This is a genomic window from Streptomyces bungoensis (genome assembly GCF_001514215.1).
Lineage (GTDB): Bacteria > Actinomycetota > Actinomycetes > Streptomycetales > Streptomycetaceae > Streptomyces > Streptomyces bungoensis.
Genome location: NZ_KQ948872.1, coordinates 55,056 through 106,944, shown reverse-complemented (window position 1 = coordinate 106,944; position 51,889 = coordinate 55,056). Strand labels below are relative to the sequence as shown.

53 protein-coding genes and 2 pseudogenes (1 of these 55 running past the window's edge) are annotated in these 51,889 nt (G+C 72.4%); 26 read left to right on the top strand and 29 right to left on the bottom strand.

The window, feature by feature from the left end; translation table 11 throughout:
- Both AQJ66_RS31765 and AQJ66_RS31760 read right to left on the bottom strand, forming a co-directional pair.
- The coding region (locus tag AQJ66_RS31765) for a serine/threonine-protein kinase (RefSeq protein ID WP_159052674.1) at positions 1-1,037 on the bottom strand (1,037 nt) is incomplete at its 3' end.
- 133 nt (positions 1,038-1,170) lie between these two features.
- Complete coding sequence (locus tag AQJ66_RS31760) at positions 1,171-2,019, bottom strand: menaquinone biosynthetic enzyme MqnA/MqnD family protein (RefSeq protein ID WP_061928835.1); 849 nt, start codon at positions 2,017-2,019, stop codon at positions 1,171-1,173.
- 286 nt (positions 2,020-2,305) lie between these two features.
- Between AQJ66_RS31760 and AQJ66_RS31755 the strand changes: the two genes are divergently transcribed.
- From AQJ66_RS31755 to AQJ66_RS38595, 3 genes are all read left to right on the top strand, one after another.
- The gene (locus AQJ66_RS31755) at positions 2,306-2,509 is read left to right on the top strand and encodes a cold-shock protein (protein WP_003992177.1); all 204 of its coding nucleotides are present in this window, start codon (positions 2,306-2,308) and stop codon (positions 2,507-2,509) included.
- Positions 2,510-2,719: 210 nt separating this feature from the next.
- Entirely contained in the window at positions 2,720-3,379 is a 660-nt protein-coding gene (locus AQJ66_RS31750) for a class I SAM-dependent DNA methyltransferase (RefSeq protein ID WP_061928833.1), read from the top strand.
- A 164-nt stretch (positions 3,380-3,543) separates the two neighbouring features.
- Entirely contained in the window at positions 3,544-3,744 is a 201-nt protein-coding gene (locus AQJ66_RS38595) for a hypothetical protein (protein WP_061928831.1), read from the top strand.
- Positions 3,745-4,205: 461 nt separating this feature from the next.
- Here the strand turns inward: AQJ66_RS38595 and AQJ66_RS31740 are convergent, their stop codons facing one another.
- The 5 genes from AQJ66_RS31740 to AQJ66_RS31720 all read right to left on the bottom strand — a co-directional run bounded on the left by AQJ66_RS31740 (position 4,206) and on the right by AQJ66_RS31720 (position 10,308).
- Positions 4,206-7,199 carry an AfsR/SARP family transcriptional regulator gene (locus AQJ66_RS31740; protein WP_244162993.1) on the bottom strand — a complete coding sequence of 998 codons (2,994 nt, stop codon included), beginning with the start codon at positions 7,197-7,199 and terminating at the stop codon, positions 4,206-4,208.
- Positions 7,200-7,396: 197 nt separating this feature from the next.
- On the bottom strand, positions 7,397-8,191 hold the full coding sequence (locus tag AQJ66_RS31735) for an AfsR/SARP family transcriptional regulator (protein WP_061928827.1): 795 nt from the start codon (positions 8,189-8,191) through the stop codon (positions 7,397-7,399).
- Positions 8,192-8,306: 115 nt separating this feature from the next.
- The gene (locus AQJ66_RS31730) at positions 8,307-9,125 is read right to left on the bottom strand and encodes an ATP-grasp domain-containing protein (RefSeq protein ID WP_061928825.1); all 819 of its coding nucleotides are present in this window, start codon (positions 9,123-9,125) and stop codon (positions 8,307-8,309) included.
- Positions 9,126-9,181: 56 nt separating this feature from the next.
- Positions 9,182-9,448 (bottom strand): DUF397 domain-containing protein, encoded by a 267-nt coding sequence (locus AQJ66_RS31725; RefSeq protein ID WP_061928823.1) that lies wholly within the window; start codon positions 9,446-9,448, stop codon positions 9,182-9,184.
- On the bottom strand, positions 9,445-10,308 hold the full coding sequence (locus AQJ66_RS31720; protein WP_244162992.1) for a helix-turn-helix domain-containing protein: 864 nt from the start codon (positions 10,306-10,308) through the stop codon (positions 9,445-9,447). Before AQJ66_RS31720 ends, AQJ66_RS31725 begins: the two co-directional genes overlap by 4 nt.
- A 118-nt stretch (positions 10,309-10,426) precedes the next feature.
- Here AQJ66_RS31720 and AQJ66_RS31715 point away from each other — a divergent pair, with 118 nt between their 5' ends.
- The 6 genes from AQJ66_RS31715 (at position 10,427) to AQJ66_RS31690 (ending at position 15,614) form a co-directional block, all read left to right on the top strand.
- Positions 10,427-10,876: an ATP-binding protein gene (locus AQJ66_RS31715; protein ID WP_061928820.1), complete on the top strand. Its 450-nt coding sequence runs from the start codon at positions 10,427-10,429 to the stop codon at positions 10,874-10,876.
- A gap of 196 nt (positions 10,877-11,072) precedes the next feature.
- Positions 11,073-12,347: a glycosyltransferase 87 family protein gene (locus AQJ66_RS31710; protein ID WP_244162991.1), complete on the top strand. Its 1,275-nt coding sequence runs from the start codon at positions 11,073-11,075 to the stop codon at positions 12,345-12,347.
- 195 nt (positions 12,348-12,542) lie between these two features.
- Positions 12,543-12,890 (top strand): hypothetical protein, encoded by a 348-nt coding sequence (locus tag AQJ66_RS31705; protein WP_061928819.1) that lies wholly within the window; start codon positions 12,543-12,545, stop codon positions 12,888-12,890.
- 78 nt (positions 12,891-12,968) lie between these two features.
- Positions 12,969-13,721, top strand: coding sequence for an ATP-binding cassette domain-containing protein (locus tag AQJ66_RS31700; RefSeq protein WP_244162990.1), 753 nt, complete (start codon positions 12,969-12,971; stop codon positions 13,719-13,721).
- Complete coding sequence (locus AQJ66_RS31695; RefSeq protein WP_159052673.1) at positions 13,721-14,983, top strand: ABC transporter permease; 1,263 nt, start codon at positions 13,721-13,723, stop codon at positions 14,981-14,983. The genes AQJ66_RS31700 and AQJ66_RS31695 overlap by 1 nt, the downstream gene beginning before the upstream one ends.
- Positions 14,984-14,996: 13 nt before the next feature.
- Entirely contained in the window at positions 14,997-15,614 is a 618-nt protein-coding gene (locus tag AQJ66_RS31690) for a hypothetical protein (RefSeq protein WP_159052672.1), read from the top strand.
- 85 nt (positions 15,615-15,699) lie between these two features.
- On the opposite strand, the gene AQJ66_RS31685 is transcribed toward AQJ66_RS31690, so the two are convergent.
- Both AQJ66_RS31685 and AQJ66_RS31680 read right to left on the bottom strand, forming a co-directional pair.
- Positions 15,700-16,053 carry a hypothetical protein gene (locus AQJ66_RS31685; RefSeq protein WP_159052671.1) on the bottom strand — a complete coding sequence of 118 codons (354 nt, stop codon included), beginning with the start codon at positions 16,051-16,053 and terminating at the stop codon, positions 15,700-15,702.
- A gap of 237 nt (positions 16,054-16,290) precedes the next feature.
- Positions 16,291-18,237: an AMP-dependent synthetase/ligase gene (locus AQJ66_RS31680; RefSeq protein WP_244162989.1), complete on the bottom strand. Its 1,947-nt coding sequence runs from the start codon at positions 18,235-18,237 to the stop codon at positions 16,291-16,293.
- Between the two features lie 324 nt (positions 18,238-18,561).
- Here AQJ66_RS31680 and AQJ66_RS31675 point away from each other — a divergent pair, with 324 nt between their 5' ends.
- Positions 18,562-19,464, top strand: a complete 903-nt coding sequence (locus AQJ66_RS31675; RefSeq protein WP_425264321.1) for a MaoC family dehydratase — start codon at positions 18,562-18,564, stop codon at positions 19,462-19,464.
- Between the two features lie 24 nt (positions 19,465-19,488).
- Here the strand turns inward: AQJ66_RS31675 and AQJ66_RS31670 are convergent, their stop codons facing one another.
- From AQJ66_RS31670 to AQJ66_RS31630, 9 genes are all read right to left on the bottom strand, one after another.
- Positions 19,489-20,136 carry a TetR/AcrR family transcriptional regulator gene (locus tag AQJ66_RS31670; protein ID WP_061928814.1) on the bottom strand — a complete coding sequence of 216 codons (648 nt, stop codon included), beginning with the start codon at positions 20,134-20,136 and terminating at the stop codon, positions 19,489-19,491.
- Positions 20,137-20,176: 40 nt separating this feature from the next.
- Positions 20,177-20,476 carry a DUF4229 domain-containing protein gene (locus AQJ66_RS31665; RefSeq protein WP_061928813.1) on the bottom strand — a complete coding sequence of 100 codons (300 nt, stop codon included), beginning with the start codon at positions 20,474-20,476 and terminating at the stop codon, positions 20,177-20,179.
- A gap of 84 nt (positions 20,477-20,560) precedes the next feature.
- Positions 20,561-21,085: a GNAT family N-acetyltransferase gene (locus AQJ66_RS31660; RefSeq protein WP_061928812.1), complete on the bottom strand. Its 525-nt coding sequence runs from the start codon at positions 21,083-21,085 to the stop codon at positions 20,561-20,563.
- 28 nt (positions 21,086-21,113) lie between these two features.
- Positions 21,114-21,764 (bottom strand): UdgX family uracil-DNA binding protein, encoded by a 651-nt coding sequence (locus AQJ66_RS31655; protein ID WP_061928811.1) that lies wholly within the window; start codon positions 21,762-21,764, stop codon positions 21,114-21,116.
- A gap of 51 nt (positions 21,765-21,815) precedes the next feature.
- A complete protein-coding gene (gene mqnE / locus AQJ66_RS31650) occupies positions 21,816-22,979 on the bottom strand; it encodes an aminofutalosine synthase MqnE (RefSeq protein WP_061928810.1) in 1,164 nt (387 codons plus the stop codon).
- 38 nt (positions 22,980-23,017) lie between these two features.
- Positions 23,018-23,473: an Lrp/AsnC family transcriptional regulator gene (locus tag AQJ66_RS31645; RefSeq protein ID WP_061928809.1), complete on the bottom strand. Its 456-nt coding sequence runs from the start codon at positions 23,471-23,473 to the stop codon at positions 23,018-23,020.
- 67 nt (positions 23,474-23,540) lie between these two features.
- Complete coding sequence (locus AQJ66_RS31640; RefSeq protein WP_061928808.1) at positions 23,541-24,188, bottom strand: UbiX family flavin prenyltransferase; 648 nt, start codon at positions 24,186-24,188, stop codon at positions 23,541-23,543.
- Between the two features lie 79 nt (positions 24,189-24,267).
- Entirely contained in the window at positions 24,268-25,170 is a 903-nt protein-coding gene (gene mqnP / locus AQJ66_RS31635) for a menaquinone biosynthesis prenyltransferase MqnP (protein ID WP_061928807.1), read from the bottom strand.
- The gene (locus AQJ66_RS31630; RefSeq protein ID WP_061928919.1) at positions 25,167-26,624 is read right to left on the bottom strand and encodes a menaquinone biosynthesis decarboxylase; all 1,458 of its coding nucleotides are present in this window, start codon (positions 26,622-26,624) and stop codon (positions 25,167-25,169) included. Before AQJ66_RS31630 ends, mqnP begins: the two co-directional genes overlap by 4 nt.
- Positions 26,625-26,865: 241 nt before the next feature.
- On the opposite strand from AQJ66_RS31630, the pseudogene AQJ66_RS31625 reads away from it, so the two are divergent.
- Together AQJ66_RS31625 and AQJ66_RS31620 are read left to right on the top strand one after the other, a co-directional pair.
- A pseudogene (locus tag AQJ66_RS31625) lies at positions 26,866-27,171 on the top strand (PLD nuclease N-terminal domain-containing protein); the annotation flags it as partial.
- Between the two features lie 9 nt (positions 27,172-27,180).
- Complete coding sequence (locus tag AQJ66_RS31620; RefSeq protein WP_061928806.1) at positions 27,181-28,062, top strand: LysR family transcriptional regulator; 882 nt, start codon at positions 27,181-27,183, stop codon at positions 28,060-28,062.
- Here AQJ66_RS31620 and AQJ66_RS31615 read toward each other — a convergent pair.
- Entirely contained in the window at positions 27,959-28,942 is a 984-nt protein-coding gene (locus AQJ66_RS31615; protein ID WP_425264320.1) for a DMT family transporter, read from the bottom strand. The genes AQJ66_RS31620 and AQJ66_RS31615 overlap by 104 nt on opposite strands.
- Before the next feature lie 183 nt (positions 28,943-29,125).
- Here AQJ66_RS31615 and AQJ66_RS31610 point away from each other — a divergent pair, with 183 nt between their 5' ends.
- The 4 genes from AQJ66_RS31610 to AQJ66_RS31595 all read left to right on the top strand — a co-directional run bounded on the left by AQJ66_RS31610 (position 29,126) and on the right by AQJ66_RS31595 (position 34,359).
- On the top strand, positions 29,126-30,094 hold the full coding sequence (locus AQJ66_RS31610; protein ID WP_061928805.1) for a quinone oxidoreductase family protein: 969 nt from the start codon (positions 29,126-29,128) through the stop codon (positions 30,092-30,094).
- Between the two features lie 49 nt (positions 30,095-30,143).
- Positions 30,144-30,593 carry a nucleoside deaminase gene (locus AQJ66_RS31605; protein WP_061928803.1) on the top strand — a complete coding sequence of 150 codons (450 nt, stop codon included), beginning with the start codon at positions 30,144-30,146 and terminating at the stop codon, positions 30,591-30,593.
- Positions 30,594-30,709: 116 nt separating this feature from the next.
- The gene (locus tag AQJ66_RS31600; RefSeq protein ID WP_061928800.1) at positions 30,710-32,809 is read left to right on the top strand and encodes a hypothetical protein; all 2,100 of its coding nucleotides are present in this window, start codon (positions 30,710-30,712) and stop codon (positions 32,807-32,809) included.
- Positions 32,809-34,359 carry a type 1 periplasmic-binding domain-containing protein gene (locus AQJ66_RS31595; RefSeq protein ID WP_061928798.1) on the top strand — a complete coding sequence of 517 codons (1,551 nt, stop codon included), beginning with the start codon at positions 32,809-32,811 and terminating at the stop codon, positions 34,357-34,359. The genes AQJ66_RS31600 and AQJ66_RS31595 overlap by 1 nt, the downstream gene beginning before the upstream one ends.
- 28 nt (positions 34,360-34,387) lie before the next feature.
- Here AQJ66_RS31595 and AQJ66_RS31590 read toward each other — a convergent pair whose 3' ends face one another.
- The 8 genes from AQJ66_RS31590 to hemL all read right to left on the bottom strand — a co-directional run bounded on the left by AQJ66_RS31590 (position 34,388) and on the right by hemL (position 42,850).
- Positions 34,388-34,870, bottom strand: coding sequence for an SRPBCC family protein (locus AQJ66_RS31590; protein ID WP_244162988.1), 483 nt, complete (start codon positions 34,868-34,870; stop codon positions 34,388-34,390).
- A 25-nt stretch (positions 34,871-34,895) separates the two neighbouring features.
- Entirely contained in the window at positions 34,896-35,990 is a 1,095-nt protein-coding gene (gene ccsB, locus AQJ66_RS31585) for a c-type cytochrome biogenesis protein CcsB (RefSeq protein ID WP_061928796.1), read from the bottom strand.
- 159 nt (positions 35,991-36,149) lie between these two features.
- Positions 36,150-37,865, bottom strand: a complete 1,716-nt coding sequence (gene resB / locus AQJ66_RS31580; RefSeq protein WP_061928794.1) for a cytochrome c biogenesis protein ResB — start codon at positions 37,863-37,865, stop codon at positions 36,150-36,152.
- Between the two features lie 3 nt (positions 37,866-37,868).
- On the bottom strand, positions 37,869-38,591 hold the full coding sequence (locus tag AQJ66_RS31575) for a cytochrome c biogenesis CcdA family protein (RefSeq protein WP_107119105.1): 723 nt from the start codon (positions 38,589-38,591) through the stop codon (positions 37,869-37,871).
- 55 nt (positions 38,592-38,646) lie between these two features.
- On the bottom strand, positions 38,647-39,237 hold the full coding sequence (locus AQJ66_RS31570) for a TlpA family protein disulfide reductase (protein WP_061928792.1): 591 nt from the start codon (positions 39,235-39,237) through the stop codon (positions 38,647-38,649).
- Positions 39,238-39,340: 103 nt separating this feature from the next.
- On the bottom strand, positions 39,341-40,657 hold the full coding sequence (locus tag AQJ66_RS31565; RefSeq protein WP_061928790.1) for a polysaccharide deacetylase family protein: 1,317 nt from the start codon (positions 40,655-40,657) through the stop codon (positions 39,341-39,343).
- 172 nt (positions 40,658-40,829) lie between these two features.
- Positions 40,830-41,489, bottom strand: a complete 660-nt coding sequence (locus AQJ66_RS31560; RefSeq protein WP_244162994.1) for a histidine phosphatase family protein — start codon at positions 41,487-41,489, stop codon at positions 40,830-40,832.
- Between the two features lie 35 nt (positions 41,490-41,524).
- On the bottom strand, positions 41,525-42,850 hold the full coding sequence (gene hemL / locus AQJ66_RS31555; RefSeq protein ID WP_061928786.1) for a glutamate-1-semialdehyde 2,1-aminomutase: 1,326 nt from the start codon (positions 42,848-42,850) through the stop codon (positions 41,525-41,527).
- 548 nt (positions 42,851-43,398) lie between these two features.
- On the opposite strand from hemL, the gene AQJ66_RS31550 reads away from it, so the two are divergent.
- The 9 genes and pseudogenes from AQJ66_RS31550 to AQJ66_RS31515 all read left to right on the top strand — a co-directional run bounded on the left by AQJ66_RS31550 (position 43,399) and on the right by AQJ66_RS31515 (position 49,749).
- On the top strand, positions 43,399-43,836 hold the full coding sequence (locus tag AQJ66_RS31550) for a hypothetical protein (protein ID WP_003974483.1): 438 nt from the start codon (positions 43,399-43,401) through the stop codon (positions 43,834-43,836).
- Positions 43,837-43,885: 49 nt separating this feature from the next.
- Positions 43,886-44,683 carry a hypothetical protein gene (locus tag AQJ66_RS31545; protein ID WP_061928784.1) on the top strand — a complete coding sequence of 266 codons (798 nt, stop codon included), beginning with the start codon at positions 43,886-43,888 and terminating at the stop codon, positions 44,681-44,683.
- A 173-nt stretch (positions 44,684-44,856) separates the two neighbouring features.
- Positions 44,857-45,462 carry a phosphatase PAP2 family protein gene (locus AQJ66_RS31540; protein WP_061928911.1) on the top strand — a complete coding sequence of 202 codons (606 nt, stop codon included), beginning with the start codon at positions 44,857-44,859 and terminating at the stop codon, positions 45,460-45,462.
- Between the two features lie 43 nt (positions 45,463-45,505).
- Positions 45,506-45,604 (top strand): annotated as a pseudogene (locus AQJ66_RS40420) (DNA-binding response regulator); the annotation flags it as partial.
- 31 nt (positions 45,605-45,635) lie between these two features.
- Positions 45,636-45,842 (top strand): hypothetical protein, encoded by a 207-nt coding sequence (locus AQJ66_RS41075; RefSeq protein ID WP_167359201.1) that lies wholly within the window; start codon positions 45,636-45,638, stop codon positions 45,840-45,842.
- Between the two features lie 127 nt (positions 45,843-45,969).
- Positions 45,970-46,908, top strand: a complete 939-nt coding sequence (locus AQJ66_RS31530) for an ABC transporter ATP-binding protein (RefSeq protein ID WP_061928780.1) — start codon at positions 45,970-45,972, stop codon at positions 46,906-46,908.
- Entirely contained in the window at positions 46,905-47,756 is an 852-nt protein-coding gene (locus AQJ66_RS31525) for an ABC transporter permease (RefSeq protein WP_061928778.1), read from the top strand. Before AQJ66_RS31530 ends, AQJ66_RS31525 begins: the two co-directional genes overlap by 4 nt.
- A 26-nt stretch (positions 47,757-47,782) precedes the next feature.
- Positions 47,783-49,087, top strand: coding sequence for a sensor histidine kinase (locus AQJ66_RS31520; RefSeq protein WP_107119104.1), 1,305 nt, complete (start codon positions 47,783-47,785; stop codon positions 49,085-49,087).
- Positions 49,084-49,749 carry a response regulator gene (locus AQJ66_RS31515; protein ID WP_061928777.1) on the top strand — a complete coding sequence of 222 codons (666 nt, stop codon included), beginning with the start codon at positions 49,084-49,086 and terminating at the stop codon, positions 49,747-49,749. The genes AQJ66_RS31520 and AQJ66_RS31515 overlap by 4 nt, the downstream gene beginning before the upstream one ends.
- A 25-nt stretch (positions 49,750-49,774) precedes the next feature.
- Here the strand turns inward: AQJ66_RS31515 and AQJ66_RS31510 are convergent, their stop codons facing one another.
- Positions 49,775-51,154: an FAD-dependent oxidoreductase gene (locus tag AQJ66_RS31510; protein ID WP_425264319.1), complete on the bottom strand. Its 1,380-nt coding sequence runs from the start codon at positions 51,152-51,154 to the stop codon at positions 49,775-49,777.
- A 127-nt stretch (positions 51,155-51,281) separates the two neighbouring features.
- Between AQJ66_RS31510 and AQJ66_RS31505 the strand changes: the two genes are divergently transcribed.
- On the top strand, positions 51,282-51,665 hold the full coding sequence (locus tag AQJ66_RS31505) for an ArsR/SmtB family transcription factor (protein ID WP_061928775.1): 384 nt from the start codon (positions 51,282-51,284) through the stop codon (positions 51,663-51,665).
- Between the two features lie 7 nt (positions 51,666-51,672).
- Here the strand turns inward: AQJ66_RS31505 and AQJ66_RS31500 are convergent, their stop codons facing one another.
- Positions 51,673-51,889 carry the final stretch of an aquaporin gene (locus AQJ66_RS31500; RefSeq protein WP_061928773.1) on the bottom strand. The gene runs 572 nt beyond the window's last position, so only the last 217 of its 789 coding nucleotides appear in the window; its start codon lies beyond the right edge, outside the window — the gene reads right to left on this strand; its stop codon occupies positions 51,673-51,675.

Sequence of the window (51,889 nt, the reverse complement as noted above, 5' to 3'; positions counted from 1 at the left end):
CCCCCGGGCCCTCCCCCCGAGCCGGGCACCGGTCCGGAACCAGGCCCCAGGTCCGGGCCGGCTGCGCCGGAATCGGCCGCCGCCTCCGGCCCCGCGACCGCCGTCCTGCTGAACTCCACCACTCCCGAGGGCGCGACCTCCCCCGTGTCCAGGTTCAGCAGCCGTACGGCGGCGCGGCTGACCTGTTCCACCAGGGGGCCCGGGAGCCAGCCGCCGGCGACGAGGCGGGCGGCGCCCTCGGGGGCCAGGCGGCGCGCGAGGTCGGCGGGGGCCGGGCGGGCCGACGGGTCCTTGGCCAGGCAGACGGTGGCCACCTCGCGCAACTCGCCGGTCAGGGAGCCCAGTTCCGGCTCCTCGTGGACGACCTTGTAGAGCAGCGCGGCGGAGGAGTCGCCGGGGAACGGCGGTGCGCCGGTCGCCGCGTGGACCAGGACGGCGCCGAGGGAGAAGACGTCGGCCGCGCCGGTGACCCCCTGGCCGAGGATCTGCTCGGGGGACATGTAGCCGGGTGAGCCGACGGAGACGCCGGTCGAGGTGAGGGAGGCGGTGCCGTCCGTGGCCCGGGCGATGCCGAAGTCGATGAGGAGCGGGCCGTCCAGGGTGAGCAGGACGTTGGACGGCTTGACGTCCCGGTGGACGAGGCCCAGTTCGTGCACCGCCGCCAGCGCCTCGGCGAGGCCCGCGCCCAGGGCCCGCACGGTGTGCGCGGGCAGCGGGCCGGCGTCCGCGACGGCCGCGGCGAGCGAGGGGCCGGCCGCGTAGCCGGTGGCGACCCAGGGCACGGCGGCCTCCGGGTCGGCGTCCAGGACGGGCGCGGTCCAGGCGGCGCCGACCCTGCGGGCGGCCTCGACCTCGCGCCGGAAGCGGGCCCGGAACTCCTCGTCCAGCGCGAAGTGCGGGTGGACGATCTTCACGGCGACCGTACGGCCGCCCGCGCTGCGGCCCAGGTAGACCCGGCCCATGCCGCCGGAGCCGAGCCGGCCGAGCAGCCGGTAGGGCCCGACGGTGGCCGGTTCGCCGGCTCCGAGCGGCTGCATGGCGTCCACTTCTCCCCCCAACGCCTCTCCCCCGTAACGCCTCTCCCCGGCGGGCGCCGCTCCGTAACGCGAGGGCGCCCCACCGCCCGCAGCGTATTGGGTGGGACGGGTGCCCCGCGGGATCCCGGCGCGACTACGGCCGCAGCAGATCCACCGCCACGTCCGCCGGGAAGCCGGTCGTCGGGCCGACGCGGCGGGCGAACTCGGCGACCGCCTCCAGCTGGGGCGTGCCGAAGCTGAAGTCGAGGGTCGTGAAGTACCGCTCCAGGGTGGCCTCGTCGAAGGCCTCCCAGCGGGCGGCCTGCTCGGCGACCTTGCCGACCTCCTCCAGGGAGAGGTTGCGGGAGGCCAGGAAGGCCTCGTGGACCTTGCGGGTGATCTCCGGCTCGCGCTCCAGGTAGTCGCGGCGGGCCGCCCAGACCGCGAAGACGAACGGCAGGCCGGTCCACTCCTTCCAGAGCGAGCCGAGGTCGTGCACGTCCAGGCCGTAGCGCGGGCCGTCGACCAGGTTGGCGCGCAGCGCGGCGTCGCCGATGAGGACGGCGGCGTCGGCCTCCTGCATCATCAGGCTGAGGTCGGGCGGGCAGGTGTAGTACTCGGGCGCGACGCCGAACCGTTCCGCCAGCAGCAGCTGGGCCAGGCGGACCGAGGTGCGGGAGGTCGAGCCGAGGGCGACGCGGGCACCGTCCAGCCGGTCGAGCGGGACCTGCGAGACGATCACGCAGGACATCACCGGGCCGTCGCACCCGACGGCGATGTCCGGGAAGGCGACCAGGTCGTCGGCGTTGCGCAGGAACTCGACGAGGGTGACGGGGCCGATGTCGAGGTCGCCGCGCACGAGCTGCTCGCTGAGCTTCTCGGGGGTGTCCTTGGTGAGCTCGAAGTCGAGGAGCGTGCCGGTTCTCGCGAGCCCCCAGTAGAGGGGCAGGCAGTTCAGGAACTGGATGTGGCCGACGCGCGGCCGGGTGCGAGAATTGTCCACATCGCGAGACTAGACCCCGTGCGGTACGGTGCTGGGACCGGCCCCACCGTCAACGCGTCCATCCGGGGTTCAAACATTCGGGTGACGTGATCTTGACCTCTATTGCTTTCGGCTGCCCGCGTGCTAGGCTCGCCGCAAGTTGCAGTTTGGTTTCCCTTGCAGTACAGAGCCTGCGGAGCATGTGACCGCGGGCTCTCGTCGTTTTCAGAGGAATGCAGTTGTGCAGCAGTGGTTCGCACGTGCAGGTTCTGGAGCAGGGCAACCCTTTTGGGCCCAAGGAGGGCTTATGGCTACCGGAACCGTGAAGTGGTTCAACGCCGAAAAGGGCTTTGGCTTCATCGCCCAGGAGGGCGGCGGCCCCGACGTCTTCGTTCACTACTCCGCGATCAACGCCTCCGGCTTCCGCTCCCTCGAGGAGAACCAGCAGGTGAGCTTCGACGTGACCCAGGGCCCGAAGGGTCCGCAGGCGGAGAACGTCACTCCCGTCTGATCACTGCCTGATCGCAGAACCTGAGTGCAGTACCCAAGGAGCCCCGCGCCACCGGCGACGGGGCTCCTGCCTTTTCCGTGAGTTCATTCGCCGTTCATAAACACCGCCGCAACGGCATGATTTCAGCCGGACGGATCAAATGTCCGGCCGAAAAGCGGCCCCATGGCCACGGCCCGGAGCTGTCAGTCGTCCCCACTACGGTCACTCACCATGACCAATGCCCCTGACGCGACCGACTTCCTCGCCGCCACTCGCACCTTCTACGACACCGTGGCCGACGACTACGCGGACCACTTCCCCGACGACCTCTCCGGCAGGCCTCTGGAGCGGGCCCTGTTCGCGGCCTTCGCGGAGCTGGTGGGCGCCGGCGCGGCGGTGGCCGACCTCGGGTGCGGGCCCGGGCGGGTCACCGCGCACCTGGCCGGGCTGGGGCTGGACGCGTTCGGCGTGGACCTGTCCGAGTCGATGCTGGCGGTGGCCCGGCGGGAGCATCCGGAGCTGCGCTACGAGCAGGGCTCCATGCTGGACCTCGCCCTGCCGGACGGCGCGCTGGCCGGTGTCGTCTCCTGGTACTCGATCATCCACACCCCGGTGGAGCGGCTGCCCGGCCTGCTGGGCGAGTTCCACCGGGTCCTGGCGCCCGGCGGGCACCTGCTCCTCGCCTTCCAGGTGGGGGACGAGCCGCTGCGCCTGGAGCGGCCGTTCGGGCACCCGGTGACGCTGGACTTCCACCGGCGCCGCCCCGAGCACGTCGCCGGGCTGCTCGCGGACGCCGGGTTCCGCCTCGGTTCCCGCACCGTCCGCGAGACCGACGAGCGGCTCGGCGAATCGACCCCGCAGGCCCTCCTCATGGCCCGTAAGCAGGCCTGATACCGGTTGAAAGCGGGAGTACCGGGGGCGCGACCTGTCCCGGGAACCAGCGGGGACGGCACGGGGACCGCTCCCCCGGAGCATCTGTTGCGGCACCGGGGAGGGAGAGCCCCGGGGCCGGAACAGAAGCCGACTCGCCGACTCCGCCTGGGGGGAACTCAGCTATGCGCACCTTCGCACTGCGTACGAAGACGGTTCTGGTCGCGCTCACCGGCGCAGGTGTCCTGACGCTCGGGATCGCCGCGACCGCTCCGTCCACCGGTGTGGAGCAGTACCTGGCGCACATCGCCTCCGGTCTGTCGCCCCAGGCGCAGCCCGGCCCGGTCCTGGCCGACGACCACGGCCCCCGCCTCGTCCAGCCCTGACCGGACGCCCCACCGCACCACCCGAACGGCACCGACGGGCCCCCACCCCGCCGGTGCCGTTCCCTCTTGGGCGGTGACCGCGGGCGCCGCCGGAGGGCCGTCGGGGAGCCGCAAGCCCGGAGAACAGGCAGGCCGGGCCTGCGCCACACCGCCGGCGCGGGTGCGCGGGGCCACCCGGCCGCGAGGCCGAAAGCCGCACAGCGCACAGCGCACAGCGCACAGCGCACAGCGCTCAGCGCCAGGCGTCAGGAGCCAGGCGCCAGGAGCGGGAAGCCGACCACCGGGGGGGACGGGGCCGCGAGTTCCGCTCGGCCGCACGCCCGCGGCAGTCGCCACACCGCCCCAGACCGCCAGACCTCCGGGCCACCGCGCCACCGAGCCACCGAGCCACCGGGCCACCGGGCCACCGGGCCACCGAGCAGACAGGACGGCACGGCAGCAAGCCCCGCCCCCAGCCGCCCCTACAACCGCCGCCCCGCCTCCGTGACCCCCATCGCGTCGTACAGCTCCTCCGCCGCGCGGTGGTGTGCGTCGGCCGTGGGGGTGTCGCCCAGAGCGCGGGACGCCTCGGCCATGCCGTGGAGGGCGCGGGCCGTCTCGAAGCGGTAGCCGAGGCGGGAGGCCAGCTGGTGGGCCTGGCGGTGCAGGTCCAGGGCGCGCCCGGGGGCGCCGCCGTGCAGGTGGACCAGGCCGACCGCGTTGACCACGGCCGCCTGGCGCAGGGCCGTGCCCTCCGCAAGGACCAGGTCCAGGGCGCGTTCGGCGTGGGCGGCGGCCGAGCGGACCTCGCCGAGGCGCTGGCAGACCCGCGCCCAGTGGGCGAGGACGAAGGCCACGTTCCCGGGCTTGCGGGACTCGTCGCACAGTTCCAGGGCCTGGGCGAGGCAGGCCCGCGCCCGTTCGTCCTCGCCGGTGCCCAGGTGGGCCAGCGCCAGCCAGGACAGCGAGGAGATCTGGTTGCTGCGCTCACCGAGGCGCCGGTTCAGCTCGGTGGCCCGGGCCGCGTGCCGGGCGGCCTCGGCGTAGTGGCCCGCCCAGGTCTGCACGGTGCTGAGGTTGGCCAGCGCCACCGCCTCCGCCCGGTGGTTGCCCAGCTCCCGGTGCAGCGCGATGCCCTGGTCCAGGTAGGCGCGGGCCTCGTCGAACTCGCCGAGGGCCCCGTGCAGCAGGCCGAGCACGTCGATGCACAGCGCCTCGCCCCGGCGGTCTCGGGAGGCGGCCAGCTCCAGCGCCTCCTGGGCGGTGGTGATGCCGTCCTGGAAGTCGCCGAGCCACCAGTGGCCGACGGCCAGGTTGCCCAGGCTGACGCCGAGCAGCGTCGGGTCGTCGAGCTGCCGGCAGGCGTCGACGCCGATCCGCCCGACCGCCCGGAACTCCTCGTAATGGCCGCGCAGGTCCAGGTGGAACAGCATGTCGCGGGCGAGCAGCGCGGCGCGCCGGTGCATGCCCCGGGCGCCCGCCTTGGCGACGACCGCGAGCAGCGCCTCGTGCTCCCGGTCGAACCAGCGCAGCGCCTGCTCGTCGCCCTCCATCCGGGGCAGTTCGGGTACGCCGTCCTCGCCGGAGTCGTCGAAGCGTTCGCGGCCGGGGAAGAGCACCTCGCAGGCCTGGTTCGCGGCCTGCGCGTAGTAGCCGACCAGCCGTTCGACGGCGCCCGTCTCGTCGTCCTCGGCCTCCCGCACGCTCATCGCGTAGGTGCGCACCAGGTCGTGGAAGCCGTACAGCCCCGCCTCGTGCTGTTCCAGCAGGTGCGCGTCGAGCAGGTCCTCCAGGACGTCCTCGGCGTCGTGGACGTCCGTGTCGAGCAGCGCGGCGGCGGAGTGGACGTCGATGGCGCTGCCGGGGTGCAGCCCGAGCAGCCGGAAGGCGCCGCGCTGGTCCGCCTCCATCGCCTGGTACGACAGTCTCAGCGTGGCCTCGACGCTGCGTTCCCCGGCGCTCAGCTCACGCAGCCGCCGGGTCTCGTCGGCGAGCCGGTCGACCAGGTACTGCACGGTCCACCGGGGCCGGTTGCGCAGCCGGGCGGTGGTGATGCGCAGGGCGAGCGGCAGCCCGCAGCACAGCCGGGCCAGCTCGGTGACGGCCCCGGGCTCGGCGGCGGTGCGGCCGTCGCCGAGCATGCGGGTGAGCAGCGTGGCGCTGTCGCCGGCGGACAGCAGGCCGAGGGAGAGCCACTCGGCGCCGTCGAGGTCCAGCATGCGGACCCGGCCGGTGAGGATGACCAGGCAGTTCTCGGACGTGGGCAGCAGCGGGCGCACCTGGGCGGCGTCGGCGGCGTTGTCGAGGAGCAGCAGCAGCTTGCGCTGGGCGGAAACGGTTCGCCACAGTGTGTGGCGCCGTTCCACGTCCTCGGGGATGCGCTCGTCCGGGACGCCCACGAGGCGCAGCAGGGAGTGCAGCACGGCGCCCGGTTCCTGCGCCTTCTCGCCGGGGCTGAAGCCGCGCAGGTCCACGAAGAGCTGCCCGTCGGGGTAGTCGGCGGCCAGCAGGTGCGCCGCGTGCACGGCGAGGGCGGTCTTGCCGCTGCCGCCCATGCCGTCCACGCCGACGATCCGGGTGGACTGCCCGCCCGGGGCGCGGCCCGCCTCCAGGAGCCGGGCCAGCTCCCCGTCCCGGCCGGTGAAGTCCGGCAGGTCGTACGGCAGGGTGCAGGGCGCCGGCTCGGAGGCGTCGGGCTGGGCGAGCGGGGCCGGTACGAGCAGGGCGGCGCGCTCGGCGACCGACTGCGGCACCCGGGGTGCCACCTCGGGGCTGTCGCGCAGTATCGCCTCGTACAGCCGGGTCAGCTCGGCGCCGGGGTCGATGCCCAGCTCCTCCACGAGCAGCTCGCGCATCCGGCCGAACTCCTCCAGCGCCTCCGCCTGCCGGCCCGCCCGGTACAGGGCGAGCATCAGCCGGCCGCGCAGGGTCTCCCGCAGCGGGTGGGCGGTGACCAGCTCGCGCAGCGGGCCGACCAGGTCGCCGGACTGGCCGAGTTCCAGCTGGAGTTCGAAGTACTGCTCGGCGACCGCCATGTGCCGTTCCTCGAGGGCCGCCGAGGCCGCGGAGATCACGTCGCCGCCCGCGCCGGCCATCACCGGGCCGCGCCACAGGTCCAGGCAGGTCCGCAGGTGGTGGACGGCCTCCTGGGGCCGTCCGGCGGCCACCGCCTGCCGGGCCTCCCGCGCGTGGCGGTGGAACTCGTGCAGGTCCAGCTGGTCCTCGCCGAGCACCGCCCGGTACCCGGCGCCGTCGGTGACGATCACCTGGGCGCCGCCCGGGATGCGGGTGCGCAGCGCCGCGACGGCCTTGCGGACCTGGTGCCCGGCGGTCTGCGGCGGTTCCTCGTCCCAGGCGGCGGCCACGAGCCGGGGCATCGGCACCATGCGCCCGGGCTCCAGTAACAGCGTGACGAGGACGCGCTCCTGGGTGGGACTGCCGAGTCTCAGCCGGTGCTCGCCGTGCCAGCCTTCCAACGAGCCGAGGATGTTGAACCGCACACCAGGCAGACCGGATGCCGCCGACTCCACGAACCCGTACCCCCCGCCCCGTCGCGATCCCCAGCCCGAGATGCTCGGGACAATCCTAGGTTGTATCCCGAACCATTCCCGCGAAAGAGCGCGTTCGCATCAGCGTGCGGTGCCTGTCGGCCCACCCGCACAGCTAACCATCTTCAGGCGAGCTGGAGGAGGGAAGAACGCGCATCACCGGCCAGCGCCGGGTCGTGGCAGAGGATCGCGCTCTCCACCTGGCGCAGTGCGGGCGAGGGCTGGATGCCGAGTTCGTCGTCCAGGTGGCGGCGCATCCGCTGGAAGACGTCCAGCGCGTCGGCCTGTCTGCCCGAGCAGTACAGGGCGATCATCAGCTGCTCGCAGAACCGCTCACGCAGCGGGTAGTAGGTGTGCGCCTCGGTCAGTTCGGCGAGGATCGCCGCGTGCCGGCCGAGCCGCAGCTCGGCGTCGAACCGCAGTTCCATCGCCCGCATCCGGTACTCCTCGTAGCGGGCGCCGGCCAGCTGGCACACGGTCCCGGCGGCGAACCCGCCGAAGACGGGCCCGCGCCACAGCGCCAGCGCCTCCCCGAGCAGCCGGGCGGTGTGCGCCGCGTCGTGCGGCCCGGCGGACTCCGCCTGCCGTACGGCCCGCACGAACTCGGCGGCGTCCAGTTCGCCCTCGCCGACCACGAGCCGGTAGCCGGAGGGGTGGATGGTCACCCGGGACGCGGGCCGGCCCGGCTCCAGCACGCGCAGCCTGCGGCGCAGCCGGCTGACGTGCGCCTGCAGGGCGTTGGCCTGGTTGTCGGGCCCGGCGTCGCCCCACATCTCCTCGACGAGGGTCTCCCCGGACACCGGCCGGCTCTCGCTGACCAGCAGGGTCTGCACCAGCGTGCGCTGCAGGTCACCGGAGATCTCCGCAGGACCGGACACGGTGCGGATCTGCAGTGCACCGAGGATCGAGAACTTCAGCATCCTGACTCCGCCTCCCGTTGACGTGGCGTCGTCGTCCTTCTCCCGGCGACGTATCAACAGTGCGGGCGGCCCCTACCGGATCGTTCCCGATCCGTTCCCGATCAAGGATCCCCGGTCAGCCGTCCTCGCCGAGGACCAGGGCCCGCAGGTCGGCCACCTGCCGCTCCGCCGTCTCCGGCGAGTCGACCTCGATCACGACGTGGCCCGGCCGCGGCGGCTCGGGCGCCACCACGTGCAGGACCCCCGGCAGCCCGCCCACCTCGGCGCTCCCCGGCTTCCACGGCGCCTCCAGCACGACGGCGGCCGCGAAGCGGTGCGGGCGCGCCGGCTCCACCAGCCGCCCGGCCAGCACGGCGACGGCCCCGGCGGCCAGGTCGCACCCGCCGGCCGCCCGCACCAGCTCCGGCACCGGGTCGTCGCCGAGCCCCGCCCGGCAGCCGGTGATGACCGGGCCGCGCGCGGTCAGGGCGACGCTCGTGTGCGCCGGGCCGTACTGGTACCCGGTCAGGTCCAGCAGCGCCGTCACCACCGCCCGCACCTCGGCGGCGGCGTCGTCCGTGAGCGGCGCCGGGTGCAGCAGGCCGTACGGCGTCCGGGCGGTGATCCCGACGGCCTGGTGCATCCCGTGCACGCTCAGCGTCTCCACGGTCAGCCGTGGATCACCGGGCGCGGCCTCGATGCCGCAGGGCGCCAGCCGGTTGTCCCGCACCAGGCGCTGTACGGCGGCCGGGTCCGCGAGCGTCCAGAGGGCGCGGGCCGGGTTGACGTACAGCCCGGCCGCGGCGGCCTCCGCGAGGGGTATGCGCAGCGCCGACTCGTCCATCGCGTCGACCTGGGCCGAGCGCACTTGGACACCCGAGTGAGCGGCCTCCTCCAGGAGGCGCTGGTCCGGGTTCAGCAGGAAGATCCGGCGGACGTCGATGTCTTCTTTCATGCCTCTGCTCGGGGGACGGAGTCGGCGAGGGTGTTAAGGCAGGCTACGAAGGGACGTTACCGATTGGTTCCCGGCCGGTTCCCGGCGGCCACCGGGAGGAACGCGGCCCAGGCGGCGGGGGTGAGGGTGAGGTGGGGGGCGGCGGGGGGTTGCTTGGAGTCTCGGACGTGGATGGCGGTGGGGTGGGCGGCGACTTCGAGGCACTGGCCGCCTTCACCGTCGCTGTATGTCGACTTGCGCCAGTGGTAGGCGAGTTCGAGGCATTCGCCCCCTTCCCCGCTGCTATGGCTTGACTTGAACCAGACGAGGTTCTCGATGCTCATAGCTCCTCCAGCTTCTGGGCGATCAGAGAGCGGGACTCCAAGGGACTGAGTGCCATTGCGCGCATGATTCCATAGCGATCGGCGATCTTGCGGACCTCCTCCCCGTCATGAATGAGCTGCGGGAAGCCCTGCGCCTCCAGGTACGCGACTTGCGCGTACCCCTTAGGCACAAGGAGATTGAACGCACTGTCCAAGTTGGGGTGTTCGGTGCACCGGATGGGCATCACCTGAATCTCGACGTTCCGCAGACCGCCCACCCGGAGCAGGTTGCGCAGCTGGTCCCTGAAGACTGCCGGGCCACCGATGGGCCGGTCCAGTAGGACCTCTTCGAGGACGTAGCTCACGACCGGTGGCGGCCACCGGTCGAAGACCTGCTGTCGGGAGAGCCGGTCGACCACCCGCTTTTCGATGGTCTCCTCGCTCAGGAACGGTCGCCGTTGCCCGAAGACGGACCTGGCATAGTCCTCGGTCTGCAGGAGGCCGGGAATGGCCTGGTTGGCGTAGACGTGCAGCTCGACCGCCTCCGCCTCCATCCCCGCATAGCTCCGGTACCACTCGGGATGACGCGTCCGCGCCTTGGTCATCGCCTCCTCGACCTGGGGAATCACCTCGCGGAACAGGCCGTCCGCCTTGAGGAGTTCATCCGCCCGGTCCAGAAACTCCGGCCGCGGCGTCCGCACCCCCCGCTCCATCGCCGAGATCTGGTCGGGCCCGTACCCCACCAGCCGCCCGAACTCCTTCTGGCTCAGCCCCGCCCTCTCCCGCAACAACTTCAACTGCTTGCCGAGGACGACGAACACCGCCGTGGCACCGTTGGCCTCGGCCGGGGTCTCCGGCCTGCGCTCCTGCTCCTCCGTCACGCCACCCTCCAGGTCACTGCCGACACCTCGTACAGCGGCCGTACGACTGCCGTACGACTCCGCGTAGTCGCGGGATCACCCCTGGTCAGCGTAGTGAGAAGCGACCACGCTCGGTGACGTGAACGTAGAAATCTCCACCCCCGCCACGGAACTCGTCCAGCGTCTGAGCGCCACACCCCGGGGTGCCCGGCTGGCCCGCAGGCTGACCGCCGACCAGCTCGCCACCTGGGGTTACCCGCACGGCGGCGACCCGAACGACACCGCACAGCACCTCGTGGCGGAACTGGCCGCGAACGCGGTCACCCACGGTCGCGTTCCCGGGCGGGACTTCGAGCTGCGGCTGCTGCTGACGCCGGCGGCGAACACCTTGCGTATCGAGGTGAGCGACCCGAGGGGCGACCGCCCCCTGCGGTTCGCGGCGGAGGACCCGGAGGCGGAGACCGGGCGGGGCCTGGTGCAGGTGCTGGCGTCGGTGTGGGGGGTGAGCCGACGGGAGGTCGGCAAGACGGTGTGGGCGGAACTGAAGCTCGGTGGGGGATGGAACGAAGACCCACTGGATCGCATCTAGCTGCTCGGCATGGGCATGCCCGCAGCAGCACGGTCGGGCCGACAGTCGAAAGTGGTTACAACATGTGTACGCCAGTTATGAGTTGCGCCATCACCGGCGGTTTACTCCCACGCGGCTTCCACGGATCCGACGCGCCTAGACGGCAGTACCGCGCGGCAGGCCTCGGCCTCCGCAAACGCCGAAGGTCCGGCGCCTGATGTCAACCACCGTTTCCGTACAGGAGTCGGGCACCACCCCGGCAGCCGCGGCCGTCACCGCCGAGTCGCCGCGCCTCGAGCGACGGTGGGACTGGCCGCTGCTGGTGGTCTGCGCCGTGTCCGCACTCGTGGTGGGCCTGCTGTCGCCCGCCGACACCTCGCAGGAGGCATGGGGTCTGGCCGCCGCGGTGGGGTACGGCTGTGCCGCACTGGTCGCGGCGAGATCGTCCGCGCCGTGGGCGCCGGCCCCGGCCGTGGTCGCGGTCGTCGGTGCGCTCGTCGTGCCCCTGCTGTACCTCACGGTGATCAGCAAGGAGCAGATGGAGGTCGGTGTCGTGGAACGCGCGGCCGACCTGCTGTTCGCCTCCGGGAATCCGTACCGCCCCACACCGCACGTGGTGCGGGACTTCAACCCCTACCTCCCCGGCATGGCGCTCTTCGGGATACCGCACATGCTGTTCGGCGACTCGCCGTTCAGCAGCGCCCGGTTGTGGTTCCTCGTCGGTTTCCTGGCAGCCATGGCGTGCGCGATACGGGTGCTGACCAGTGGCCGGGACGGGGAGGCCCGCCGGGCCGGCACCCCGCGCGGGGTCACCGGCAGGACGGGCGTGCTGTGGCTTTCCGCCTGTCCCGTCGTCGCGCTGCCGCTCACCATCGGTGGCGTGGACCCGCCGGTCATCGGGTTGATGTGCCTGGCCCTGGCCTTCACACAGCGGGGCGACGCCGGCCGGGCCGGGCTGGCCCTCGGCGCGGCGGCCGCGCTGAAGTGGACCGCCTGGCCGGCCATCCCGGTACTGGTCGCCGTGCTGGCGATACGCGGCGGGCGGCGTGCCGCGCTCAAGTGCGCAGCGGCATCCGTGGGAATCGCCCTGGTCACCGTCCTGCCCGTGGCCGTGGCACACAGCGGTGCCTTCTACCGCAACGTCGTCCTCTACCCGTCGGGGCTCGGTCCCACGGCATCGTCCGCGCAGAGCCCGCTACTGGGCCGCCTGATCACCGCACTGGTGCCGCACGGTGAGGCGGTCACGATGGCACTCATCGCGCTGAGCGCCGCGGGTGTGGGCCTCTCGCTCCTGATCCGTCCGCCGCGGAGCCCCGTGGCCGGTGCCGACCGGCTGGCGCTCGGTCTGACGCTGGCGATCGTGCTGTCCCCGGCGACCCGCATCGGCTACGCCATCTACCCGGTCGTCCTGCTGACGTGGCCCCGCTTCGCCGCCGCCCTGTCGGCGGGCATCGAGGCGTCCGCTTCGCGCCGGGCCGGCCGATCCGAGTAGCCGGGGCGGAGCGCGGCTACTCCACCAAGCCGTCGCAAGATCCACTAATTTGGTATGATCATGACAAATGCGAAGGGTGCTTTTCAGGCCTTCGCAATCGATCGATCGATGGTGGGACAGCATGGTTGGGGCCGCAGCGGGGCAACGCTGCGGCCCCACCCCCGCCATCGCTCTGCACATCAGGAGGAGACAGTGATGACGGAGCACACCCAGCCAGTAAGACAGGCGCGGAACACGATAGCGCGCGTCACCGCGCTCGCCGGCGTGGTGATCGCGGCCGTCGCCCTCGCCACCCCGTCCGCGCTGGCGAGCGGCACGAGCCCGAAGCTCAACGGTTGCTACTCCACCTGGGGGAGCACCGGATCGGTGGGTCACTGCGTCAAGGTGACGAAGAACGGCCAGTACAAGAACCGCGGCGAGTGCACGTTCGGTAAGGAGGACTCCCTCTGGACGGACTTCTGGATCGGGGACTCGAACCCGAAGTGGGGCGGAGTCGAGTGCACGTACAACATCAGCAAGTCCTACATCATGTACACGTCTTGAGATAGCTCGGCATGCAGAGGTGATGTGACCGGGTGCCGCCCTTGGGCGGCACCCGGTCACGCACGTGAAAGGAACAACGTGGAACCGATCGCATCGCTGTCGGGAATAGCTCAGGGCTACGGTCGGCACCAGGTGATCACCGGTCTCGACTGGGATCTCCCCGTGGGGGTCTATGGGCTTCTGGGCCCCAACGGTGCGGGAAAGTCGACACTTCTCCGCACTCTCGCCACGGTCACGCCTCCCCAGGAGGGGACCCTGGAGATCTGCGGCAGAAAAGTGCACTCCGAGCGGTCGGCCAGGGCGGCCCGCACCACGATCGGGTACCTGCCCCAGGAATTCGGATATTACCCGTCCTTTTCGGTCTACGACTTCGTCCGATACAGCGCGTGGCTGCGCGGGGTCCCCCATGGTCAGGCCCACGACGCGACTCGGAAAGCGATCGCATCCGTCCTTCTCGACGAACGAGCACAGGCCACGATGAAGTCCCTCTCCGGTGGCATGTTGCGGCGCGCAGGCATAGCCGCGGCCATCGTCGGCTCGCCGCGACTGCTGCTCCTGGACGAACCGACCGTCGGACTGGACCCGAAACAGCGCCTGGAGTTCCGCGAGCTGATCAGGTCGCTGACGGATTCCGCGATCGTCCTGAGCACCCACCTCGTCGAGGACGTGGCGGCGGTCTGCGACCAGGTCGTCGTCATGCAGTCCGGGAGGTTCCTCTTCCGCGGCACCCCCGAGGCCCTCGCGGACAACGCCCGATCGGGAGTCGCCGGCGACAGCCCGCTGGAACGCGGATACATGGCGGCGCTGTCCGGGCAGGGGGCGCTTTCCTGATGCGCATCCTCTTGATGGAGCTGCGGCGCTCTCCCCTGCGCTGGTGGTTCCCCGTCCTCGTCGCCCTGGACGTGGCGGTGCTCTTCGGCCGCTCCCAGTGGTGGATCGGCGTCTGGCCGCAGGCGAGTGCGGCGGCCCAGATACCCGCCTTCTATCTCGGCCCGTTCCTGGCGGCCTACGCCGCCTGGGCCTCCGGCCGGATCCACCGGCTCGGCTTCGAGGACCAGCACACCGCGGGCACCAGGCCCAGATGGCAGGTCGAGGCAGCTCACCTCGCGGCAGTCGCCGTGTACGGCGGTGTCGCCTACGCCGTGGGTGCCGGGGTCGCCGCGGCGGTCAGTTACGACGACGCGGGACCCGGATTCCTGTGGCCCGGTTACCTGCTGCTGGGGGCGGCGCTCATCGTTCTGTGCATCGCCATCGGCCACATGGCCGGGCGGTGGTTCCCCTCCGCGTTCGCCGCCCCGGTCATCTGCGGACTGGCCTGCTTCGTGGTGGTGACGATGAACGGCGGCCCGATGGAGGCCGGCCTGTTCGTGCTCTCCGGCGGGCCCGCCGTGGAAGTGAGTCCGGAGCACCTGGCCGTTCGCTGGGGTCTGGCGCTCACCGCGGTGGCCGTCGCCGTTCTCACGCCGCGCACGCTGCCCGGATACAGCGGCGCACGAGGGAAGGTGATCGCCAGGCTGCCGGCCATCGGCAGCGCGGCACTGGCCGTCGCGTGCCTGGCCGGCGTGCTCACGGCAGGACCGGTGCAGACGGCGCGAGCGAGTCGGAGTGCCCCGATGTGCACGCGTGCCGAGCCGAAGATCTGTGTATGGCCCGAGGAGCGCAAGTACATGCCGCGGCTGGAAGCGATGGCGAAGCGCGTGTCCGAACTGCCTCCCGCCATCACCTCCCCCTCGGCGTTCTACGAGGAAGGGCTGAGGGGGGGCAAGGGGCAGGACACCGACTTCAAGATCTTCGAAGGGTCCATGTGGGAGGTGGCCGACAGCATGTCCATCGCGGTCTCCCGGGCGTCCACCCCGCGCTACTGCCCGGCGCAGAACAGCGACGCCGAAGACCGGCGCACCATGGCGTACTTCGAGCTCGACTCGTGGCTCGCGGCCCGGATCTCGGGCGCCGGGCAGCCGTCCGACATCCACGGGGGGCCGCCTGGTGTCGACCAGAAGGCGATCGCGAGGCTGATCCACCAGCCCGAGCCGGCACAGCAGTCCTGGGCGAAGAAGCGGCTCAAGGTGATCGAGGGTACGCGCTGTGCCTGATCTCCGGGAGTCCTTGATCGACTACCTCCGGGCTCATCGCTTCCGCGGCATCGCGGTGGGCTGGGCCGTGCTGATCGCGTGCGATGTGGCGTTCGGGTCCGCCCGGCTCGACTTCCCCTTCAGCGGCAGCGGGTCCTCGGCGACCCCTCTGCGGCATGAGATCCCCCTCGCCCTGGCCGTGCTCGCCGTAGGCGGTCTCGGCAGCGCCATGGACTCCCTGGAGGAGACGGCGGCGAGCGGGTTCAGGCGAGTCGAGATCTCCTGCATCGTCGGGGCCGTCTCGGCGGCGGCCGCGCTGCTCGTCGCGGCGGAGGCGTTCGTCAGCCCCATGGACACCGTTCTGCTGCTCCTGAGAGGCCTGCTGATCTGGGTCGGGCTCGCTCTGCTTTCCGGGCGGGCATGGGGATGGAGGTTTTCCTGGATCCTTCCCCTGGTCACCCTGTTCCCCCTGACGTACTGGCAGATCGACGGCCTGGGGCGGTTCCGGTGGTGGGACTGGACGGATCAGCCCGGATCCTCGATGCCGTGCTGGGGGATCGCCGTCGGCAGCCTGCTGGCGGGCGGCGGCGCGATGGCGCTGACTCCGTGGCGCCTCAACCGTTTCCTGCGCGCATTCCGGCGGAGCAGGTAGCGGGCAGGGGAATCGTCTGCCACGGACGCACCGCAGGGGTGCCCCGAGCCGGGGCACCCCTGCGGTACTGAACCAGCGTCGCTTCTTACGAGTCGACCTTGAAGTTGATCCAGGACTTGTTGGCGGAGAAGGTGCACTCCACGTAGCCCCAACTGGCGTGGGCGGAGCCGGAGTGGAACAGGTACCAGATCGACGAGTCTCCGGAGAGGCTGCAATCGATCTCGTTCTGGAAGTCACCGGTACGCGTCACCGACTGGCAGTGTCCGTTGGAGCCGGTGTTGCCCCAGGTGGAATAACAGCCGTACGTCTTGCTGCTCGTGCCGCTGGCCATCGCGGTCGGGGCGGTCACGGTGACGGCTGCCGCGGCCAGGCCCGCGATCGCGACCGCTCGCACCATCTTCTTTCTCGTCTGCGCCGCGGATCGAGTGAGTTCCGCCATATTCATTTCTCCTGATGTGCAGACCGGCGGCGGGGTGGGATAACGGCGTTGCCCCGCCGTAACCCCAACCTTTGTTCCACCACCGGTGGTTGACTGAAAGGCATGAGCAGTGAAACGCTCGCGCCGACTGTCATGATCGCATCAGGATTTCCGTTGCGCAACGCGACATGATGCGAAAAGGGCCTGGTATTCACACAGTTCGCCTTATGGCACGACAATGAGCCTACGTCAGTCGACTCATCCCCCGTACAGCCCCTCCACCTCCCCCTCGAAGTCCCGCAGCACCTGATCGCGGCGGAGTTTCATCGACGGGGTCAGGTGGCCCGCCTCCTCGGTGAAGTCCGTGGGGAGGACGGTGAAGCGGCGGATGGACTCGGGGCGGGAGACGAGCCTGTTGGCCTCGTCCACGGCCCGCTGGAGGACGGCGATCAGCTCCGGGTCGTCCGTCAGGAGTTCCGGCGGGACGGGGTGCTTGCCGTTCATCTGGCGCCAGTGGGTGATGCCGTCGGGGTCGAGGGTGAAGAGGGCGGCGACGTACGGGCGGCCGTCGCCGACGAGCATGCACTGGGAGACCAGGGGGTGCTGGCGCAGCCAGTTCTCCAGCGGGGCCGGGGCCACCGACTTGCCGCCCGCCGTGATCAGCAGCTCCTTCTTGCGGCCGGTGATGGTCAGGTAGCCCTCGTCGTCCAGTTCGCCGAGGTCGCCGGTGGCCAGCCAGCCGTCCCGGGTGGCGGGGACGACGCCGCCCGCGGCCGGGTCCCAGTAGCCGCGCAGCACGTGGTCGCCGGCGAGGAGGATCTCGCCGTCGGCGGCGATCCGGACCCGGGTGCCGGGCAGGGGCCAGCCGACGGTGCCGAGGCGGGGTTTGAGCGGCGGGGTGACGGTGGAGGCGGCGGTGGTCTCCGTGAGGCCGTAGCCCTCGAAGATCTCGATGCCGGCGCCGGCGTAGAAGGCGGCGAGGCGGCGGCCGAGGGGTGAGCCGCCGCAGATGGCGTAGCGGACGCGGCCGCCCATGGCGGCCCGGATGCGCCGGTAGACCAGCGGGTCGTAGAAGGAGCGCTGGGTCTTCAGCGCGCGGCCGGGTCCGCTGCCCGAGCCGGTCTGCCGGGCCTCCAGCGCCTCGCCGTACCGGACGGCCACCGCCGCCGCCCGGTCGAAGACGGCCGCCCGGCCGCCGGCCTCGGACTTGGCGCGGGCGGAGTTGTAGACCTTCTCCAGCATGTAGGGGATGGTCAGCAGGCAGGTGGGCTGGAAGGCGGCCAGGTCCGGGAGCAGGTCCTCCGCCTTCAGGCTGGGCGCGTGGCCGAGGCGGACCCGGGCGCGCACACAGGCGATGGCCACCATGCGGCCGAAGACGTGCGACATGGGCAGGAAGAGCAGCACCGACGCCTCGTAGCCCTGCGCCCTGAAGATCGGGTGGAGCAGCTCGACGGCGTTGTCGACCTCGGCGAAGAAGTTGCCGTGGGAGAGGGCGCAGCCCTTGGGGCGGCCGGTGGTGCCGGAGGTGTAGATGAGGGTGGCGAGCGTGTCGGGGACGAGCATGCCCCGGCGGACGCCCACCTCGCCGTCCGGTACCTCGGCGCCCAGCTCGGCCAGCCGCTCCACGTGCCCCTTCTCCGTGACCCACAGGTGCCGGAGGTCGGGGATGCGCTGGAGTTCGGGGCCGATGGCGGCGGCCTGGCCCTGGGTCTCGGTGACCAGGGCCACCGCGCCGGAGTCGTGCAGGATCCAGCGGGTCTGGAAGACGGAGGAGGTGGGGTAGATCGGGACGGTGACCAGGCCGGCCGCCCAGGCGGCGAAGTCGAGCAGCGTCCACTCGTAGGTGGTGCGGGACATGATGGCGATGCGGTCGCCCGGCACCAGGCCCTCCGCGATGAGCCCCTTCGCCACCGCGAGGACCTGCGCGGCGAACTCGGCCGCCGTGACGTCCGTCCAGCCGCCGTCGGGGAGCCTGCGGCTGAGCACGGTGGCGCCGGGGTCGGCCTCGGCGTTGTCGAACGGCAGGTCCGCGAGCGAGCCGTGCGTCACCGGCGGGGCGAACGGCGGGACGTACGCCTCGCGTACGGCACCGTCCAGCCGCCGGGTCTCGGGCTCGACGAGGACCGGCCGGCCGTCGTAGTCGGTGGCCGCGACGTGCGTGCCGGAGGAGACGGGGGCGTCCGGGTACGGGGTGGGGGTGGTCACGGGCGGCTCCTCGGGCGTGCAGCGGTCGACTGCTTGCTGCATGACGTACGTGCCCCGCGTGGCGAGGCGTTCACCGACGGTGCCGACGCCAGGGGTTACCGACGGTTAGTCAGCCGATGGTACGGGGCCCCTGTGGGGGCCTTGTGCGGGTTCGGGGATGATCCGGGGCCGGGGATGTGCAGCCTCGGGGATGCGCCGAGGGACGCTCGGCTTCGCCCCCGGCCTGCGGGCCCGGCCTGTTCCCGACCGATGACGCACGCGGACTTACCGCTGGTAACCTTACTCCAGGGTAAGGACTTCGGACGAGTCGCGCGGGAGTTGGACATGGTGGACCGTCTGCGGCCGGAGGCCGCCGGGGGCATGATGACCGCCGTCACCCTGGCCTCCGCCCCCGCCCTGGCCCCGCTGCTGGCCCGGGGCGCCCTGCGCTCCCCCTTCAAGCGCCCCTCCGCGGACGCCGGCCTCCCCCGCACCCGCCTGGTGCTGCCCGGCCTGCGCGTCGACCCGGCCCGGCTCGCCGCCTACGAGCGGGTCTGCGGCTTCGCGCCCGGCCCCGCCGGCGGTGGTGACACGCTGCCGGTCACCTACCCGCACGTCCTCGGCTTCCCGCTGGCCATGCGGCTGATGAGCGGCCGGGACTTCCCGCTGCCGCTGCTGGGGCTGGTGCACACGTCGGTCGGCATCTCGCACCGGGCCGCGCTGCCCGCCGACGGCACGTACGACCTCGCGGTGCACGTGGCCGGGCTGGCACCGCACCGGCGCGGCACCGAGGCGACCGTCGTGACCGAACTGCGGGCGGCGGGCGCGGTGGTGTGGGAGTCGCGCAGCACCTACCTGGCACGGCACCGCACCGGGCGGCCCGGTGCGGAGCCCCGGGAGGAACCGCCGGCCGCGCTGCCGGTGGTGGCCGAGTGGCGGCTCGCCGAGGACGTCGGCCGCCGGTACGGGGCCGCCTCCGGCGACCGCAACCCCATCCACCTCCACCCGCTCACCGCCCGCCTCTTCGGCTTCCCCCGCGCCATCGCCCACGGCATGTGGACCGTCGCCCGCTGCCTGGCCGCCCACGGCACCCCCGCCACGGCCGCCGTCCGGGCCCGCTTCCGGGCGCCGGTGCTGCTGCCGGGCACGGTGGCCTACGGCGCGGACGGCAGCGGCCGCTTCGAACTGCGCGGCGCCGGGGGGCGGCTGCACGTGAGCGGGGAGGTGCGGGCGGTGGACCGGGACTAGCGGCCCAGGGAGGCCCGCTGTCCGCTAGGGGCCGCCCGGCGGGGTCCAGGGACGGCCGTCCATCAGGTCGCCCAGGCCTGCCCAGGCGAAGTTCATCAGGGTCGCGGCCGCCTGCCGGGCGGTGGTGCCCGGGGAGGCGTTCGCCCAGGTGGCGAGGGACTCGGCGGCGCCGACCAGCGCCTCGGCGAGCCCGGCGACCTCGCGCCGCGGCAGGTCGGGATCGCGGTGGGCCTCGCGGGCGGCGACCACGATCAGCTCGGTCACGAACGCGACGATCTCCTCGCGCATCGTGGCCACCTCCGCGGCGAAGCCCTCGCCGTGCGTGCGGGCCTGGAGGTGCAGCACGGACCAGCCGTCGGGGTGCTCGGCGGTGTACGCGAAGAACGCCCGGAGCCCGTCCCACAGCTGCCGGTCGGCGGGCAGCCCGGGGCGGACCCCGGCGCGGACGGCCGCCGTCAGCGCGGCGGCCTCACGGCGGATGCAGGCGGTGAAGAGGTCTTCCTTGGAATTGAGGTACAGGTAGACCAACGGCTTGGACACGCCCGCGTGTTCGGCTATCTCGTCCATCGAGGCGGCCATGTAGCCGCGCTGACCGAAGATCTGTACGGCGGCGTCGAGCATCTGCTGCTCACGGACCGCCCGCGGCATCCGCTTGGTCTTCACGGCACCCATGGCACAAGCCTAGTTGGGCGCCGTGCTCCCGGTGGCTCGGTCAGGAGGGCTGGCCCTGGGTGCGGGCGGAGTCGTCGGCCACGTCCTCCTGGCTGCGGTTGGCGTCCAGGTTGGCCTTCATCCGGTCGACCTTGGTGACGATCTGCACCGACGCCCGGTCCCGCTCCTTGCGCAGCACCACCCAGCTGATCGGCGCCGACAGGACCAGCGCGAGCAGCAGCACCCACAGACCGTTGGAGGCGCCGAAGCCGCGCGGGAAGATGCCGGAGTAGACGGCCCCCCAGACGACCACGAGGCAGCCGGCGAAGATGCCGAGGCGCATCAGCGTGTAGCGGAGCATCTCAATCCACTCGTCCGATTCCAAAAGGGGTCATCGTCCAGTGAAGCACGTTCGGGGGGCGATCTTTCACCGGGGTCGGCGCGGTCAGCGCAGCGGCAGCAGCATGAAGACGTCGTCGCGGTGGTCGCCGGGGGCGACCCGGATGGCGCCGGGCACCCGGCCGACCTCCTGGTAACCGCAGGAGCCGTAGAACCGCTCCAGCCCCAGACCGCCCCGGCAGGTCAGCCGGACGGCCTCGATGCCGTCGAAGGTGCGGGCCGCGTCGGCGGCGGCCGCCATCAGCGCGCGGCCGTACCCCTGGCCCTGGTGCTTGGGGTGGACCATCACCGTGTAGAGCCACACCCAGTGCGTCATCAGCCGGTGGGTGTTGAAGGCGAAGAACGCGGTGGCGGCGACCCGCCCCTCCTCGTCGTGCCCGACCAGCAGCCGGTGGCGCCCCTCGGCCATCGCGACGAAGTGCCTGACCAGCTCGGGCCGCACGTCCTCCCGGGTCACCGGCGGCACGAAGCCGACGGCTCCGCCGGCGTTCGTGACGTCCGCCCAGAGGTCGAGTACGCCGTCGCGCAGGGCGGGGCCGATCGCGGGATCGAGCGTGAAGGTAAGGGGCATGGGCCGATGCTATCCATTACCCGCACCCCTACCCAAGGGCGTGTGCGGCCACCTTCAGGTCCGCCAGCAGCCCGCGGTACGCCCCCTCGCGGTCGTCCGCCCGCAGCACGGCCGACGGGTGCACCGTGGGCACCACCCGCTCCGGCCGCCCGTGGATCTCCCGCTCCAGCACGGTCCCGCGCACCTCCGTCACCCGGAACGAGGAGCCGAACAGCGCCTTGCCCGCGGTGGCCCCCAGCACCACGATCAGCTCGGGCTCCACGAGCGCCAGCTCGGCCGCGAGCCAGGGCGCGCACGCGGCCGTCTCGCGCAGGGTCGGCGACTTGTGGATGCGCCGCTTGCTAGGCTCGGCCTGCGTGAACTTGAAGTGCTTGACGGCGTTGGTGACGTACGTCTGCGACGGGTCGATGCCAGCGTCCGCGAGGACCCGGTCCAGCAGCTTGCCCGCCGGCCCGACGAACGGCTCACCCCGCCGGTCCTCCTGGTCACCGGGCTGCTCCCCCACGAGCATCACGCGCGCGGACGCGTTGCCCGCGCCGAACACCGTCTGGGTGGCGTCGCGGTGCAGGGGGCAGCCCCGGCAGTCCGCCGCCGCGCGGCGCAGGGTGGCCAGGTCGGCGCCGGCGGGAACGAAGGGGGCCGCCGTGTACAGGTCCTCGGGGGCCTTCGTCTCAGCCATGGCGGACGAGTACCCGTGGAGGCGGCGGGTAACGAGAGGGGTCCCTCGGTGTCAGAGGCGCATCGGCTGCGGCGACTCCCGGCGCAGGGGGTCCGGGCCGTCGTACTCGCGGATGACCTCGTAGCGCGTGTTGCGCTCCACCGGGCGGAACCCGGCGTCCCGGATCAGCTCCAGCAGGTCCTCGCGGGTCAGCTTGTTCGGCGTGCCGTAGTTGTCCGCGTCGTGAGTGATCTTGTACTCGACCACCGAGCCGTCCATGTCGTCGGCGCCGTGCTGCAGGGCGAGCTGGGCGGTCTGCACGCCGTGCATCACCCAGAACACCTTCACGTGCGGCACGTTGTCGAACAGCAGCCGGGAGACGGCGAACGTCTTCAGTGCCTCGGCACCGGTCGCCATCTGCGTCCGCGCCTGGAGCCGGTTGCGGACCTTGCCGTCCTTCATGTCCACGAAGTCGTGCTGGTAGCGCAGCGGGATGAAGACCTGGAAGCCGCCGGTCTCGTCCTGCAGCTCACGGAGCCGGAGCACGTGGTCGACGCGGTGGCGCGGCTCCTCGATGTGGCCGTAGAGCATGGTGCACGGGGTCTTGAGCCCCTTCTCGTGCGCCAGCCGGTGGATGCGGGACCAGTCCTCCCAGTGGGTGCGGTGGTCCACGATGTGCTGCCGGACCTCCCAGTCGAAGATCTCGGCGCCGCCGCCGGTCAGGGACTCCAGACCGGCGTCGATCAGCTCGTCCAGGATCTCGCTCGCGCTCAGCCCGGAGATCGTCTCGAAGTGGTGGATCTCGGTCGCCGTGAACGCCTTCAGGGACACGCTCGGCAGAGCGGCCTTCAGCTCCCGCAGCGAGCGCGGGTAGTAGCGCCACGGCAGGTTCGGGTGCAGGCCGTTGACGATGTGCAGTTCGGTGAGGTTCTCGCCCTCCATCGCCTTGGCGAGCTTCACCGCCTCCTCGATGCGCATCGTGTACGCGTCCTTCTCCCCCGGCTTGCGCTGGAAGGAGCAGTAGGCGCACGAGGCCGTGCACACGTTGGTCATGTTCAGGTGGCGGTTGACGTTGAAGTGCACGACGTCGCCGTTCAGCCGCGTCCGCACCTCGTGCGCCAGGCCGCCCAGCCAGGCCAGGTCGTCCGACTCGTACAGCGCGATGCCGTCCTCACGGGTCAGGCGCACACCCGCCCGGACCTTCTCCTCCAGCTCGCGCTTGAGTCCGACGTCCATGCCCACACCTTTCTCCGACAGCTCGCCCAACGGTATCCCTAGACCTCTTCGGGAAGCTCCCCGACCCTGTTCTCCCACTTCGTGGACAGCACGATCGTGGTCCGGGTCCGCGAGACGCCCTTGGTGCCGCTGAGCCGCCGGATCGTCCGCTCCAGGCCGTCGACGTCCGTCGAGCGCACCTTGAGCATGTAGGAGTCGTCGCCGGCGATGAACCAGCAGTCCTCGATCTCGGGCAGGTCCCGCAGCCGCTGGGCCACGTCCTCGTGGTCGGCGGCGTCCGACAGGGAGATGCCGATGAGGGCGGTCACGCCGAGGCCGAGGGAGGCCGCGTTCACGGTGGCGCGGTAGCCGGTGATGACACCGGCGGCCTCCAGCCGGTTGATGCGGTCGGTGACGCTGGGCCCCGAGAGTCCGACGAGGCGCCCCAGCTCGGCGTAGGAGGCCCGGCCGTTCTCCCTCAGGGCCTGGATGAGCTGCCTGTCCACCGCGTCCATGCGATCGAAGCCTTCCGCTGAAGTTGCCTGAGGTTGTGAAAGTGCTGAACTGCCGAAGTGACGAGGGCTAGCTCGGGGTGCCGCCGCCCAGCTCGCCCTTCCAGCGCCGGTACAGGCCGTGCCCGACGCCCGCCGCGTCGAGCACCCGCCCGGCGACGAAGTCGACCAGGTCCTGGATGTGGGTGGCGCCCGCGTAGAAGGCCGGCGAGGCCGGCACCACGCTCGCCCCGGCGTCGTCCAGCGCGACGAGGTGGCGCAGGGTCTGGCCGTTCAAGGGGGTCTCCCGTACGGCCACGACGAGCGGCCGGCGCTCCTTCAGTGTGACGCCGGCCGCGCGCTGCAGCAGATCCTTGGAAAGCCCGAGCGCGACACCGGCCACACAGGCCGTGGACGCCGGCACGATGAGCATCCCCTTGACCGGGTACGACCCGGAGGACGGCCCGGCGGCGAGGTCCCCCGCGCTCCAGTACCGGACGCCGCTGACGTCCACCTCGAAGGCGCCGGGCTTGCCGTCGGCCCCCCGGCCCAGCCATTCCCGCAGGTCGTCCTGCCAGTGCGCGTCCCGGAACGAGATGCCCGTCTCGTCCAGCAGCGTCAGCCGCGAGGCCCGGCTGACCACCAGGTCCACCGCCTCGCCCGCCGCCAGCAGCGCCCGCAGCACCGCTGCCGCATAGGGCGTCCCGGAAGCTCCGGACACCCCCACGATCCAAGGCACACGCCGCGTTTCTCCTGCGTTCACACCTTGAGCGTACCGGTGGGTCGCCTGCCTCTCAGGCCGGGTGGGGCGCGGCCGCTCAGACGGTCAGGCCGCGCACCAGCAGGTCCAGCAGCGCGCACACGAAAAGGGCGATGCCGATGAACCCGTTGACGGAGAAGAACGCCCTGTTCAGGCGGGACAGGTCGTGCGGGCGGACGATCGTGTGCTCGTAGCAGAAGGCGGCCGCGACGATCAGCAGGCCCAGCCAGAAGAAGGCGCCGGCGTGGGTGGCCAGGCCGTACCAGACGAACAGGGCCGTCGTGATCGTGTGGCAGGCGCGGGCGCCCCGGATCGCCGCCGGGATGCCGAAGCGCGCCGGGACCGACATGACGCCGATCTCGCGGTCGGTCTCGACGTCCTGGCAGGCGTAGATGAGGTCGAAGCCGCCGATCCAGACGCCGACGGCGAGGCCGAGGACCACCGCGTCCCAGGACCACTGCCCCGAGATCGCGAGCCAGCCGCCGACCGGGCCCATGGCCTGGGCGAGGCCGAGGATGGCCTGCGGGAAGTTCGTGAACCGCTTGCCGTACGGGTAGACGACCATCGGGATGACGGCGATGGGGGCCAGGGCGAGGCACAGCGGGTTGAGCAGGGCCGCCGCGCCGAGGAAGACCACCAGGGCGATCAGCGCGCCCGTCCAGGCGTGCTTCACGGACATCGCGCCGGTCACCAGCTCGCGGTGCGCCGTGCGCGGATTGCGCGCGTCGATCTCCCGGTCGATGATCCGGTTGACCGCCATCGCGAAGGTCCTCAGGCCCACCATGCAGACGGTGACGAGCAGCAGGCGGCCCCAGTGGATGTTCCTGTCCCACTGGTACATCGCGGTGAGGGAGGCGATGTAGGCGAAGGGGAGCGCGAAGACCGAGTGCTCGATCATCACCAGGCGCAGGAACGCCTTGGTGCGTCCTGGCTGCGGGAGTGCCGCCGAAGCGCTGGTCACAGGCCGTACTCCTTCCAGCGGCGGTCGACCTTCGCCGCAGTCTCGGGGTCGGACAGCACCATGTCCGGCCAGCCCCCGTCCCGGGTGTAGCCCTCCTCGGGCCACTTCCTCGTCGCGTCGATCCCCGCCTTGCCGCCCCAGAACTGCTGGTACGACGCGTGGTCGAGGTGGTCGACGGGGCCTTCGACGACCGTGAGGTCCCGGTGGTAGTCGGTGTTGCCGAGCGCGCGCCAGGCGACCTCGTGCAGGTCGTGGACGTCGCAGTCGGAGTCCACGACCACGATCAGCTTGGTCAGCGACATCATGTGCGCCCCCCAGACCGCGTGCATCACCTTCTGCGCGTGCTTGGGGTACTTCTTGTCGATCGAGACGATCGCGCAGTTGTGGAAGCCGCCCGCCTCGGGGAGGTGGTAGTCCACGATGTCCGGCACGATGATCTTCAGCAGGGGCAGGAAGAAGCGTTCCGTGGCGCGGCCCAGCGGGCCGTCCTCGGTCGGGGGCCGGCCGACGACGATCGACTGGAGCAGCGGGCGCCTGCGCATCGTCACGCAGTCGATGGTCAGCGCCGGGAACGGCTCCTGCGGGGTGTAGAAGCCGGTGTGGTCGCCGAAGGGACCCTCCGGCCGCATCTCGCCGGGCTCCAGCCAGCCCTCCAGGACGACTTCGGCGTTGGCGGGTACCTGGAGCGGGACGGTCTTGCAGTCGACCATCTCGATCCGCCGGCCCGCGACGAACCCGGCGAAGAAGTACTCGTCGATGTCGCCGGGGAGCGGCGCGGTGGAGGCGTAGGTCACGGCCGGCGGGCAGCCGAAGGCGATGGCGACCGGCAGGCGTTCGCCCCGGCGCGCGGCCACCTGGTAGTGGTTCCGGCTGTCCTTGTGGATCTGCCAGTGCATGCCGATCGTGCGCTTGTCGTGGCGCTGCAGCCGGTACAGGCCGAGGTTGCGGACGCCGGTCTCGGGGTCCTTGGTGTGGGTGAGCCCCAGGTTGAAGAAGGAGCCGCCGTCCTTCGGCCAGGTGAACAGGGCCGGCAGCCGGTCGAGGTCGACGTCGTCGCCGTGCAGGACGACCTCGTGCACGGGGGCGCCGTCGGACTTCACCTTCTTCGGCGGCACGTGCGCCATCGCGCCGAGCTTGCCGAACGCCTCGCGCACGCCGACGAATCCGTGCGGCAGCTCGGGCCGCAGCAGTCCGCCGATCCGGTCGCTGATCTCGGCGTAGGACTTCAGCCCGAGCGCCTTGAGCAGCCGCCGGTCGGTGCCGAAGACGTTCATGGCCAGCGGCATCGCCGAGCCCTTGACGTTCTCGAAGAGCAGCGCCGGCCCGCCTGCCTTCTGGACCCGGTCGACGATCTCCCCGACCTCCAGGTAGGGGTCGACCTCGGCCTTGATGCGCTTGAGGTCGCCCTCGCGCTCCAGCGCTCGCAACAGGGAGCGAAGATCGTCGTAAGCCATGCGTCCCAGTATCGGCCACCCGGTGCGGTGGGCCGGGCACCGGGGGGCCTCCGTCGTCCGGCGGCGGTGATCCACCGGCACGTGAGGGCCGCCGATCGCGCAGGTGGGCGACACCGTGATCCGGCCGATCCGCGAGCCGGACCTCGTACGCGGAACCGCCGGCGCGGTGCGGGACGGACGGCGGACGATAGCCTGGGCCGGTCACCGGGGCCGTTCCAGAGCGCGGGGAGTTCGCACCACCATGCTGAGGTATCTGCCGTTCCTGCTGGTCCTGGCGCTGTGGATCTACGCGTTCGTGGACTGCCTGAACACCCCCGAGGAAGAGGTGCGCCACCTGCCGAAGGTGGTGTGGGTCATCGTCATCCTGCTGTTCGGCGAGGTGCTGGTGGGCCCGGTCGCCTGGCTGCTCACCGGCAAGGTGCGGCACGCCCCGGCGGACGGCTCGGCGCCCTCGCGGTGGCACCGCGACGGGGCCGCGCGGTGGGTCGCGCCCGACGACAACCCCGAGTTCCTCAGGTCGCTCGAGCGGGACGACCCCAAGAACGACGGCTGACCCGTGGAACTGAGGCTGCTCGTCACCTTCGACAAGGTCGCCGCGGTGCTGAGCTTCACCCGGGCCGCGGCCGAGCTGTCGTACGCGCAGTCCAGCGTGACCGGTCAGATCCGCGCCCTGGAGTCCTCGCTGGGCGTCGAGCTGTTCGACCGGCTCGGCGGGCACATCCGGCTCACCGAGGCGGGCGAGCGGCTGGTGCCCTACGCCCGGCAGATCATCGAGCTGGCCGAGGAGGCCCGGGCGGCGGTCACCGGGACCGGGGAGCCCTCCGGCGCCCTGACCGTCGGGACCATGGAGTCCCTGACCTCCTACCGGCTGCCGCCGCTGCTGGAGTACTTCCACCACCGCCACCCGAAGGTGCGCCTCGCCCTGCGCACCACCATCGGCGACGACACCCGGCAGGCCCTGCGGCAGGGCACGTACGACGTCGGCTTCCTGATGGAGGAGGAGACCGACCACCCGGGCCTGGAGAGCGTGGTGCTCGCGGTGGAGCCGCTGGCGCTGGTGGCCGCGCCCGGGCACGCCCTGGCCGAACGGGCCCTGGCCACCGCCGACCTGACGGAGCAGCCGCTGCTGGCCACCGAACCCGGGTGCGCCTACCGGGACCTGTTCGAGCGGGAGCTGACCGCGCTGAAGCCGGTGGACTTCATGGAGTTCGGCACGATCGAGGCGACCAAGCGCGCGGCGGCGGCCGGCCTCGGGATCGCGCTGCTGCCCGAGGTGACGGTCGCCGCCGAACTCGCGGAGGGCACCCTCGTACGGCTGGCCTGGGAGCCGCCGTTCACGCTTCGCACGCAGCTGGCGTGGCGGGCCGGAAAGCGGCTTCCGGCGCACGCCCGGCTGTTCGTGGAGCAGGCGCGGCGGCTGGTGGCCGAGCAAGGGTGACCTTGAGGCTCGCGGTCACGATCAGCGGGACGCCGAGTGCCTGGACGATCCCGATGTGGTGGCCGTACACCGCCCAGTCCATGACCATCGCGACGGCCGGGTAGACGAAGGCCAGGACGGCGATCTTCGCGGTGGGCAGCTTGGCGTAGGCGGCGTACATGAGGACGTACATGAGCCCGGTGTGGATCAGTCCGAGGCCGGCCAGCCAGCCCCAGCCCCAGCCGGTGCCGCGCATGGCGCCGAAGTCCGCGAGGGGCAGCAGCAGCGGGATGCCGACCAGCACCTGGACGAGGGCGATCAGGTGCGGGCGCACGCCGGTGATCCGCTTCGTCACCAGGGTGGACAGGCCGTAGAGCAGCGCGGCGAGGAGGGCCTGGCCGATGCCGGTGAGGTACGCGCCGCCGCCGGTGAAGTCGGCCGGGGTCACCCCGGAGACGAGGACCAGCCCGGCGAAGGCGACGGCGATCCAGCCGGCCCGGGCGGCGGTGAGCCGCTCCCGGAAGAGGAGGGCGCCGAGGAGGACCACGTAGAAGGGCTGCGTGTGGTAGACGACCGTGGCGACCGAGATCGACGTGTTCTCGTACGACTCGAAGAGCAGCACCCAGTTCAGGACGATGAGCACCCCGCCGAGGACGGCGAGTGCGAGGGTGCGCCGGGTGAAGCCGTGGCCGCGCAGCATGCCCCGGGCGGTGACGTAGCCGCCGAGCGCCACGGCGCCGAACAGGACGCGGAAGAAGACGACGTCGAAGGGCGGGGCGCCGGACTCGACGACGAAGACGCCGAGGGTGCCGGAGAGCATCATCGCGGCCGTCAACTGGGCCGTGCCGGAGGCCTGTCCGGTGGCCTGTCCCGTGATCTGGCCCGTGGTCTGTGGGGTCATGCCGACGACGTTACGAACGGTTGCAGGCGCAGGTCTACGCGCCGGCGGGGCGCTGTGCCGATGGGGTCATCGGCGCCGCCGATGACCCCGGCCGCTTGCCGAGTGTTCGATAAGCGTCATACACTCACCATGTGTTCGCTCGTCGACGAACACCATGAGCCTTTGCCGAGCCGGGAGTGTGGCATGCGTGCGGTCGAGTTCCAGCAGTACGGCGGTCCCGAGGTCCTCAGGGCGGTCGCGGCCGAGGTGCCCGAGCCCGGCCCCGGGCAGGTGAGCGTCGACGTGGCGTACACGGGCGTCAACTTCGCCGACCTCAAGGCCCGCGCGGAGGGCTACCGCGTGCCGCGCCTGCCGTACGTCCCCGGCCTGGAGGTCTCCGGCCGGGTGCGGGCGCTGGGCGCGGGGGTCACCGGTCTCACCGTCGGCCAGGAGGTCGCGGCGCTCACCGAGGGCGGGGCCTACGCGGAGGTCGCCGTGGCCGAGGCGGCCACCGTCTTCCCGCTCCCGCCGGGCATGGACCTGCGCACGGCGGCCACCCTCCCGACGGTCCTGCCGACGGCCTACGCCCTGATCCACTCCGTGGGCCGGCTCCAGCCGGGCGAGACGGTGCTCGTCCAGGGAGCGGCCGGCGGGGTCGGCACGGCGGCGGGCCGGCTGGCGCGGGCTGCGGGCGCGGGGGCGGTGTACGGCGTGGTGTCCTCGGCGGCGAAGGCCGCGTACGCCAAGGAGCACGGCTACGACGAGGTGTTCACCGGCGCCTTCCAGGAGCCGGTGCGGCAGGCGACCGGCGGCCGGGGCGTCGACCTGGTCCTCGACCCGGTCGGCGGGGACACCCTGCGCGCGGGCCTCGCCTCCCTGGCCGTCTTCGGCCGCCTGGTCTCCTTCGGCAACGCGAGCTCGGCCGAGCCGTGGAGCGTGGGCCAGCCGGAGCTGTACCCGCTCGGCGTCTCGGTCTCCGGCTTCTCCATCCTCACTCTCGCCCGGACGGCCCCGGCCGCCCTGCGCCGCCTGTCCGAACTGGCCTTCGCCACCGCGGCCGACGGCACGGTGTCCCTGCCGGTGACGGCCGAGTTCCCCCTGGAGGAGGCGGCGGAGGCCCACCGCCTGATGGGCTCGCGCACGAGCACGGGCAAGCTGCTGCTGCGGGTCTGAGGAGCCCAGGCTCGTTGCCCCGGCGCCCGTCCTGCCGCACAGTGATCCCATGGACCAGGAACTGGCCCGCTCCTGGCTCGGGACCGCGCTGGAGGAGGCGCGGGCCGGGCTCGCCGAGGGCGGGATCCCGATCGGGGCCGCGCTGTACGGGCCGGACGGCGCGCTGCTCGGGCGGGGGCACAACCGCCGGGTGCAGGACGGCGACCCCTCCCTGCACGCGGAGACGGCCGCGTTCCGGGCGGCGGGGCGGCGGCCCTCGTACCGCGGGACGACGATGGTGACCACCCTCTCCCCGTGCTGGTACTGCAGCGGCCTGGTCCGGCAGTTCGGCATCTCCCGGGTGGTGATCGGGGAGGCCGTCACCTTCGAGGGCGGGCACCGCTGGCTGGCCGAGCACGGCGTGGAGATCGTCCTGCTCGACGACCCCGCGTGCGTCGCCCTGATGCGGGACTTCGTCGCGGACCACCCGGCCCTGTGGAACGAGGACATCGGCGCGTGACCGGCGGCGGACGCCGGCCTTCCGTACGCACCGCGACTGTTTCGTGACCCAACGGACACCACTGACCCTGGCCCGGTGCAACTTCCCCTTCCTACACTGCTGTTGAGGGGGGTGCGGTGGGCAGACATCTGCATGGGCGCGGTGCGTTGTTCGATGCCGATCCGGCCGGTCTCGCGCCCCGGCTCGTGGGGCTGCGCCCCCACCACCACCGCGGGCATCCGGTGGAGCACCCGCAGGAGCTGCCCTTCGTGGTGCTCACGGGCGCCCGGGGCCTGGGCAAGAGCGCGGTGCTGGGCGAGCTGCTGGACGCCTACCGGGGGCACACGCCGGTCGCGCTGATCGACTGCGCGGAGCCGCAGTTCGCGGGTCCGCCCGCCGAGCGGCCCGCCGAGTCGTGGTCGCCGGTCGCCCAGGGACTGCTGGTGATCGCCGAGCAGCTCGCGGCACCGGTGACGGGGGCCGGACGGATCACCTTCCCGCGGCTGATGTCGGGCCTGGTGGCCGTGGCGGCGGGCGGCTGGGGCGACGCCGACTCCGAGCGGATCCGCCGGGAGGTCGAGCGGATCCTGCTGCTGAACGAGAGCGGCTCGTGGGTCAGCGGCCTGGCCGGGCGCTGGGCCGGGAAGGTGGCGGCCAAGGTGGTGGCCGCGGCCACCGGCACCGGCCCGCTGCTGTCCGGCGCGATCGAGGCGACCCTGGAGTCGGTCGCCGAGGGCTTCACCAGCCGCCGCCACCAGAAGGCGTCGGTGTGGTACCGGACGTATCCGAACGCGGGCGGGCACGCCCAGCGCGGCCTGATGCTGCTGTCGGGGCACTTCCGGGCCGGCGGCACCTCCCGGGAGCACGCCGAGCGGTACCTGGTGCGGGCGCTGCTCGCCGACCTGACGGAGGCGTACGCGGGCGTGCTGCCGCGCATGCAGCGCCTCGGCCGGCCGCTGGTGCTGATCGACAACGCGCAGACCGCGCCCGGCCCGGGGCTCGTGGAGGCCGTGCTGCGCGACCGCGCCGAGGGCGTCACCGACCAGGTCGCGTTCGTCGCGGCCCGGCGCGGGGAGGGCCGCGAGAGCCTGCGCAGCGCGGTCCGGCGGGAGCTCGCGGAGGTGGCCCGGCGCAGCGGCTGGGCCCCGGAGGCGGCCCCCTCGTCGCGCGCGCTGCTCGTCGCGCTCGCCCCGCTCACCCCGGACGACACCCTGCACCTGATCGGCGCGGTCTGCGGCGACACCCCCGTCCCGCCCCAACTGCCGCACGCCACGCACCGGCTGACGGGCGGCAACCCGCTGGGCATCGTCCTGCTCGCCGAGTCCGCCGCGCAGAACCTGCCCGGGGCGTCCTCGCTGGGCGAGCTGCTCACCGCCGGCGTGCGGCCGGCCGAGGACCGGCCGGCCGTACCCACCTACCAGGCGCTGCTCGACCGGCTGGTCCCGGCCGAGCACCTGGAGGAGCTGACCGTGCTGGCCGCCGCCCACGACCACGACTCGGCGTGCGCGCTGGCCGCGGCCCTGCTGCCGGACACCTTCGGCCCGGCGGACGTACGGGCCCTGCAGACCCGGCTGGCCGAGGAGGGGCTGCCGACCGTGCCGGGCCGGTTCGTCGGCGACCCGTTCGTGCGGACCCTGCTGCTGCTCCGGCTGCACCTGCGGGACCCCGACCACGCCTCCTGGCGCACGGCGCACGAGACGCTGAGCGCCCACTACCCGGACCCGGAGCACGCCCCCTACCGGCTCCACCACGAACTCGCCCTCGGCCGGACCGAGTCGGCGGTCGCCCACCTGCGGGACGGCTTCCTGTCGCTGGACACCCGCGCCTGGCTGCGCACCCTGCGCTTCGTCGCGTCCGCGCCCTACTTCCACGCGCACGACGCCGAGGGGCGCGACTCCACCGGCCCCGGCGACCGGCGGGCCGCCGTGGCGCTGGGCCGCACGGACGCCGGGCAGGAGCCGCCGGAGGGCGTGGACGCCGTCCTGCACCTGCGGATCCGCCGGCTGCTGCACGCGGTGTGGCTGCTGGCCGATCCGCTGGTGCTGCCCGACGCGAAGGTGTGCGACCGGCTCCGCTTCGAGCTGGAGCAGCTGTCCAACCTGCGGCCGGCGGGCAACGCGCTGCTGTGGCGGGCGTCGCGGGACTGGCCGGCGGCGGCGCTGGCCGGGCGCCCGATGGACGGCCCCGACGACGGCCAGGGGGCCGGCGGCGCGGACGACCGGAGCGGGGAGGCGTGATGGCGCGCAGGGGTGTGGGCACATGGGTGCGGGAGAGCGTGTGGGAGATCCCGCTGCGCCGCTATCTGGCGCTGCTGGTGGCGGCGGCCCTGGTGGCGGGGCTGGTGTTCGCGGTCCGCCCGCTCCTGCGCGACGACCGGTCCTGCGCGCCCGGGGTGTCCCGGCCGGAGGGCAGCGACGAGTGCGTGGGCGTGGCGACGGGCTCGTACGACTTCGGGCAGACGCGGCTGCGGGACGTGGTACGGGCGATCCGGCGGGAGAACGACCGGCTGAAGCCCGGCGGCTACGTGACGGTGGCGCTGCTGCTCCCGTACACCTCCACCTCGGCGACCAGCCTCAACGACATCCTGCACCAGCTGCAGGGCGCCTACCTGGCGCAGTACCGGGCCAACCACGACTCCAACGGGGAGGCGCCGGCGATCCGGCTGGTGCTCGCCAACCCGGGGGCGACCGGGGGCCACTGGCGGCAGACGGTGGACCAGCTCACGCGGATGACGACGAGCGCGGACCGGCTGCGGGCGGTCGCGGGCGTCGGGCAGAGCACCGACAACGCCAAGAAGGCCGTCCGGGAGCTGACCCGGCGCCACGTCCCGGTGGTCGGCTCCTCCATCACCGCCGACGACCTGGCCAACGGGCAGCACGGCCAGGACCCCTACCCGGGGCTCGCCCGGGTGTCGCCGACCAACACCGACGAGGCCCGCGCGCTGGCGTCGTTCGCCCGGGTGAGCGCGGGCAAGGCACTGCTGGTGTACGACAAGCCCGGCGACCCGTACACGCGCACGCTGCAGCGGTCGTTCGCGGCGCTGATCAAGGGCTCGCCGTACGAGCCGCAGCCGTTCACGCCGCCCGCCGACCGCAGCCAGGAGGGCACGACCGCGAACACCTTCCGGCAGATCACGCACCTGGTGTGCGACACCTCCCGGGAGACCGACACGATCCTGTTCGCGGGCCGGCACACGCAGCTGCGGCAGTTCATCAACGCGCTGGGCGGGCGCGGCTGCCAGGACCGCCGGTTCACGGTGCTGACCGGCGACGAGGCGTCGTACCTGACCCACGAGAGCGAGCTGGACCGGACCGCCCTGCGCCACCGGCTGGCCGTGCGCTACACGTCCCTCGCCCATCCGGACGCCTGGGCGCGGGACACGGCGCGGACGGGCGGCTCGGCGGCGGACTTCGGCGCGCTGAACGAGCTGCTGGCCGGCGCCCGGCGCGCCCCGGTGGGCCCGATCGGCTCCGCCGCCCTCGACGACGGCCAGCTGATCACCGGCTACGACACCCTGCAGCTGGCGGTGCACGGCATCCGGGAGGCGGTGCCGGACGGGCGGAAGATCCCGGGGCTGGCGGACGTCGGCCTGCAGTGGCCGCAGGTCAAGGGCTCGCTGCGGGTGGACGGCGCGAGCGGCTGGATCTGCCTGGACGTGCACGGCAACCCGTACGACAAGGCCGTGCCGATCGTGGAGCTGACCCCGGAGGGCGGCGCGCGGTTCGTGCGGATCGCCTGGCCGGAGGGGAAGCCGCCGGCGAAGGACTGCCTGCCGCCGTCGCCGTAGGGCGGCGGAAGCGGGGCGTTGGCCCCGCTCAGGTGAACTGGCCGGGCAGGAGCTGCTCCTGCCCGGGGCCTTCCCGGTCCGGTGGGGACGGCTCGGACGGCACTGGGGGCCCGGACGGCTCCAGGTTGTCGATCAGACGTTCGAACCTGGTGCGCCAGCGGGCCTCGGACTCCCGCTCGCCCCGCCACTCGTGGGTGAAGCGCAGCACGGTGCCCCGCTCCCCGTCGCGCTCCAGGTGGAAGCGGATCCGGCCGCCGTCCCCGACGGTGTACTCGGCGACCCGGTCCACGTCCCACGCCGTGATCCGGCCGCTGCCCAGCTCGCGCAGCGTGACCTCGCCGTCGAGCCGGGGCTCCAGGACGTCGACGGCGGTGAACCAGCCCCCCAGCCCCGCGGGGGTGGCCACCGCCGTCCAGACGTCCTCCATGCGCCGCGGGATCCGCACCAGGAAGTGGAGGATGTGCGTGTTCCCGTGTGTCTGGCTGGTGCCCTGTTCGATGGAACCGCTCATGGCACCAGTGTCACCGACCGGCGGCTCAGACGCCCGCGTACGAGTGCTTGCCGCTGACGAAGATGTTGACGCCGTAGTAGTTGAACAGCCAGCAGCCGAAGGCGATCATCGCCAGGTAGGCGGCCTTGCGGCCCTTCCAGCCGGCCGTGGCGCGGGCGTGCAGGTAGCAGGCGTAGCCGACCCACGTGATGAAGGACCAGGTCTCCTTCGGGTCCCAGTTCCAGTACCGGCCCCAGGCGTCGCCCGCCCAGATCGCGCCCGCGATGATCGTGAACGTCCACAGCGGGAAGACGGCCGCGTTGACCCGGTAGGCGAACTTGTCCAGCGAGGCGGAGGCGGGCAGCCGCTCCAGCACCGAGGACGCGAAGGAGCCCGGCTTGCCGCCGGCCTGCAGCTTGCTCTCGTAGGAGTCCTTGAACAGGTACAGGATCGTGGCGACCGCGCCGACGTAGAACACCGCGCCGCAGAAGATCGCGGTGGAGACGTGGATGTACAGCCAGTACGAGTGCAGCGCCGGGACCAGCTGGTCACTGGCGGTGTACAGCACGGTGACGGCGAGGCCCAGGTCGAGCAGGACCGTGGTGATCAGGAACAGGCCCATCCAGCGCACGTTCTTCTTCAGCGCCAGCAGCCCCAGGTACACGCCGACGGCGACCGTGGAGAAGGTGATGTTGAACTCGTACATGTTGCCCCACGGCGCGCGCTCCACGGAGGCCGCGCGGGCGACGACGCCGCCCAGCTCCACCAGGAACGCGAGCACCGTGAGCGAGATGGCGATGCGCCCGTACATGTCGCCCTGCGCGTCGCCGCCGTGCGCGCCGGGGCCGTCCGGCACGTCCCGGGCGCCGGACGCGGAGCGCACGACCACCTTGGGCCGCTCCAGCACGGCGGTGCCGGCGCCCCGCTTCACGGTGACGGCGGGCGCCTCCTTCGGCGCGCCGGCGGAGGTCAGCGCGGCGGCCGTCCGGCCGACCTTGCTGCGGCTGCCGAGGAGCCACTCGGCGATGTAGGCGAAGAAGGCCAGGGTGTAGACGGCCATGGACGAGTAGATCAGCGTGTTGCTGATGCTCGCCAGGTGTTCGTTGGTCGCTACGGCGAGCTCGGTTGCGGCGAGAGTCACCTCAGCACTCCTTCGGGTGAATATCCCGGCGACTTGCGGTCGGGCGGTTTACCGGGCTGGTTTCAACCCGGCTGGCGTTGAGCGTGGAAGACCTGGCGGACCGCTGGCCCGTCGGGCGGCGTGAGCCAGGAAGCTCCCTGGATCCGCGAGGGAGAGGATTCAATTCTCAACCCCTTCAGTAGCCGGGACGTCGGAGTCGGACGCACCGTCCGGCTCCGCCTCCGGGCCGTCGGGGGCCCCGGGCGCCTGGTCGTAGAGGATTCCGGCGAGGTCGCCCAGCTCCTCGGGCACCTTGGCGGACTCGCTGCGGCCGAGCCCGGCCATCTCGACGACGGTGACGCCGTCGGCGCCGCGCACCGCCCGCACCCAGACCCTGCGGCGCTGGATGAACAGGGACGCGGCCAGTCCGAAGATCGCGGCGAGGGCGCCGCCGAGTGCCCAGCCGCTGCCCGGCTCCTGCACGATCTCGAAGCCGGCCCACTCCTTGACCTGCTTGTCGAAGGTGATGGAGCCGGCGCCGTTCGGCAGCTGCATGGTGTCGCCCGGCTGGAGCAGCTTCTTCAGCAGCTGGCCCTTGGCGTCCTTGAACGCCTTCATGTGCGTGGTGTCGAGCTGGTAGACGCTCTGTGCCTGTCCCGAGTTCACGCCCAGGTTGCCGTGGTAGGCGTTCACCGCGAGCAGCGGGTTCAGCAGCGCCGGGAACCGGGAGAGCATCGTGCCGGCCTTCGGGTCGAAGGTCGGTACGAAGAAGGCCTGGAAGCCGAGCTGGTCCTTCTTGCCCTGCGGGTCGCGGTAGCCGTCCATCACTTTGACCACGCCGTTGGAGGTGACGTTGCCGTCCAGCGGCAGCAGCGGCACGGCGTCGTGGTAGACCACGGTGCCCTTGCCGTCCCGGACGGTGACGACGGGGGCGTAGCCGTGGCTGACCAGGTAGACCTTGGAGTCGCCGATCTTCAGCGGCTCGTTGACCTTGATGGTGGTCCGCTGTTCCTTGCCGTCCGCGCCCTTGCTGTAGGCGATCTTGGCCTCGAAGGTGCGCGGGGTGCCCCGGTTGGGGCCGCTGATCTCGTAGGTGCCCCGGAAGTCCTTCAGGTCGAAGCTGAACGGCACCAGGTCGTCGGGCTTGAAGAGGCTGCCGGAGCGGAAGTCGTCGTACATCGGCAGCGCGTTGGAGAAGCCGTCGCCCTCCACCATCAGCTTGGTGCCGTCCGACTTGTACAGCTGTCCGGAGGCGAACGCGACCAGCAGCACGATCAGCGCGATGTGGAAGGCCAGGTTGCCCACCTCGCGCAGGTAGCCCTTCTCGGCGGCGACGGCGTCACCGGCGACGTGGGCGCGGAAGCGGCGCTTCTTCAGCAGCGCGAGCGCGGCCTCGCGCACCTGCTCGGGGTCGGCGGTGGTGCGCCAGGTGGTGTGGGCCGGCAGTCTCGTCAGCCGCTTGGGCGCGCCCGGCGGGCGGCCGCGCAGCTGGCCGACGAACTGCCAGGTGCGCGGGATGATGCAGCCGATGAGGGAGACGAACAGCAGGATGTAGATCGCGGAGAACCACACCGAGCTGTAGACGTGGAACAGCCCGAGCTTGTCGTAGACCGGGCCGAGCGTCTTGTGCGCCTGGCGGAAGGCGTCGACCTTGTTCACGTCGGCGCCGGTCTGCGGGATGAGCGAGCCGGGGATGGCGGCGAGCGAGAGCAGCAGGAGCAGCAGCAGCGCGACCCGCATGGAGGTCAGCTGCCGCCAGAACCAGCGCGCCCAGCCGAGCACGCCGAGGCCGGGCCCGGCGCTGACGGGCTCCTCCCGCGGGGCGGTGGACAGCTGGGAGCCGGCCGCTCCGAGCTCCTCCTGGTCCCGGCCGTTGTCGGTGTCGGTTGTGCTCATGGATCAGATCCCCACAGTGAAGCCGTCGGACCAGCTCTGCATCTCGTTCACCAGGTGGTCCCAGACCCCGGTCAGCAGCAGCACACCGGTCACGATCATCATCGTGCCGCCGGCGCGCATCACCCAGACATAGTGGCGCTTGACCCAGCCGAAGGCGCCGAGCGCCTTGCGGAAGGCGACCGCGGTGAGGACGAAGGGCACACCGAGGCCCAGACAGTAGGCGATCATCAGCACCGCCCCGCGTCCGGCACTCGACTCGTGCCAGGAGAGGAAGTTCACCGCGGCGAGGGTCGGTCCGATGCAGGGTGTCCAGCCGACGCCGAACAGGGCGCCCAGCAGGGGCGCGCCCACCAGGCCCGCGGTCGGCCGCTTGTGGAAGCGGAACTCGCGCTGGGTGAACCAGGGCATCAGCCCCATGAAGAAGACGCCCAGCAGGATCATGAGCACGCCGAGGACCCGGGACAGGGTGCCCTTGTTGTCCTGGAGGGTCCAGCCGAAGTAGCCGAACAGCGCCCCGCTGGAGATGAACACGGCGCTGAAGCCCAGGACGAACAGCGAGGCGCCGGCGACCATGCGGCCCCGCCTGGCCTCGGCGAGGTCGGTGCCGGCGATCCCGGTGACGTAGGAGAGGTAGCCGGGGACGAGCGGCAGCACGCAGGGCGAGAAGAAGGACACGAGGCCGCCGAGCAGGGCGATCGGCAGGGCGACCAGCAGGGCGCCGTTCATCACGGTGCCGTTCGGGCCCGTTCCGGCGGCGGCCAGCAGGAGAGTCGCGCTCACGTCACTTCTCCGCGAGGACCGGCTTGAGCATCTTCAGCAGCCCGGTGTCGTCGAGCGCCTCCAGCGCCCGCGCGGCGACCTTCCCGTCCTTGTCGATGATGAGCGTGGAGGGGATGAGCTGCGGGTTCAGCGTGCCCTTCTTGAAGCGCAGCATGAGCCGGCCCGTCGGGTCGTAGAGGCTCGGGTAGGCGATCCCGTGCTCCTTCTCGAAGGCGACGGCCGGGGTGGTGCTGGTGTCGCGGGTGTTGATCCCGACGAACTGCACGCCCTTGTCCTGGTACGCCTTCGAGACCTTGGAGAAGTACTGGGCCTCCTCCCGGCAGGGCCCGCACCAGGAGCCCCAGACGTTGATCACGACGACCTTGCCCCGGTAGGACGCGACGTCCAGGGTCCTGCCGTCGATGGTCTTGCCGGACAGGTCCGGGGCCGCGCTCCGCTTCCCCTCGGGCACGGTGTCGATGCCGTTGTTGCCGGTGACGAAGTGGGTGTTGCCGCCCCCGCCGGAGGTGCCGCCGTTGCCGCACGCGGACAGGGTCAGGGCCGCCAGGGCGGCCGTGGCGCCGATCAGGGCGGCGCGGCTACGGGTACTCATGTGAAAAGTTTCGCATGCCTGTTCCGGGGATCTCCGCCACCCCCCTGCCGGGCGGAAATCCGCGTTTCAGGACGTATTTACACGGGGCATTTCGGGCATCGGCTCAGGCGGCGTCACCGGCGGCCGACTTGGTGTCCCGCAGGAAGGACTTCCACCCCCCGGCCGGCCGCTGCCCGACCTCCAGCGTACGCAGCCGGGCGAGCACCTCCGGCTTCTGCACGTCCATCCAGTCCACGAACTGCCGGAACGAGACCAGACGCACATCCGCGCCCTTCTCCTTCTCCCGCGCGATGTGCTTGAAGGCCTCCTCGACGGAGTCCATGTAGATGCCGCCGTTCCACTGCTCGAAGTGGTTGCCGACGAAGAAGGGGGCCCGGTTGGTCTCGTACGCCCGCCGGAAGCCCTGGATGTAGGACTGCGCGGACTGCCTGCGCCAGTTCGGGTAGTTGTAGGCCGGGGCCTTGGTCGAGTTCACGGACTGGTTCGCCAGCATGTTGTAGTCCATGGACAGCACCTCGAAGGAACGTCCGGGGAAAGGTATCTGCTGCAGGGGAAGGTCCCATATGCCCAGGCGCTTGGCCGGCCAGACCTGGCGGCCGCCCGGCGAGGAGGCGTCGTAGCGCCAGCCCAGCTCGCGGGCGGTGGGCAGCAGGTTGTTCTGGCCGAGCAGACAGGGCGTGCGGCCGCCGGCCAGCTCCTTGTCGTAGTCGAACGGCAGGGACGGCAGGTCGGTCCAGCCGGTGTGGGTGCGCCACTGCTTCACGAACGCCTTGGCCTGCTGGATCTCGCTCTTCCACTGCTGCGCGGTCCAGTTGCCGACGGAGCCGGAGCCCGCGCAGAAGTGCCCGTTGAAGTGGGTGCCGATCTCGTGCCCCTCGAGCCAGGCCCGGCGCACGTTGGCCAGGGTGGCCTTGATGTGCGGGTCGCTGAGGTAGCCGATGGCGGAGGCGCCGCGCGGGTTGTTCGGGGGCTCGTAGAGCCGCTTCTTCGCCTCGGGCAGCAGGTACAGCCCGGACAGGAAGAAGGTCATGCTCGCGCCGTGCTCCCGGGCCAGGTCCAGGAAGCGGGGGAAGAGGCCGTTGCCGACCTCGCCGGCGCCGTCCCAGGAGAAGATCACGAACTGCGGCGGGGTCTGGCCCGGCTCCAGCGGCTCCGGCCTGGCCGGCTGGTGCGGCTGCCGGCCCGTGAACGAGGTGGAGCCGTCGCCGATGGGCCGGGCGGGATGCGCGTCCCGGCCGCCGCCGCGCCCGCCGCCCTGCCCGGCACCGCCGGCTCCCCCGCCCTGGTGGGAACCGTCCGGCCGGCCGCCGCCGTCCGAGGACGTGGAGGTCCCGCAGCCGGCGAGTCCGGCGGCGGCCGCGGCGCCCGCGCCGAGACCGAGCATGCCCCTCCGGGAGAGGGGCCGAGTGAAGGTGCGCATGAGGAACCCCGATTCGTCACGCCGTCTGGTGGTCACCCAGTCAGAGGGCGCGACGATCGGTATGGTTCCGATATTTTCTTATACTTTTCGCAACATATGCGGTAAATGGCGCATCAAGTCGCCTGAAACTGGAGGTGTCTGGCGGCCCGTCAGGCGCTGCCGGGCGGCGCCGTCAGGCCCCGAACGCCTTCCCCTGGGCCGCGCCCTTCCCCTTCTGGGGCTTGGCACCGGCGCGCAGGTGGACCGGGACCAGGTCGATGGCGGGCTCGCTGTAGCCCACGGAAACGATTTTGTCGCCCAGGTACGTGAAAGTCGTCAGGGACGCCAGGGTGCACTGCCGCTTGCGCGGGTCGTGCCACAGCCGCCGCTTCTCGACGTACGACCGCACGATCCAGATCGGCAGCTGATGGCTGACCAGCACCGCCTCGTGGCCGCGCGCCCGGTCCTTGGCCGCGTTCAGCGCGCCCATCATCCGCACCACCTGGTCGACGTACGGCTCGCCCCAGGACGGCCGGAACGGGTTGACCAGGTACTTCCAGTTGTCGGGCTTGCGCAGCGCGCCGTCCCCGACGCCGAAGGTCTTGCCCTGGAAGATGTTCTCCGCCTCGATGAGCCGCTCGTCGGTGGCGAGGTCGAGGCCGTGCGCCTTGGCGATCGGGGTGGCCGTCTCCTGCGCCCGCTCCAGCGGGGAGGCGCAGACGTGGGTGACGTCCCGCGGCGCGAGGTGCTCGGCGACCCGGTCGGCCATCTTCCGGCCCAGCTCCGAGAGGTGGTAGCCGGGCAGCCGGCCGTAGAGGATCCCGTCCGGGTTGGCGACCTCGCCGTGCCGCATGAGGTGGACGACGGTGATGTCCTTGCTGCTGTCACTCACGCGGTGGCCTCCGCGGCCGCTCGGGCCGCCGCCGGGAGGGCGTCGGCGATCTTCTGGACGGCCCGCTCGTCGTGGGCCGTGGAGACGAACCAGGACTCGAAGGACGACGGCGGCAGGTAGACGCCGTTCGACAGCAGCGAGTGGAAGAACGCGGTGTAGCGGAACGAATCCTGCCGCTTGGCGTCCTCGTAGTCCCGCACCTGCCGGTCGGTGAAGAACACGGAGAACATGTTGGAGGCCGTCTGCACGCGGTGCGCGACACCCTCCTTGGTGAGCGCCTCGGAGACGAGGCCCTGGATCTGCGCGGAGACGGCGTTCACCGTCTCGTACGCGGCGTCGTCCAGGAGCCGCAGCTGGGCGAGCCCGGCGGCGGTGGCGACCGGGTTCCCGGAGAGGGTGCCGGCCTGGTAGACGGGCCCGGCGGGCGCGAGGTGGGCCATCACGTCGGCCCGGCCCCCGAACGCGGCCGCCGGGAAGCCGCCGCCCATGACCTTCCCGAAGGTCATCAGGTCGGGCTCGACCCCGTCGACGCCGTACCAGCCGCTCCGGCTGGTACGGAAGCCGGTCATGACCTCGTCGGAGATGAACAGGGCGCCGTTCTCCCGGCAGGCGTTCTTCAGCCCCTGGTTGAACCCGGGGGCGGGCGGCACGACGCCCATGTTGCCGGGCGAGGCCTCGGTGATCACACAGGCGATCTCGCCCGGGTGCCGGTGGAAGGCCTCCTGCACGGCCTCCAGGTCGTTGTACGGCAGCACGATCGTGTCACCGGCCTGGGCGCCGGTGACGCCGGGCGTGTCGGGCAGCGCGAAGGTGGCGACCCCGGAGCCGGCGGCGGCGAGCAGCGAGTCCACGTGCCCGTGGTAGCACCCGGCGAACTTGATCACCTTGGAGCGCCGGGTGAACCCCCGGGCGAGCCGGATCGCGGACATGGTCGCCTCGGTGCCGCTGCTGACCAGCCGCACCTGCGCCACGGGCGCCACCCGGGCGACGATCTCCTCGGCGAGCGCGACCTCGCCCTCACCGGGCGTGCCGAAGGACGTGCCCCGGGCGACGGCCTCCTGCACGGCGGCGATCACCGCGGGGTGCGCGTGCCCGAGGATCATCGGTCCCCAGGAGCAGACGAGGTCGACGTACTCGCGCCCGTCGGCGTCGGTCAGGTACGCCCCCTTCCCCGACACCATGAAGCGGGGCGTGCCGCCCACGGCGCGGAAGGCGCGCACCGGGGAGTTCACACCACCCGGGGTGACGGCGGAGGCACGGTCGAAGAGCGCCTGTGAGACGGGCGCGTCGTACGGATAGGGCAGTTCGCTGGCGGCACTCATGACGTGCGGTTTCTCCGGCTTCTCGGACTCCGGGCTGCGTGGTGACCCCCTCAGGGTAGGCCGCCGCGGGCGCCGCCCGGGCAATCACCCGGTCCCTGCCGCCGCATCTGCGAGACTGAGAACTGATACACACAGCTCATACGGCACGTAGTGATCAGTGACCGGGAAGCTCCCGCGGACCCGATGGTTCACCGCACGTTTCGGCGAGCGGCCGTGGGGGAGGTCACTGACACGATGATCGGGTTGCGCGGCGGGGGCCACGCGTCCTAGAAAAGCAGTCGGGTGGAGATATGCATCGCGGTGGCGGACTGGGCGAGGGGACTGACGACCTGGGTCCTCGACGTGCCCGGCGGGGAAGGCACCGGCGCGAAGCGGAGGAAGCGACCGAAGCACGTCAGACAGGTGTACCGGGTGAGCCCGAGCGGTTCGACCGGCAGCGCGACCGAGAGCTCGACCAGCGGCTGGACCGGCAGCTGGAGCGCCCGGCCGACCGCCGGCTCGACTCGCGGGCCGACCGCCTCCGGGCGGGGAGCAGGAATGGTGGTCGGGTGGGGGTGACGTACAAATACTTCGGCGCGCCGGACGGCGCGACCGCGGCTCGCGTCCCCATCTCGATGCGCCCCGAGGAACTCGGCGGCGACGAGCTGGGCATGAACGGCATGTTCACCAAGATCAAGCCGGAGACGATGGCCGCGATGGTCCTCACCGGCATCGAGGGCGTGCCCCTGCACAAGGTCCCCCCGCTGGAGCTGGTCGTCCTGCACCCCGACTACGCGGTCGTCAAGCTCCCCATGACGGTGGTCGACCCCCTGCGCGGCATCGGCGAGGAAGCGGTGGGCGCGGCGGCCTTCATCTGGTCGACGGTCCCGGACCGGGGCGGGCCGCGCGACGCGTTCAACGTGTACCAACTGCTGCACGAGTGGCAGGACTTCAGCCACCGGCTGCACGAGGCGGGGCACCAGCCGTACTGCCTGGTCTGGCCCTGACCCGAACGTTTCGCAGGGACTGTCGGTCCCGTCCGCTTCACTGTCCGCCATGGAGCTCACGCAAGCGACCGTCGACGCCCTGCTGGCCCGGCTCGGCCCGGACGGTCACGTCCACCTGCCCGGCGACTGGGCCGCGCAGGAGCTGACCGACCTGCTCGCCGGCAGGTACGGCGTCCCGCGCACCCTCGTGCTCGACGGCTTCGCCGATCCGACGGTCGACGCGTCCGGGGGCGCGGCTCTCCTCGCTCCGTTCGGGGACCGGGCCGTGAGGATACGGGCCTGGGCGGACGAGGATCGGTGGGTCGGCACAGGGACGGCACGGGACAGCGAGGGGGCCGAGCGGCCGGTGCTGGTGGTCGCCCGCCGGGAGGTGCCCGAGCCGTTGGCGGTCGCTCCGGACGGGGACGAGGGCGTCGACTGGGTGGAGCGGCTCGTGAGGATCACCGGCTGGACCCGGACCTCCCGGCGGCCCGGCATGGACTGGGCGCAGGTGGAGTCCCGCCTGGGCACCGCGCTGCCGGGCGACTACAAGCGCATGGTCGAGACGTTCGGCGAGGGCGCCTTCGACGGAGAGCTGGACCTGGTCCAGGAGCCGTGGACGGATCTCCGGGAGGACGGGCTGCTCATCTGGGCGGGCACCGAGCACGAGGACCTGTACTGCTGGCGGACCGACGGCGACCCCGACCGCCGGCCCGCCGTGGTCCGGTCCTTCGTCAACGAGGACCACCTCTTCGACTGCCAGGCCGCGGAGTTCGTCTGCCGCGCCCTCGTCGACCCGCACCACACGTTCACGCTGGCCCGCTGGTACGACACCCCCTTCCTCGAGAACTACCGGGCGAGCGACTGAGCCCGGGACACCCGGCGTCCGGGAACGGACTGCGGCCCTCGTTCGTCTACAGTTCCGTAGACGGTTGGCCTGCTGTGCGCTCGCTCCTTCCCGGCCGTTCACCCGCACCACCTGTTCCGCAGGGAAAGGGCCCGCCCCAGATGACCACTCCGCCGCCCCCGGCCCCGCACCACGTGATCCTCGCCTTCGACGGCTCCGGCATCGACGGCTCCGCCTACTCGGACGTCGTGCGGCTCGCCCAGCACTCCCCCGGCTGGCTGGACGACACGGTGTCGGCCTGGTCGACGTACGGGCTCGCGGTGTTCGCCGTCCTCGCCGCCGTCGGCTGGTGGCGGGCCCGGCGCTCGGGGGCCGTCGCCGCGGTGGCCGCGCTGGCGGTGCCGGTGGTCGTCGTCCTCGCGTACGGCGTGGACGCCGTCCTGAAACTGGCGGTGCGCGAGGACCGGCCGTGCCAGAGCCTGCACGTCAGGACCCTCGAGGCGTGCCCGGCACCCGGTGACTGGGCCTTCCCCAGCAACCACGCGGCCATCGCCGCCGCCGGCGCCGTGGCCCTGCTGTTCGTCTCACGCCGTCTCGCGGCGGTCGCCATCGTGGCCGCGCTGGCGATGGGAGCCTCCCGGGTGTGGGTCGGAGCGCACTACCCGCACGACGTCCTGGCCGGCCTCGTGGTCGGCACCCTGGTCGCACTGGCGGCGATGGCCGCGGCCCGGCGGCGGTCGGAGACCTGGGCGCGGTGGCTCACCGCCCGGCGCCTGGGCGCTCTGCTGCTGACCCCCTGAGCCGCGACCGCGCCGCGACCGACGGAGAACCACGCGCCCCGAGATCCTGATCGTCGAGGACGACCACGCCCTGCGGGACGTGCTGCGCCGGGGCCTGTGCGACGAGGACTTCGACCCGGTCCCGGCCGCCGACGGCGCCACCGACCGTGTGCGCGCGGCGCCTCCCCGGCACCGTGCGGATCGACGTCGCCGACGACGGTCCCGGTGTGCCGGAGACGTTCGCGGACGAGCTGTTCCAGCCGGGCCGGCGCGCCGAACCCGGCGACGGGCGCGACGGCCACGGCGGCGATGGCCGCCGCGAACAGGGCGGCGGACAGCCAGTCGCGCGGCACGGCGCGCACCGGTCGCCGCGCATCCGTGCGCACCAGGGCGGGTCGTAGTACCCCGGTACCACCTGACCTGCGGGCTTCAGTCCCCGGTACCACCGGATCCGGCGGATCACGGACTTAGCGTGAGGAAGGAGGCGCCAGGCGGTCCGGGCGCCGCGGTCCGGAGGAGAGAGCGCCGATGATCGAGGCACAGCAACTGACCAAGAGGTACGGGGAGAAGACGGCCGTCGACGGGCTGGACTTCACCGTGAAGCCGGGTGCGGTCACCGGCTTCCTGGGACCCAACGGAGCGGGCAAGTCCACGACGATGCGGATGGTCGTCGGTCTCGACGCCCCGACCGGCGGCACCGTCACCGTGAACGGCCGGCGCTACGCCCGCCACCGGGCACCCCTGCAGGAGGTCGGGGCGCTGCTGGAGGCGAAGTCGATCCACCCGGGCCGCTCGGCCCACAACCATCTCAGGGCGCTCGCGCTCACCCACGGCATCCCGGCCCGCCGGGTCGACGAGGTCATCGAACTGGCCGGTCTCGGCAGCGTCGCGAAGAAGCGGGCCGGCGCCTTCTCCCTCGGCATGGGGCAGCGCCTCGGGATCGCCGCCGCCCTGCTCGGCGACCCGCAGACCGTGATGCTGGACGAGCCCGTCAACGGGCTGGACCCCGAGGGTGTGCTCTGGATCCGGAACCTGCTCACCTCCCTCGCGGCCGAGGGGCGCACGGTGTTCGTCTCCTCGCACCTGATGAGCGAGGTGTCACTGGTGGCGGACCACCTGATCGTCGTCGGCCGGGGACGGCTGCTGGCCGACACGACCGTGCAGGACCTGGTGTACGCGGCGGGCGGCGACACCGTCCGGGTCGCGACCAGCGAGCCCGCGCGGCTGCGGGACGTGCTGTCCGGGCCGGACGTGGAGATCACCGGCCGCATCGGCTCCGAGGAGCTGCAGGTGACGGGGATGTCCGCCCGCAGGATCGGGCTGAAGGCGGCCGAGCACGGCATCCCGCTGTTCGAACTGTCCACGAAGGCGGTGTCGCTGGAGGAGGCGTTCATGGAACTGACCCGGGACGCCGTGGAGTACCACGGCACCACGAGCGGCACCGAGACCTCCGGGAGCGCGGCATGAGCACCCTCACGGCAACACCCGGAACCCCGGAGTCCGACCAGGTCGCGCCGGCCCGGCCCGCCTACCGGGTGACCGGACGGCGCGTGCTGGCCTCGGAGTGGGCCAAGCTGTGGTCCCTGCGCTCCACCTGGATCACCCTCGGCCTGGGCCTGCTGTTCCTCGTGGCCTTCGGTGTCATCGCCGCGAGCCACTACAAGTCCGGTCTGACCTCCGGTCGGCCCATGGACCGCGACTTCGCCACCGCGACGGCCGTGAGCCTGTCCCTCTTCGGCACGAACTTCGCTCAACTGGCCCTCGGGGTGCTCGGCGTGCTGGTCACGGCCGGCGAGTACTCCACCGGCATGATCCGCTCCACCCTCGCCGCCGTACCGCGCCGGCTGCCCGTGCTGTGGTCCAAGGCGGCGGTGTACGGGCTGGTCGCCCTGGTCGTCGCGACCGCCGGCACGTTCCCCGCCTTCCTCGTCGGCGGCCGGATCGTGACGGGCACGCCCGCCGCCATGGGCCTCGGCCACGCCGGCGTCGTACGCAGTCTGCTGGGTGCCGGGCTCTACCTGGGCCTGGTCGGCGTGATCGGCGTCGCCCTGGGCGCGCTGCTGCGGTCCGTGGCCGGTGGCATCTCGGTGCTCGTGGCCGCCCTCATGCTCGTACCCGGGCTGGTCTCCCTGCTGCCCAGCTCGTGGCAGGGAAACATCGACCCCTACCTGCCGAGCCACGCCGGCGAGTCGCTCTTCGCGCTGACCCACGACTCCACCACCCTGTCGCCGGGCGCGGGACTCGCGGTCTTCCTCGGCTGGACGGTCCTGGCGCTGGCCGGCGCGGCGTACCGGCTGGTGCGCAGCGACGTGTGACCGCCGGCCACCCGCATCATGGGGCGGTGACCTTCGTGACCACAGAAGACCTCAGCGGGATGGGTCCGCTGGTCGCCCGGCTGGGCCGGGCCGGCCAGCGGCTCCGGCACGCCGACCGGGCCCGGCCGTGGGTGCTGGACACCGCGGTCGTGGTCCTGGTCTTCCTGCTGTTCTGCCTGCCGGACCTGCTGCACGCGGCCGGTGCGCTCGACGGGGACGGCGACGGCCCGCGCCACTTCCGTGTGGCGCTCACCCGGTTGCCGGTGGTGGCCATGGCGGCCCTGCAGGCCGGGCTGGTGCTGCCGCTGCTGTGGCGGCGCCGGGCACCGGCCGTCGCCTTCGGCGCCGTCACGGCCGTGTTCGTCCTGCAGTGGTCGCTCGGCGCCTCGCTCCGCGCGGACGTCACGCTCTTCGTCGCCCTGTACAGCCTGGCCCTGCACGGGCGGCTGCGGCAGCTGCCGTGGGCCTGTGCGGTCACGGCGGGTGCGCTGGGCCTGGTGGCGGCCCGGGTCTCGACCGCGGTGTCGGTCTGGGACGCGTTGTTCTTCCTGCTCAGCACGGCGACCGCGGCCCTCGCCCTCGGCCTGGTGATCCGCATCCGGCGGGCCCAGCTGGCCGGGCTGCGCGACCGGGCGGCCCGGCTGGAGATCGAGCGCGACCAGCGCGGCAGGCTCGCCGTCGCCGCCGAGCGGACGCGGGTGGCCCGCGAGATGCACGACATCGTCGGCCACAACCTGTCCGTCATCATCACGCTCGCCGACGCGGGCGCCTACGCCACGGCCGTCGCTCCCGAGCGGGCGGAGGAGGCCCTGCACCTCATCGGCGACACCGGCCGTCAGGCCCTGGGCGAACTGCGGCGGGTGCTCGGCGTGCTGCGCGAGGCGGACGGCCCGCCGGCCGAGCCGGAGCTGAGCCCGCAGCCCGGACTCGCGGACATCGACGCGCTGTGCGAGGGGGTGCGCGCCGCGGGCCTGGACGTCGTCTACCGTACGGCCGGTGACGTCGACGCCCTCGACAGCGGGGTGCAGCTCACGGTCTACCGCATCGTGCAGGAGGCTCTGACGAACACCCTGAAGCACGCCGGCGCGGGCGCCCGTGCGAACCTGGCGATCGCCGTGGCGGACACCCGGCTGACGATCACCGTCGAGGACTCCGGCCGGCCTGCTCCGGCCGGTGCTCCGGCGACGGCGGGCGAGGAAGGACACGGCCTGGTGGGCATGCGGGAACGAGCGGCTCTCTACGGCGGACACGTCAGCGCCGGTCCCGCCGGCCCGGGCTGGACGGTGCGGGCCGACCTCGACCTCGCGCCCCGGGGCGGTGCCGCCGGGTGACCACCGTGCTCGTCGTGGACGACCAGCCGCTCCAGCGGTACGGCTTCCGCATGCTGCTGGACTCCGTGCCCGAGACGGAGGTGGTCGGCGAGGCCGCGCACGGGACCGAGGCCGTCCGCAAGGCCGCCGAACTGCGCCCCGACGTCGTCCTCATGGACGTACGCATGCCGGGCATGGACGGGATCGAGGCCACGCGCCGCATCGTCGCCACGGGTGACCGGTCCCGGGTCCTCGTCCTCACCACCTTCGACCTGGACGAGTACGTCTACGCGGCCCTGCGCGCCGGGGCCAGTGGCTTCCTGCTCAAGGACGCCCGTCCTGAGGAACTCCTCGCGGGCATCCGTGCCGTGGCCGTCGGCGACGCGGTGATCGCGCCGGCGCTCACCCGCCGCCTGCTGCACGAGTTCAGCCGTCTCGTGCCACCCGGGGGCGACGGGGCCGGGGATCCGGGCCTGAGTGCCCTCACCGGCCGCGAGCGCGAGATCCTCGTCGCCATCGGCAAGGGCTGGACCAACAGCGAGATCGCCACGCGCCTCGTGCTGTCGGAGTCCACGGTGAAGACACATGTCGGACGCGTGCTGTCCAAGATCGGCGCCCGGGACCGCGTCCAGGCGGTGATCTTCGCCTACGACCACGGGCTGGCCCGGCCCCACGGCGGCTGAGCCGCGCCGGTGCCGGGCGGGGCGGTCAGCAGCCGCCCGGGGAGTCGGCCGGGGCGCCGATGCCGATCCGGAGGGTGGCCGGGGCGCCGCAGCAGCCTCCGGCTTCGTCGCCGCGGGCGGCGCCGGGGTCGTCGTACAGGCCCGCGCCGCCGCACACGCCGGTCTCCGGGAGGGTCAGTTCGACGCGCTCGGCGGCCTCGCGGTCGCCGGCGATCGCCGCGACGACGGAGCGGACCTGCTCGTAGCCGGTCATGGCGAGGAAGGTCGGCGCGCGGCCGTAGGACTTCATGCCCACCAGGTAGACGTCCTGCTCCGGGTGGGACAGCTCCTTCACGCCGTGCGGGTAGACCGTGCCGCAGGAGTGGACGTTCGGGTCGATGAGCGGGGCCAGGGCGGCGGGGGCCTGGAGGCGTTCGTCGAGGCCGAGGCGGACCTCGGAGAGGAAGGACAGGTCGGGGCGGAAGCCGGTCAGCACGACGACCTCGTCGACCGGGTCGAGGCGGCGGCCGTCCTCGGCGGCCAGGACGAGCCGGCCCCCCTCGTGTTCCACGGCCCGGGTGCGGAAGCCGGTCACCGCGGAGGCGTGGCCGGCCTCGACGGCGGCCTTGGCACGCAGGCCCAGGGCGCCCCGGGCGGGGAGCTGGTCGGCCTCGCCGCCGCCGAAGGTGTTCGTGCCGATGCCGCGGCGCAGGATCCACACCGCGTGCGTGCCCGGCTCTTCCCGGGCCAGGTCGGCGAGGTGGGCGAGCGCGGTGAATGCGGAGGCGCCGGAGCCGATCACGGCGGTGCGCCGGCCCGCGTACCGGGCGCGGACGGCGGGGTCCCGCAGGTCGGGGACGCGGTAGGAGACGCGGTCGGCCACCGCCTTCTCGCCCAGGGCGGGCAGGCCGTCCGCGCCCATCGGGCCGGGGACGGACCAGGTGCCGGAGGCGTCGATGACGGCGCGCGCGCCGATGCGCTCCTCGCGGCCGTCCGCCGACCGGACGTGGACGGTGAAGGGCTGCCGGTCCCGGTCGGCGTCGACGATCCGGTCGCGGCCCGCGCGGGCCACCCCGGTGACCGTGGCGCCGTAGCGGACCCGCTCGCCGAGGGTGTCGGCGAGCGGCTGGAGGTACTGCTCGGCCCAGTCGCCGCCGGTGGGGTAGGCGGCGCCGTCGGGGCGGGACCAGCCGGTGGGGGCGAGCAGCTTCTCGGCGGCCGGGTCGGTGACCTCGGCCCACGGGGAGAACAGCCGTACGTGCGCCCAGTCGCGCACGGCGGTACCGGCGGAGGGGCCGGCCTCCAGGACCAGCGGGTCGAGTCCGCGCGCGACGAGATGGGCGGCGGCGGCCAGGCCGACGGGACCGGCGCCGATGACGACGACGGGCAGCTGGTCGGCGGGCACGCTGGTGATGGGCTCGGCCACGGGGTTCCCCTTTGCTTCGACGTTCGTCGATGGCTTACCCGGTCAGCTTGGCACTTGTTTCGATGTACTTCAACATAGACATCTATCGAAACAGGGCGCCTGGTTCGACGTGTGTCAACATAGATGGATGTCGAACACGTCGACCACGAAGGCGCTGCCGCTGATCGAGCCCGCGTCCGACGCCGCGGCGCCGTGCTGCCCGCCGCTCACCGAGCGCCCGTTCACCACGGAGGAGGCGGAGACCGCCGCGCGGATGTTCAAGGCACTGGGCGACCCGGTGCGGCTGCGCCTGTTCTCCGCCGTGGCCTCCCACGAGGGGGGCGAGGCGTGCGTGTGCGACATCTCCGACGTGGGCGTCTCCCAGCCGACCGTCTCCCACCACCTGAAGAAGCTGAAGGAGGCCGGCCTGCTGACCTCCGAGCGGCGCGGCACGTGGGTGTACTACCGGGTCGAGCCGTCGGTACTGGCGGCCATGGGCCGGCTGCTGACGATCGCGCCGGCCGTGACCTGACCCCGGGTCACCCGGTGCCCTCCCGGCCGGGCATGAAGATGAGGGCCACCAGTGCCAGGCCGGCCACCGCGCCGACGAGCTGCATGCCGACGAACCCCGCGACCGAGCCGGGCGCGATGCCCGCGAAGGTGTCGGTGAAGGCGCGGCCGATGGTCACCGCCGGGTTGGCGAAGGACGTGGACGAGGTGAACCAGTACGCGGCGCCGATGTACGAGGCGACCGCG

Excerpts from the sequence above, each read along its gene's own strand:
- AQJ66_RS31530 (WP_061928780.1), top strand. The coding sequence starts at position 45,970 with ATGATCGAGGCACAGCAACTGACCAAGAGGTACGGGGAGAAGACGGCC.
- AQJ66_RS31645 (WP_061928809.1), bottom strand. The coding sequence starts at position 23,473 with ATGGACGCGGTGGACAGGCAGCTCATCCAGGCCCTGAGGGAGAACGGC.
- AQJ66_RS31575 (WP_107119105.1), bottom strand. The coding sequence starts at position 38,591 with ATGAACGGCGCCCTGCTGGTCGCCCTGCCGATCGCCCTGCTCGGCGGC.
- AQJ66_RS31655 (WP_061928811.1), bottom strand. The coding sequence starts at position 21,764 with ATGGCTGAGACGAAGGCCCCCGAGGACCTGTACACGGCGGCCCCCTTC.
- hemL (WP_061928786.1), bottom strand. The coding sequence starts at position 42,850 with ATGAGTGCCGCCAGCGAACTGCCCTATCCGTACGACGCGCCCGTCTCA.
- AQJ66_RS31590 (WP_244162988.1), bottom strand. The coding sequence starts at position 34,870 with ATGAGCGGTTCCATCGAACAGGGCACCAGCCAGACACACGGGAACACG.
- AQJ66_RS31570 (WP_061928792.1), bottom strand. The coding sequence starts at position 39,237 with ATGAGTACCCGTAGCCGCGCCGCCCTGATCGGCGCCACGGCCGCCCTG.
- AQJ66_RS31735 (WP_061928827.1), bottom strand. The coding sequence starts at position 8,191 with ATGCTGAAGTTCTCGATCCTCGGTGCACTGCAGATCCGCACCGTGTCC.
- AQJ66_RS31755 (WP_003992177.1), top strand. The coding sequence starts at position 2,306 with ATGGCTACCGGAACCGTGAAGTGGTTCAACGCCGAAAAGGGCTTTGGC.
- AQJ66_RS31660 (WP_061928812.1), bottom strand. The coding sequence starts at position 21,085 with ATGCCCCTTACCTTCACGCTCGATCCCGCGATCGGCCCCGCCCTGCGC.
- AQJ66_RS31730 (WP_061928825.1), bottom strand. The coding sequence starts at position 9,125 with ATGAAAGAAGACATCGACGTCCGCCGGATCTTCCTGCTGAACCCGGAC.
- AQJ66_RS31695 (WP_159052673.1), top strand. The coding sequence starts at position 13,721 with ATGCGCATCCTCTTGATGGAGCTGCGGCGCTCTCCCCTGCGCTGGTGG.
- AQJ66_RS31560 (WP_244162994.1), bottom strand. The coding sequence starts at position 41,489 with ATGCGGCACGGCGAGGTCGCCAACCCGGACGGGATCCTCTACGGCCGG.
- AQJ66_RS31615 (WP_425264320.1), bottom strand. The coding sequence starts at position 28,942 with ATGACCCCACAGACCACGGGCCAGATCACGGGACAGGCCACCGGACAG.
- AQJ66_RS31675 (WP_425264321.1), top strand. The coding sequence starts at position 18,562 with ATGGTGGACCGTCTGCGGCCGGAGGCCGCCGGGGGCATGATGACCGCC.
- AQJ66_RS31685 (WP_159052671.1), bottom strand. The coding sequence starts at position 16,053 with ATGGCGGAACTCACTCGATCCGCGGCGCAGACGAGAAAGAAGATGGTG.
- AQJ66_RS31670 (WP_061928814.1), bottom strand. The coding sequence starts at position 20,136 with ATGGGTGCCGTGAAGACCAAGCGGATGCCGCGGGCGGTCCGTGAGCAG.
- AQJ66_RS31565 (WP_061928790.1), bottom strand. The coding sequence starts at position 40,657 with ATGCGCACCTTCACTCGGCCCCTCTCCCGGAGGGGCATGCTCGGTCTC.
- AQJ66_RS31630 (WP_061928919.1), bottom strand. The coding sequence starts at position 26,624 with ATGGCTTACGACGATCTTCGCTCCCTGTTGCGAGCGCTGGAGCGCGAG.
- AQJ66_RS31505 (WP_061928775.1), top strand. The coding sequence starts at position 51,282 with ATGTCGAACACGTCGACCACGAAGGCGCTGCCGCTGATCGAGCCCGCG.
- AQJ66_RS31605 (WP_061928803.1), top strand. The coding sequence starts at position 30,144 with ATGGACCAGGAACTGGCCCGCTCCTGGCTCGGGACCGCGCTGGAGGAG.
- AQJ66_RS31705 (WP_061928819.1), top strand. The coding sequence starts at position 12,543 with ATGACGGAGCACACCCAGCCAGTAAGACAGGCGCGGAACACGATAGCG.
- AQJ66_RS31610 (WP_061928805.1), top strand. The coding sequence starts at position 29,126 with ATGCGTGCGGTCGAGTTCCAGCAGTACGGCGGTCCCGAGGTCCTCAGG.
- AQJ66_RS31750 (WP_061928833.1), top strand. The coding sequence starts at position 2,720 with ATGACCAATGCCCCTGACGCGACCGACTTCCTCGCCGCCACTCGCACC.
- AQJ66_RS38595 (WP_061928831.1), top strand. The coding sequence starts at position 3,544 with ATGCGCACCTTCGCACTGCGTACGAAGACGGTTCTGGTCGCGCTCACC.
- AQJ66_RS31525 (WP_061928778.1), top strand. The coding sequence starts at position 46,905 with ATGAGCACCCTCACGGCAACACCCGGAACCCCGGAGTCCGACCAGGTC.
- AQJ66_RS31665 (WP_061928813.1), bottom strand. The coding sequence starts at position 20,476 with ATGCTCCGCTACACGCTGATGCGCCTCGGCATCTTCGCCGGCTGCCTC.
- mqnE (WP_061928810.1), bottom strand. The coding sequence starts at position 22,979 with ATGGACGTCGGACTCAAGCGCGAGCTGGAGGAGAAGGTCCGGGCGGGT.
- resB (WP_061928794.1), bottom strand. The coding sequence starts at position 37,865 with ATGAGCACAACCGACACCGACAACGGCCGGGACCAGGAGGAGCTCGGA.
- AQJ66_RS31595 (WP_061928798.1), top strand. The coding sequence starts at position 32,809 with ATGGCGCGCAGGGGTGTGGGCACATGGGTGCGGGAGAGCGTGTGGGAG.
- AQJ66_RS31545 (WP_061928784.1), top strand. The coding sequence starts at position 43,886 with ATGGAGCTCACGCAAGCGACCGTCGACGCCCTGCTGGCCCGGCTCGGC.
- AQJ66_RS31725 (WP_061928823.1), bottom strand. The coding sequence starts at position 9,448 with ATGAGCATCGAGAACCTCGTCTGGTTCAAGTCAAGCCATAGCAGCGGG.
- AQJ66_RS31710 (WP_244162991.1), top strand. The coding sequence starts at position 11,073 with ATGTCAACCACCGTTTCCGTACAGGAGTCGGGCACCACCCCGGCAGCC.